Origin of the sequence: Duganella phyllosphaerae (assembly GCF_001758785.1) — a bacterium.
In the GTDB taxonomy this organism is placed as follows: Bacteria; Pseudomonadota; Gammaproteobacteria; order Burkholderiales; family Burkholderiaceae_D; genus Rugamonas; species Rugamonas phyllosphaerae.
The window spans coordinates 1-56872 of record NZ_LROM01000056.1 but is presented as its reverse complement, the minus strand read 5'-3'; the positions used below and the strand labels follow the sequence as shown (position 1 = coordinate 56872).

At 62.6% G+C, this 56872-nt stretch carries 51 protein-coding genes (1 of these 51 cut by a window edge); 27 read left to right on the top strand and 24 right to left on the bottom strand.

Annotated features, from left to right (window positions below):
- The 3 genes in view from DUPY_RS05355 to flgB are tightly spaced (at most 11 nt apart) and all read right to left on the bottom strand, a layout consistent with a single transcriptional unit that may run on beyond the window.
- On the bottom strand, positions 1–237 hold the 5' end (the start) of the coding sequence (locus DUPY_RS05355; RefSeq protein ID WP_070246800.1) for a flagellar hook assembly protein FlgD. Its footprint begins 474 nt before the window's first position; only the first 237 of its 711 coding nucleotides appear in the window; the start codon lies at positions 235–237; its stop codon lies beyond the left edge, outside the window.
- Between the two features lie 11 nt (positions 238–248).
- The gene (gene flgC / locus DUPY_RS05350; protein ID WP_019922847.1) at positions 249–659 is read right to left on the bottom strand and encodes a flagellar basal body rod protein FlgC; all 411 of its coding nucleotides are present in this window, start codon (positions 657–659) and stop codon (positions 249–251) included.
- 11 nt (positions 660–670) lie between these two features.
- Entirely contained in the window at positions 671–1096 is a 426-nt protein-coding gene (gene flgB, locus DUPY_RS05345; RefSeq protein ID WP_019922848.1) for a flagellar basal body rod protein FlgB, read from the bottom strand.
- A 149-nt stretch (positions 1097–1245) separates the two neighbouring features.
- Here flgB and flgA point away from each other — a divergent pair, with 149 nt between their 5' ends.
- From flgA to DUPY_RS05330, 3 genes are all read left to right on the top strand, one after another.
- On the top strand, positions 1246–1953 hold the full coding sequence (gene flgA / locus DUPY_RS05340) for a flagellar basal body P-ring formation chaperone FlgA (protein WP_070246799.1): 708 nt from the start codon (positions 1246–1248) through the stop codon (positions 1951–1953).
- 106 nt (positions 1954–2059) lie between these two features.
- The gene (gene flgM / locus DUPY_RS05335; protein WP_070246798.1) at positions 2060–2377 is read left to right on the top strand and encodes a flagellar biosynthesis anti-sigma factor FlgM; all 318 of its coding nucleotides are present in this window, start codon (positions 2060–2062) and stop codon (positions 2375–2377) included.
- An 8-nt stretch (positions 2378–2385) separates the two neighbouring features.
- Entirely contained in the window at positions 2386–2850 is a 465-nt protein-coding gene (locus DUPY_RS05330; protein WP_070246797.1) for a flagella synthesis protein FlgN, read from the top strand.
- A gap of 59 nt (positions 2851–2909) precedes the next feature.
- Here DUPY_RS05330 and motD read toward each other — a convergent pair whose 3' ends face one another.
- The 9 genes from motD to DUPY_RS05285 form a co-directional block, all read right to left on the bottom strand.
- Positions 2910–3686 carry a flagellar motor protein MotD gene (gene motD / locus DUPY_RS05325; RefSeq protein ID WP_070246796.1) on the bottom strand — a complete coding sequence of 259 codons (777 nt, stop codon included), beginning with the start codon at positions 3684–3686 and terminating at the stop codon, positions 2910–2912.
- 1 nt (position 3687) lies between these two features.
- Positions 3688–4434 (bottom strand): flagellar motor protein, encoded by a 747-nt coding sequence (locus tag DUPY_RS05320; protein WP_070246795.1) that lies wholly within the window; start codon positions 4432–4434, stop codon positions 3688–3690.
- Positions 4416–5147, bottom strand: coding sequence for an RNA polymerase sigma factor FliA (locus tag DUPY_RS05315; RefSeq protein ID WP_070246794.1), 732 nt, complete (start codon positions 5145–5147; stop codon positions 4416–4418). The genes DUPY_RS05320 and DUPY_RS05315 overlap by 19 nt, the downstream gene beginning before the upstream one ends.
- A gap of 17 nt (positions 5148–5164) precedes the next feature.
- Positions 5165–5989 carry a MinD/ParA family ATP-binding protein gene (locus DUPY_RS05310; RefSeq protein WP_070246793.1) on the bottom strand — a complete coding sequence of 275 codons (825 nt, stop codon included), beginning with the start codon at positions 5987–5989 and terminating at the stop codon, positions 5165–5167.
- A complete protein-coding gene (gene flhF, locus DUPY_RS05305; RefSeq protein WP_070246792.1) occupies positions 5982–7532 on the bottom strand; it encodes a flagellar biosynthesis GTPase FlhF in 1551 nt (516 codons plus the stop codon). The genes DUPY_RS05310 and flhF overlap by 8 nt, the downstream gene beginning before the upstream one ends.
- A 200-nt stretch (positions 7533–7732) precedes the next feature.
- Positions 7733–8749, bottom strand: a complete 1017-nt coding sequence (locus DUPY_RS05300; RefSeq protein ID WP_070246791.1) for an RpnC/YadD family protein — start codon at positions 8747–8749, stop codon at positions 7733–7735.
- Between the two features lie 57 nt (positions 8750–8806).
- Positions 8807–10948, bottom strand: a complete 2142-nt coding sequence (flhA, locus tag DUPY_RS05295; RefSeq protein WP_070246790.1) for a flagellar biosynthesis protein FlhA — start codon at positions 10946–10948, stop codon at positions 8807–8809.
- On the bottom strand, positions 10945–12135 hold the full coding sequence (gene flhB, locus DUPY_RS05290) for a flagellar biosynthesis protein FlhB (protein WP_070246789.1): 1191 nt from the start codon (positions 12133–12135) through the stop codon (positions 10945–10947). The genes flhA and flhB overlap by 4 nt, the downstream gene beginning before the upstream one ends.
- A 210-nt stretch (positions 12136–12345) precedes the next feature.
- Positions 12346–13065, bottom strand: coding sequence for a pseudouridine synthase (locus DUPY_RS05285; protein ID WP_070246788.1), 720 nt, complete (start codon positions 13063–13065; stop codon positions 12346–12348).
- Between the two features lie 136 nt (positions 13066–13201).
- Here DUPY_RS05285 and DUPY_RS27485 point away from each other — a divergent pair, with 136 nt between their 5' ends.
- Positions 13202–13531, top strand: a complete 330-nt coding sequence (locus DUPY_RS27485; protein WP_229255247.1) for a hypothetical protein — start codon at positions 13202–13204, stop codon at positions 13529–13531.
- 185 nt (positions 13532–13716) lie between these two features.
- On the opposite strand, the gene DUPY_RS05280 is transcribed toward DUPY_RS27485, so the two are convergent.
- From DUPY_RS05280 to DUPY_RS05265, 4 genes are read right to left on the bottom strand one after another with little or no spacing between them, the layout of a single operon-like run.
- Entirely contained in the window at positions 13717–14778 is a 1062-nt protein-coding gene (locus tag DUPY_RS05280) for a S49 family peptidase (protein ID WP_084640549.1), read from the bottom strand.
- A 47-nt stretch (positions 14779–14825) separates the two neighbouring features.
- Positions 14826–15212 carry a Rieske (2Fe-2S) protein gene (locus tag DUPY_RS05275; protein WP_229255246.1) on the bottom strand — a complete coding sequence of 129 codons (387 nt, stop codon included), beginning with the start codon at positions 15210–15212 and terminating at the stop codon, positions 14826–14828.
- Positions 15191–15850, bottom strand: coding sequence for an HAD-IIIA family hydrolase (locus tag DUPY_RS05270; protein ID WP_070246786.1), 660 nt, complete (start codon positions 15848–15850; stop codon positions 15191–15193). The genes DUPY_RS05275 and DUPY_RS05270 overlap by 22 nt, the downstream gene beginning before the upstream one ends.
- A 43-nt stretch (positions 15851–15893) precedes the next feature.
- Positions 15894–16919, bottom strand: a complete 1026-nt coding sequence (locus DUPY_RS05265) for an RluA family pseudouridine synthase (RefSeq protein WP_070246785.1) — start codon at positions 16917–16919, stop codon at positions 15894–15896.
- 717 nt (positions 16920–17636) lie between these two features.
- Here DUPY_RS05265 and DUPY_RS05260 point away from each other — a divergent pair.
- From DUPY_RS05260 to moeA, 3 genes are all read left to right on the top strand, one after another.
- Entirely contained in the window at positions 17637–20951 is a 3315-nt protein-coding gene (locus DUPY_RS05260) for an Rne/Rng family ribonuclease (RefSeq protein WP_070246784.1), read from the top strand.
- A 184-nt stretch (positions 20952–21135) separates the two neighbouring features.
- Positions 21136–22242, top strand: a complete 1107-nt coding sequence (moaA, locus tag DUPY_RS05255; RefSeq protein WP_070246783.1) for a GTP 3',8-cyclase MoaA — start codon at positions 21136–21138, stop codon at positions 22240–22242.
- Position 22243: 1 nt separating this feature from the next.
- Entirely contained in the window at positions 22244–24193 is a 1950-nt protein-coding gene (gene moeA, locus DUPY_RS29210; RefSeq protein ID WP_070246782.1) for a molybdopterin molybdotransferase MoeA, read from the top strand.
- 118 nt (positions 24194–24311) lie between these two features.
- Here the strand turns inward: moeA and DUPY_RS05245 are convergent, their stop codons facing one another.
- Genes DUPY_RS05245 through cqsA form a run of 3 tightly spaced genes read right to left on the bottom strand, consistent with a single transcriptional unit; the run spans position 24312 to position 27345 of the window.
- Entirely contained in the window at positions 24312–25637 is a 1326-nt protein-coding gene (locus DUPY_RS05245; protein WP_070246781.1) for a DNA recombination protein RmuC, read from the bottom strand.
- Between the two features lie 4 nt (positions 25638–25641).
- Entirely contained in the window at positions 25642–26034 is a 393-nt protein-coding gene (locus DUPY_RS05240) for a group II truncated hemoglobin (RefSeq protein WP_070246780.1), read from the bottom strand.
- A gap of 54 nt (positions 26035–26088) precedes the next feature.
- Positions 26089–27345: an alpha-hydroxyketone-type quorum-sensing autoinducer synthase gene (gene cqsA, locus DUPY_RS05235; protein WP_070246779.1), complete on the bottom strand. Its 1257-nt coding sequence runs from the start codon at positions 27343–27345 to the stop codon at positions 26089–26091.
- A gap of 170 nt (positions 27346–27515) precedes the next feature.
- Here cqsA and DUPY_RS05230 point away from each other — a divergent pair, with 170 nt between their 5' ends.
- Positions 27516–28793, top strand: coding sequence for a sensor histidine kinase (locus DUPY_RS05230; RefSeq protein ID WP_371851743.1), 1278 nt, complete (start codon positions 27516–27518; stop codon positions 28791–28793).
- Between the two features lie 2 nt (positions 28794–28795).
- Positions 28796–29881 carry a response regulator gene (locus DUPY_RS05225; RefSeq protein ID WP_070246811.1) on the top strand — a complete coding sequence of 362 codons (1086 nt, stop codon included), beginning with the start codon at positions 28796–28798 and terminating at the stop codon, positions 29879–29881.
- On the opposite strand, the gene DUPY_RS05220 is transcribed toward DUPY_RS05225, so the two are convergent.
- The 3 genes from DUPY_RS05220 to DUPY_RS05210 all read right to left on the bottom strand — a co-directional run bounded on the left by DUPY_RS05220 (position 29837) and on the right by DUPY_RS05210 (position 34627).
- Entirely contained in the window at positions 29837–30943 is a 1107-nt protein-coding gene (locus DUPY_RS05220; RefSeq protein WP_070246777.1) for a sensor histidine kinase, read from the bottom strand. The genes DUPY_RS05225 and DUPY_RS05220 overlap by 45 nt on opposite strands.
- A 126-nt stretch (positions 30944–31069) precedes the next feature.
- On the bottom strand, positions 31070–33607 hold the full coding sequence (locus DUPY_RS05215; RefSeq protein WP_070246776.1) for an ABC transporter permease: 2538 nt from the start codon (positions 33605–33607) through the stop codon (positions 31070–31072).
- 6 nt (positions 33608–33613) lie between these two features.
- Positions 33614–34627 carry an adenosine deaminase gene (locus DUPY_RS05210; protein ID WP_070246775.1) on the bottom strand — a complete coding sequence of 338 codons (1014 nt, stop codon included), beginning with the start codon at positions 34625–34627 and terminating at the stop codon, positions 33614–33616.
- 475 nt (positions 34628–35102) lie between these two features.
- Here DUPY_RS05210 and DUPY_RS05205 point away from each other — a divergent pair, with 475 nt between their 5' ends.
- The 15 genes from DUPY_RS05205 to DUPY_RS05130 all read left to right on the top strand — a co-directional run bounded on the left by DUPY_RS05205 (position 35103) and on the right by DUPY_RS05130 (position 52353).
- A complete protein-coding gene (locus DUPY_RS05205; RefSeq protein ID WP_070246774.1) occupies positions 35103–37025 on the top strand; it encodes a PrkA family serine protein kinase in 1923 nt (640 codons plus the stop codon).
- Positions 37026–37060: 35 nt separating this feature from the next.
- Positions 37061–38338, top strand: coding sequence for a YeaH/YhbH family protein (locus tag DUPY_RS05200; protein ID WP_070246773.1), 1278 nt, complete (start codon positions 37061–37063; stop codon positions 38336–38338).
- The gene (locus DUPY_RS05195; RefSeq protein WP_070246772.1) at positions 38335–39909 is read left to right on the top strand and encodes a SpoVR family protein; all 1575 of its coding nucleotides are present in this window, start codon (positions 38335–38337) and stop codon (positions 39907–39909) included. The genes DUPY_RS05200 and DUPY_RS05195 overlap by 4 nt, the downstream gene beginning before the upstream one ends.
- Before the next feature lie 543 nt (positions 39910–40452).
- Positions 40453–41118, top strand: a complete 666-nt coding sequence (locus DUPY_RS05190) for an energy transducer TonB (protein WP_070246771.1) — start codon at positions 40453–40455, stop codon at positions 41116–41118.
- A gap of 88 nt (positions 41119–41206) precedes the next feature.
- On the top strand, positions 41207–42145 hold the full coding sequence (locus tag DUPY_RS05180) for a MotA/TolQ/ExbB proton channel family protein (protein ID WP_141749427.1): 939 nt from the start codon (positions 41207–41209) through the stop codon (positions 42143–42145).
- A 6-nt stretch (positions 42146–42151) separates the two neighbouring features.
- Positions 42152–42580: an ExbD/TolR family protein gene (locus DUPY_RS05175; protein ID WP_056140820.1), complete on the top strand. Its 429-nt coding sequence runs from the start codon at positions 42152–42154 to the stop codon at positions 42578–42580.
- Between the two features lie 60 nt (positions 42581–42640).
- Positions 42641–43069, top strand: a complete 429-nt coding sequence (locus DUPY_RS05170; RefSeq protein ID WP_208599999.1) for an ExbD/TolR family protein — start codon at positions 42641–42643, stop codon at positions 43067–43069.
- A gap of 71 nt (positions 43070–43140) precedes the next feature.
- Entirely contained in the window at positions 43141–44361 is a 1221-nt protein-coding gene (locus DUPY_RS05165; RefSeq protein ID WP_229255245.1) for a tetratricopeptide repeat protein, read from the top strand.
- A 244-nt stretch (positions 44362–44605) separates the two neighbouring features.
- The gene (locus tag DUPY_RS05160; RefSeq protein ID WP_070246768.1) at positions 44606–45589 is read left to right on the top strand and encodes a bifunctional riboflavin kinase/FAD synthetase; all 984 of its coding nucleotides are present in this window, start codon (positions 44606–44608) and stop codon (positions 45587–45589) included.
- A 63-nt stretch (positions 45590–45652) separates the two neighbouring features.
- Entirely contained in the window at positions 45653–48535 is a 2883-nt protein-coding gene (gene ileS, locus DUPY_RS05155) for an isoleucine--tRNA ligase (RefSeq protein ID WP_070246767.1), read from the top strand.
- A gap of 92 nt (positions 48536–48627) precedes the next feature.
- Positions 48628–49131, top strand: coding sequence for a signal peptidase II (lspA, locus tag DUPY_RS05150; protein WP_070246766.1), 504 nt, complete (start codon positions 48628–48630; stop codon positions 49129–49131).
- A gap of 11 nt (positions 49132–49142) precedes the next feature.
- Entirely contained in the window at positions 49143–50366 is a 1224-nt protein-coding gene (gene coaBC / locus DUPY_RS05145; protein ID WP_070246765.1) for a bifunctional phosphopantothenoylcysteine decarboxylase/phosphopantothenate--cysteine ligase CoaBC, read from the top strand.
- 2 nt (positions 50367–50368) lie between these two features.
- Positions 50369–50818, top strand: a complete 450-nt coding sequence (gene dut / locus DUPY_RS05140) for a dUTP diphosphatase (RefSeq protein ID WP_070246764.1) — start codon at positions 50369–50371, stop codon at positions 50816–50818.
- Between the two features lie 17 nt (positions 50819–50835).
- Positions 50836–51933, top strand: a complete 1098-nt coding sequence (locus DUPY_RS05135) for a M48 family metallopeptidase (protein WP_070246763.1) — start codon at positions 50836–50838, stop codon at positions 51931–51933.
- Between the two features lie 9 nt (positions 51934–51942).
- Positions 51943–52353, top strand: a complete 411-nt coding sequence (locus DUPY_RS05130; protein ID WP_070246762.1) for a surface-adhesin E family protein — start codon at positions 51943–51945, stop codon at positions 52351–52353.
- Between the two features lie 3 nt (positions 52354–52356).
- On the opposite strand, the gene DUPY_RS28315 is transcribed toward DUPY_RS05130, so the two are convergent.
- The gene (locus DUPY_RS28315; RefSeq protein WP_167359032.1) at positions 52357–52512 is read right to left on the bottom strand and encodes a hypothetical protein; all 156 of its coding nucleotides are present in this window, start codon (positions 52510–52512) and stop codon (positions 52357–52359) included.
- A gap of 44 nt (positions 52513–52556) precedes the next feature.
- Here DUPY_RS28315 and DUPY_RS05125 point away from each other — a divergent pair, with 44 nt between their 5' ends.
- From DUPY_RS05125 to DUPY_RS05115, 3 genes are all read left to right on the top strand, one after another.
- On the top strand, positions 52557–53579 hold the full coding sequence (locus tag DUPY_RS05125; RefSeq protein ID WP_070246761.1) for an XdhC family protein: 1023 nt from the start codon (positions 52557–52559) through the stop codon (positions 53577–53579).
- Between the two features lie 69 nt (positions 53580–53648).
- Positions 53649–54545: a DMT family transporter gene (locus DUPY_RS05120; protein ID WP_070246760.1), complete on the top strand. Its 897-nt coding sequence runs from the start codon at positions 53649–53651 to the stop codon at positions 54543–54545.
- Positions 54545–55495, top strand: coding sequence for a DNA-3-methyladenine glycosylase 2 (locus DUPY_RS05115; protein WP_070246759.1), 951 nt, complete (start codon positions 54545–54547; stop codon positions 55493–55495). Before DUPY_RS05120 ends, DUPY_RS05115 begins: the two co-directional genes overlap by 1 nt.
- Positions 55496–56106: 611 nt before the next feature.
- On the opposite strand, the gene istB is transcribed toward DUPY_RS05115, so the two are convergent.
- Positions 56107–56871 carry an IS21-like element helper ATPase IstB gene (gene istB / locus DUPY_RS05110; RefSeq protein ID WP_070246758.1) on the bottom strand — a complete coding sequence of 255 codons (765 nt, stop codon included), beginning with the start codon at positions 56869–56871 and terminating at the stop codon, positions 56107–56109.
- Position 56872: the final 1 nt, after the last annotated feature.

Sequence of the window (56872 nt, the reverse complement as noted above, 5' to 3'; positions counted from 1 at the left end):
GGCGTTGACCTTGTTGATGCCGGTCACGGTGGACAGCTGCGCCAGCTGGCTGGTCATGGCGGCGTTGTCCATCGGGTTGAGCGGATCCTGGTTCTTCAGCTGCGTGACCAGCAGCAGCATGAACTTGTCCTGGTCGGCCTGCACGCTGTCGGTGGAGGTGGTGCTGGTGCTCGAGCTGGTGGCCACCGAATTGGTGGTCACGGTCTTGGGCGTGTCGATAATGCCGGCGATTGCCATGATGATTCCTGTCAGTTCTGACCGATGGTCAGGGTTTTGTTCAACATCGACTTGGCCGCGTTCATCACTTCCACGTTGTTCTGGTAGGAACGCGAGGCAGACAGCATGTTGACCATCTCGTCAACCGGGTTGACGTTGGGCATGGTGACGTAGCCCTTGTCGTCGGCCAGCGGATTTTGCGGGTCGTATTTCATTTTCATCGGCGACTGGTCTTCCACCACCTGCTTGACCCGGACGCCGGTGGACGCGCCGCCATTGGTCGGCGGCGTCGCTTCGAACACCACCTGGCGCGCCCGGTACGCTTCGCCGGTGGAGCTGGTGCCGCTGTCGGCATTGGCCAGGTTGGACGCGGTGACGTTGAGGCGCTGGGCCTGCGCGCTCATGGCCGAGCCCGACACATTGAAGATGCTGAAAAGTGACATGATCGGCTCCCTTAGTTACCGGACTGCAGGGCGTTCATCATGCCCTTGATCTGCGCGTTGATCATGGTGAGGCTCGCTTCGTAGCGCACCGCGTTGTCGGCAAACTGGTTGCGTTCCACGTCCATGTCGACCGTGTTGCCATCGACCGCGCCCTGCACCACGCCGCGGTACAACAGCGGCGTGCCGTCGGCCAGCAGGCCACCGTCAGATGGCGGGTTCGGGAAGTGGCGCGCAGCGGTCGTCTTCATGCTGGCGGCTGCGGTCGGGCTGGCTTTTTCCACGGCCGCCTTCATGGCGCTGGAAAAGTCGATATCCCGCGCCTTGTAGTTGGGCGTGTCGGCATTGGCGATATTCGAAGCGAGCACGGTCTGGCGCTTTTCGCGCAGGTTCAGGGCCGATTCGTTAAAGCGCATGTAGTCGTCGAGCTTGGAAAGCATGATGGCCTCCGGGTGTATTAACAGGATCGATGATACGGAGTTGCTCTCGTGAACCATCAACCGAGCAGCAGCGGCTTTTCCACCCTATTCCTCGCTTCAAGCACGGCGTGGTTCTCTATCATGGCAACATTGAATGGAAGGTCTGCGCCATGAACCCACGTCTCGTTACCTTATTGATTACCGCCGCCTTGGCCGCCACCGTCTCACCGGCACAGGCGCAACCAGCGCAGGGCCGCCAGGATGCGGCCGGCATCAAGCGCACCGTCGAAGAGTTCCTCAAGATACAAAGCGGCGGCCTGCCCGGTCAGGTCACGGTGGCCGTGGGCGCGATCGACCCGCGCCTGAACCTGGCCGCCTGCCCTGCCCCGCAAGCGTTTTTCTCGCCCGGCGCACGCGCCTGGGGCAAGACCACGGTGGGCGTGCGCTGCACGGCGCCCGCCGCCTGGACCCTGTATGTACAAGCAAGCGTGACCGTGATGGGCGACTATGTCGCCAGCGCCGCGCCACTGGTGCAGGGCCAGGAGATCGAAGCGCGCCAGCTGGTCGTGCTGCAGGGCGACCTGACCAGCCTGCCTGCGGGCGTGGCCACCGATGTCAGCCAGGTCATCGGCCGCAGCACCAATGCTTCGTTGCCACCTGGCACTCCCTTGCGTCTTGATACCTTGCGCAGCAAGCCGGTGGTGCAGCCGGGCCAGCTGGTCCGGCTGGTGTCTTCGGGCAGCGGTTTTAGCGTCTCGTCCGAGGCCCGCGCCATGAGCGGGGGCGCCGATGGCCAGGTGGTACGGGTAAAAACTGCCTCGGGGCAACAAATCAGCGGCATCGCAAAGCAAGGCGGACTGGTGGAAGTGGCGTTCTGATAAAACGTCACGGATTTTGGTCGCAACGGCGCTAAAGTTTTTCAAGCGCGCGCCGTTATAGACTCAGATCCCGGAGTATCACACTCCACCCAGTGAAGGAAGTGCTGTGAAAATCAACGATACAACTTTAAAGAACCCGCCAGGCTTGCCGGCGGCGAACAGTACGCCCACCTCCACCACCCGCAGCGCGGAGACGGCGGTGCAGTCGTCCACCCCGGCCGCGACCGACAGCGTACGCTTGTCGCCGCAGGGCCAGGCCATGGCAGCGAGTGCCGCCAATGGCGCGGGCGCGGTGTTCGACAGCAAGAAAGTCGAACGCATCAAGCTGGCGATTGCCGATGGGCAGTTCCAGGTCAACTCGGAAAAAGTGGCGGATGGCTTGCTCGATACGGTCAAGGATCTGCTGCACTCAAGACAACGTTAGGATAGACAATGACCACGGTCACCCCGCTCGACAACCTGCGCGAAGAAGCGCACATCATGACCACCTTGCTGGACTTGCTGAAGCAGGAGCAACAGATGCTGGTATCGGCGGAGATCGAAGGCCTGGATGTAGTCACCAGCAAGAAAACCGCGTTGATCACGCAAATGACCTTGCTGTCGGCCCAGCGCCATCGCGCCCTGGGCAAGGCCGGTTTCCCGGCCGAAGAAGCGGGCATGGAGGCGTGGATTACCGCCAGCGGCGATGCCAGCATCGCCCAGGCCTGGGCCGCCCTGCTCGAGACCACGCGCGAAGCCAAAGAGCTCAACCGTGTGAACGGCATGCTGATCAACAAGCAAATCAATAACACCCAGGGCGCGTTGGCGGCCCTGCGGCCTACGGCCGGCGGTCAGACTTACAGCGCGACCGGCATGTCGAATCCGATTCCACGCAGCCGCGGCTTCCTCGCCGGCTAATCGTTTTTACCCCGCACAGCAAAGCGCCAACGCACGCGTACAGGGTCACAGTTGCCGGGTTACTGCTGCGGCACCACCTCGGTTGGCAATTCGGTGACCGGATCGGGCAGGCCCGACAAAATCGTTACCGCCACCCGGCGGTTGCGGGCGCGGCCGATGGGGTCGTCGTTGGAGGCGACCGGCACGTTCGAGCCGAAGCCCACTGCCGTCAGGCGGGTCGGCGCCACGCCGTTTTCCACGAACAGGCGCACCACGCTGCTGGCGCGCACTGACGACAATTCCCAGTTCGACGGGAACTGCGCATTGCTGATCGGCAGGTCGTCGGTGTGGCCCTCCACTTGCACGTTGTGGGTATCGTTCTTGAGCAGCACGCCCACCGCGCTCAGCGCTTCCACCGATTCCGGCGTCAGGCGCGCATCGGCCGGGTCGAACAGCACGCTGGCGTTGATTTCCACGCTCACGCCGCGGCTGTTTTGCGTGACCCGCACTTTCCCTTCCTTGACCAGCGGCGCCAGCGTGGACAGTAAATCCTGCGCCAGCCTGGTCATCTCCTGCCGCTCCTGCTTGAGCATCTCGGCGCGGCGTTTCAGGGCGGGATTGGGGATCGGCAGATTGGGCACCTCGGTGTTGGTCACCGGCGCGGCGCCGGCGCCGCCGAAAGCGTCACCGAGGGCATCGGAAAACACCTTGTACTTGCCAATATTGACCGACGAGATGGCGTACATCACGACAAAAAACGCGAACAGCAAGGTGATGAAATCGGCATACGAGATCAGCCAGCGCTCGTGGTTTTCCACTTCCTCGTCGAATTTCTTGCGGGCGCGCCGGTAGTGCATATCAGTGCTCACGCATCAGGGTGGCGATGCGTTCTTCGATCACGCGCGAGTGGTCGCCAGTGGCGATGTCGTAAAACACGGCGGCGGCAATTTCCTGCTGGTGGACGTTCTGGTTGACGATGGCCTTGAGCTTGTTGGCAATCGGATAGAAGAACAGGTTGGCCAGGCCCACGCCGTAAATCGTCGAGACGAACGCGACCGCAATGCCGGCGCCCAGCTTGGTGGGGTCGGTCAGGTTTTCCATCACGTGGATCAGGCCCAGCACGGCGCCCAGGATGCCGATGGTAGGCGCGTAGCCGGCAGCGGACTCCCACACCCGCACGGCCAGGCGCTCCTCGGTTTCGTAGGCAGTGATTTCGGTGTCGAGCAGCTGGCGCAGCTTGTCGGGATTGATGCCGTCGACGATCAGGCGCAAGCCCTTGGTATTGAATTTGTCTTTCGACGCCAGCATGTGGCGCTCGAGCGAGAGCAGGCCGTCGCGGCGCGCGGCCAGGTTCCAGGCGCTGATGTCGCGCGCCAGGGCGGCGCGGGTATCGGGCGGCGGCGCAAACACCATGCGCAGCATTTTCATGCCACGCACGAAGGTGCGCAGTTTCGATTGCAGCAGCACGGCGCCGAAGGTGCCCACCACCACGATGGCAAACGCGGCCGGCTGCACCAGCGACGACAACTTGCCACCTTCCATGGTCTGGCCGATGGCGATGCCGATCAACGCAATGACGACACCGGCTATGCTGGCCCAGTCCATGCCTTCTCCCTCAGATTGGCCCGCAGGCGCGCCACGGCTTGCGTATGCAGTTGCGATACGCGCGATTCCGACACGCCCATGACGGCGCCGATTTCTTTCAAGTTGAGCTCCTCTTCATAATACAGCCCCATCAGGATCTTCTCGCGCTCGGGCAAGGCGTCGATGGCGTTGATCACGGCCTGGCGGAAGTCGGTGTCGAGCAGCGCGCGCAGCGGATCGGATTCTTCATCGGAACAGTAGCGGTCGAGGAAGCTGTCGTTGCCATCGTCGTCGTGAAAATCCTCGTAGTACACCAGCTGGTGGCCGCCGCCGTCGGACAGCATGTCCTGGTAGTCGGACAGCGACAGCTTGAGCGACTTGGCCACTTCCGACTCGGTCGGTGGATGGCCGAGCTTTTGCTGCAGCGTGCTCATGGCCGCTTCGATCTTGCGCATGTTCTGGCGCATCGAGCGCGGCAGCCAGTCGCTGGTGCGCAGCTCGTCGAGCATGGCGCCACGGATGCGCAGCACGGCATAGGTCTCGAACTGCGCGCCATGGGTTTCTTCGTAACGGTTGATGGCGTCGAGCAGCCCGATCATGCCGGCCTGGACCAGATCATCGACCTCTACGCTGGGCGGCAATTTTGCCTTCATGTGGTGGGCAAGACGCTTGACCAACGGCATGTGCTGCGTCAGCAAGGTGTTCTTGTCCGCTTTCCCTTTGACCGTGTACATAGCCTATTATTTTACTTTCAAGCGCTAAAGTGATTGCCGCTCCCCGTCTGGAAAGTAGGCGAGCCAGCCAGCGCAAAGCGCCCCGCCAGTTGACGAAAGGCCACCGATGCACCGGCCAGCGGAAACGCATCCACCACCGCGCGCCCCAACCGCGCGGCGCGCTGCAGGTATTCATCGGCCGGCACCGAGCCCATCGAGACCAGGTTGACGGCCAGGTAACGGCTGGCAGCTTGTGCCATATTATCGTAAACCAACTTCGCTTCGGCCTCCGATGCGCCGGTGACAAGAATTCCGAATGGCCGGCGACCGAACTCCTGGTTCAATTGCTTGATCAAACTGTAGGCAGCCTTGATCGAACCGGCGTTGGCCGACACCTGCACCACGATCTCGGAACTGGCCATCACCGGTACGGGGAATGACTCGCCGTCGAATTCCCCATCGACGATCACCATGCCGGTCTGCTTGACCAGCACATCGAAGGCCTTGGCCAGGCGCCGGGTTTCGTCGGGACCGGTGCGCGGCATGCCGCGTGTCATCGACGCCACAGAAAAGCCTTGCGGCGCCTGGTGCAGCACCTGGTTCAGTGCGCATTCCTGGCGCGCCACGTTGAGCAGGCTGGCGCCGCCGTCGAGGCCGAGCCGGCTGGCCACGCCGCGCGCGCTGGCGCAGGCGTCCATCAGCAGCACGTCGTTGCCGGCCCGGGCCAGCGAGGCGCCCAGGTTGACCAGCATGGCGCCCTTGTCGTCTTGCGCGGTGGCGGACAGGAAGGTAACGATGCGGGGCTTGGGCCCCGCCAGCATGCGGCGCAGGCCTTCGGCCTGGTCGAAATCGAAATTAGCCAAGGTGGACCTCGCGCATCGCAGTATGTTGATTGCCCGACATCAGCAATGGCAGTTCATTGTCCAGGTACTGGGTGTTTACCACGTCGCGTTTCAACTTGAACGCGCGGTCGATCAGGTAGGCCGGGTCGGCCAGGTGCAGGTCTTCCGGCACGCGCTGGCCATTCGAGACGTAAAACAGGTTGAGCTTCTGGCGGATCACCACGTCGAGCACGTTGCCGATGGCGGCCGCTTCGTCGAGCTTGGTCATGATGCAGCCGGCCAGGCCGCTGCCCTGGTAGGCGCGCACCACTTCCGACAGGGTTTCCTGAGTGGCCGTGGCGTTCAGGCACAGCAGGCGTTTGACGTCGGCACCGGCGCCTTGCAGCATCGAAACCTGCTCGGTGACCATCTGGTCGCGCTGGCTCACGCCCACGGTATCGATCAGCACCGTGTGCTTGTTGCGCAATTCCTTGAGGGCAATGCGCAGGTCCGCTTCATCCTTGACCGAATGCACCATCACGCCGAGGATCTTGCCGTAGATGCGCAGTTGTTCGTGGGCGCCGATACGGTAGGCGTCGGTGGTGATCAGGGCCAGCTTTTCGGGGCCGTGGCGCATCACGCAGCGCGCAGCCAGCTTGGCGGTGCTGGTGGTCTTGCCCACGCCGGTCGGCCCCACCAGCGCGAACACGCCGCCCTGGTCGATCAGCGCATCTTCGTTGGTCATGGCCGACAGGTTGCGCGTCAACACGGTTTTTATCCAGCGCATGCTGTCGGCAGCGTCGCGGCCGGCCGGCAGCTTGTCGATCAGGTAGCGCGACAGGCTGGCAGAGAAACCGGCGGCCAGCATCTCGCGCAGCACGGCGGCTTTTTGCGGCTCGCGCGCTTGGGTGCTGCCCCAGGCGATTTCCGCCAGCTGGGTTTGCATCATGCCGCGCATGGCGCGGATTTCGCTCATCATGTCCTGCATTTCCAGCGCCGCGCTCTGCTTGGCGCTGGCCACGGCGGAGGCCACCATGGCGCTGACCTGGGTGGCGTCCAGCTGCGGCGTGCGCGGCTGGGCCGGCATGGCTGGCGCGGTTGCAGATGCAGCAGCGGCAGCGGTCTTGGTGGCGAACGATGATGGCGAGGCGACCACGCGGCGTGCCGGTTGCGGGGTTGCTTGCTGGGCTTGCTGGGCGTGCTGAAATTGCTGAGCTTGCTGTGGGGCTGGCTGCATGCTGCGCTGCACCGGCTGCATCGGCTGCATGGCCGGTTGCACAGCTTGTGTCTGGCGCGGCGCCAGGCGTGGCGCTTCGTCTTCGAAGTGCGGCTCCAGGCGTGCATCGAGGCGCTGGCTGCGCTGGGCGATGGCGGCATCGAAGTCGAGCGACGGGGCCGGCTCGGCCATCGGCGAGTGCGGCGCCGGCATCGCCAGCGAAGCGGCATCGTCATTGGCCAGGGCCAGGATTTCAATCATACCGTCGGCCTGGCGGTTGGACAGGATCACGGCGTCTGGCCCCAGCGCTTCCCGGACCTTGCGCAATGCCTCGCGCGACGTGGGCGCGGTGAATTTTTTCACGTTCATGGCCGGCTCCCGAGGAACTGGCTGACGCGGGGTGGCAAGGTAATGTAGGCCATCAATGACTCCTGTAGCTTGAGCGATGCATCGCGCGGCTGCGACGCTTCTATCACTCGGACAGTGCCATTATTGACGATGCACTCAGGAAACGATCTGATGAACAGGTGGGGAAATGGGCCGCATTTCAATGCGGCCGAGTACGGTGTTCATTCGCTGCGAAATACAGCGTCGAGCGAGTCGGCGTGGACCGAGTTTTCGGCCCAGCGGGTGATCTGCCGAGTATCGGCTGCATCGATGCGCGACTGCGCCGATGGATCAAGCGGGCCGAAGCGTGCTTTGAGCACCAGCGCCAGCATGTCGGCGGCTCCGCGCCGCTGTCCTTGCTGCAAGCCCTCATCAATTCCCTGCTTGCGTCCTTCATCAAGCCCCCGCTTGCGCCCTTCATCAAGCCCCCGCTTGAGCCCTTCGCGCTCACCAATTTCCATTCCTATGCGTTCGATAGAAGACAAATAAGTCATGTCAGATCTCCTTTCAAATTGAACAATCCCGGTCCGCAGACGCTGTTCCAGCGCTGGCGGCAGCCGCATGATCCAGTCCATCACCCGATACAGGTCGATGATACGCTGCCGGTCCCAGTCGCGCTCGTACAACATTTTGGTGAGCCGCCACTTGGCGATGCGGCGGCGGTGGGCATCGTTACGCGTATTTTGCGCCAGCAGATGCGCCGCGCTCACCAGCGCAAACGGGTTGTCCTGGTTGGCCAGGTCTGCGATCACATACGCGTAATCGTGCATTTTTGCGATCGGAAAATCAAGCTGCATGGTGCAGCCCAGTTGCCGCCAGCCGAAGCCGGTCGGACGCCAGTAGCGGTTGTCGTCAGTGAGCAAGGCCATGCTGGCCACCGGGTGCCGATAGCGGTCGTACACGCGGTAGTTGTAGACAAACATGCGCTCGGCAAAATCGGCATCGCGCCAGCCCTGCACTTCCAGCTGCACCAGCACCCATTGTTCGTCGCCGTCGAGCTTGTGCACGCTGACCAGTTTATCGAGCAAGCGCTTGCCCAGCTCGGCATCGCGCGACAGCGCAGCCAGTTCCTGGTCGAGAAACACGTGCGGCAGCGACCAGTCGATTTGCGCATGCGCCTGGGGGAAGTAGAAAGCCATGAACTCGGGAAAGTGGTGGATGACCACTTCCTTCCATGGCGAGTCGTAATCGTCGCTCATGTGGCCAGTGTAGACTTGCCACAGAGCGCCGATTGATGCTGCTCAAACGAGCTTGATTTACCCCGGCTGTTGGCCGACCAGGGCCGTTACGCGGATGGTTTTACTCTCCGGGATCTCGGCATGCGACAGCACTTTCAGCTGCGGCAGCGCGCGCCGCAGGAAGCGCGACAGCAAGGCGCGCAGCGGGCCCGGCACCAGCAACACTGGCGTCAACCCCATCGCCTCCTGCTGCTGCGCCGCTTGCGCGGCCTGTTGGGCGATGGTGTCGGCCAGGCCCGGCTCGATGCCGGCGCCGTCCGGGCCGCTGGCGGCCAGCGCCTGCATCAACAGGCGTTCCAGGCGGTTGTCGAGGGTCATCACCGACAGCTCGTTGGTGCCCGGGAACAGCTGCTGGACAATCGCGCGTCCCAGCGCCATCCGTACCAGCGCGGTCAGGTCGCCCGGGTCTTGCGTGTGCACGGTGTGCTCGGCCAGGGTTTCGATGATGGTGCGCATGTCGCGAATGTGCACGCCTTCGACAAGCAGGTTCTGCAGCACTTTCTGCAAGGCGGACAGCGACACCATTTTCGGTACCAGGTCTTCCACCAGGCGCGGCGCTTCCTTGGCCAGGTGGTCGAGCAGCGCCTGCACTTCGGCCCGGCCCAGCAGTTCGGACGCATGGGTGGAAATCAGGTGGTTCAGATGCGTGGCCACCACGGTGCCGGCATCGACCACGGTGTAACCCATGCCTTGGGCCTGGTCACGCAAGCTGGCGTCGATCCAGGTGGCCGGCAGGCCGAAGGCGGGATCGGTCGTCACCAGGCCTTGCAGCGTGCCGCTGGCCATGCCGGGATTGATCGCCAGGAACTGGCCGTTGAACGCTTCGCCCATGCCCACTTCCACACCCTTTAGCGTGATGCGGTAAGCCGAAGGCTTGAGTTCCAGGTTGTCGCGGATGTGTACCGGCGGCGCCAGGAAGCCGACCTCCTGCGCGAACTTCTTGCGGATGCCCTTGATGCGCTTGAGCAGCTCGCCGCCCTGGGTCTTGTCGACCAGCGGGATCAGGCGGTAGCCCACTTCCAGGCCCAGCGTATCGACCGGCATCACGTCCTGCCAGCTGGCCTCTTCCTGCTCGGGCGCCGGCGGCGCGGCAGCTGCCGCTGCGGCGGCTTCCGCCTCTGCCTTGGCGGCCTTGGCCACCGGGCTGCCTTCGACTTTTTGCTTGCGAGCCATCATGTAACCAGCACCGAGGATGGCGCCGCCGATGGTCAGGAACATCAGGTTAGGCATGCCGGGAATCAGGCCCAGGCCGAAGATGATGCCGCCGGTAACATACAGCACTTCCACCCGCGCAAACAGTTGCGACACCATCTGGGTGCCGATGTCTTCTTCGCTGGCCACGCGCGAGACCACGATACCGGCCGCGATCGAAATGATCAGCGACGGGATCTGCGCCACCAGGCCGTCACCGATGGCCAGCAAGGTGTAGATCTGCGCCGCTTCGCCAAACGGCAAACCGTGCTGGATCACGCCGACCAGCAAGCCGCCGATGACGTTGATCACGGTGACCAGGATGCCGGCCACGGCGTCGCCGCGCACGTATTTGCTGGCGCCGTCCATCGCGCCATAGAATTCCGCCTCCTGCGAGACTTCGTTGCGGCGCTTGCGGGCGTCCGCTTCGCCGATCAGGCCTGCATTCAGGTCGGCGTCGATCGCCATCTGTTTACCGGGCATGGCGTCCAGGGCGAAGCGCGCGCCCACCTCGGCGATACGGCCCGCACCCTTGGTCACCACGATAAAGTTGATGATGGTGAGGATGATGAACACCACGATACCGACCGTGTAGTTACCACCGATCAGGAAGTGGCCGAACGCTTCCACCACTTTACCGGCTGCATCCGCCCCGGTATGGCCTTCGGTCAGCACGATACGGGTGGACGCCACGTTCAGCGACAGGCGCAACATGGTCGAGACCAGCAGCACGGTCGGGAAGGCCATGAAGTCGAGCGGCTTGACCGTGTACAGGCTGGTCAGGAGCACCACGATCGCCAGCGCGATATTGAAGGTGAAGAAAATGTCGAGCACGAACGCCGGCAGCGGCAGGATCATCATCGACAACATCATGATCAGGAAGATCGGCGCCGCCAGCGAGGACTTGTTCTGGCTGGTCGCCAGGCCTTGCAGCCATGGCGGCATTTTGACGTTGCTTAAGGCGCTCATGCGGGTGCTCCGTTATCCAGATTAGGTTTATTGCCAAACTTGTCCACGTACGCCGGGTTGTGCGGATCGAGTTCCGGCGGCACGTCGAGTACTTTCGGTTCGGTCGGACGCGGTGCGCCGCCCTTGCTGTACATGCGCAACTGGAACACGTAGGCCAGCACTTCGGCCACGGCCGCATACAAGGTGGCGGGGATCTCGTCGCCGATTTCGGCATGCTTGTACAACGCGCGGGCCAGCGCCGGTGCTTCGAGCATGATGACCTTGTTCTCGCGGGCGATTTCGCGGATCTTGGCGGCGGTTTCGTCGGTGCCCTTGGCGATCACCTTGGGTGCGCCGCGCATGCCGTCGTTATATTTGAGCGCTACCGCATAGTGGGTAGGATTGGTCACGACCACGTCGGCGGTCGGCACGTCGGCCATCATGCGGCGGCGGGCCATCTCGCGTTGCAGCTGGCGAATCTTGCCCTTGATTTGAGGATTGCCGTCCGACTCTTTCGATTCCTGGATCACTTCCTGGCGCGTCATCTTGAGCTTGTCGGCGTAGTGCCACAGCTGGTACGGCGCGTCGATCAGGGCGATCAGGCCGAGAGCGCCGACGATGTACAAAAAGCTGCTGCCCAGCATATTGAGCATGTGGGTGGTGCCGAGGCGCAGCGGCTCGACGGCCAGGCCGATCACGGCGTCCTGCTGTTTCATCATCACCATCCAGGCCACCACGCCCACCACCACGGCCTTGCCGATGGCCTTGAACAATTCCACCAGCGCGTTCTTGGAAAACATATTGCTGATGCCGTTGATGGGGTTGAGCTTGCTGAACTTGGGCACGAACGCCTTGGCGCTGAACAGCCAGCCGCCGATCAGGATCGGCGAGATCACCGCCACGAACATCAGCGCCAGGCCCAGCGGCAGGCAGGCGAGCAGCACCCGGCCGATATCGAGCGCCACGCGCTGCAGCAATACATTGGAATTGAAGATCTGTTCCTGGTCCAGGGTCAGGCCCGAGACCAGCGCGGAATTGAGTTGGCGCACCAGGCCGTCGCCAAACGTCCACAGGCCGACACCAGCCGCCATCAGCACGGTAAACGTGGCCACTTCCCGCGAACGGGGAATGTCGCCTTCCTCACGCGCTTGCTCGAGGCGCTTCGGTGACGCTGCTTCGGTCTTTTCTGCGTCGCTGCTGTCTGACATGGTGTGTCTGCCGCATGGTTTATTTCGATGTTGCCATTATCGAGTGCGGCAACATCACACCATCGGGGGAATACGGCGGGTTTTCCGTGTCAGATCAGTGATTCCGTGTGGAAATTAACGGCGTCTGACATCGCCTTCAAGGCAAGGCGCAGCGACGAAGACAGTACGAATAGTACGGCGAGGCGCTGCAACGCCGCTCTGGAGGCTTAGTCAGCTAGTCGGGGTGAGCTTGGCCATTTGTTCGGCAGTGAGAAAGCACCATTCGCCCTCTTCCAGCCCCAGCTCTGCCAAAGTCAGGGTGCCGATGGCGGAGCGGTGCAGGGCGCTGCAATGGTTGCCGGCAGCGGCCAGCATGCGCTTGACCTGGTGGTACTTGCCCTGTTCGAGCACGATTTCCAGCTGGTGTTCGCCGCGCTGGACGCAGGTTTGTGCCGCCAGCGGCGCCGGCTCGTCGTGCAACTGCACGCCCGCCAGCAGCTGGGCGACCAGTTGATCGGTCACCGGGTCTTGCGTGGTGGCCTGGTAGATTTTGGGAACATGGCGCTTCGGCGACGATTGGGCGTGGATAAACGGCCCATCGTCGGACATCAGCAACATGCCGGTAGTATCGTGGTCGAGCCGGCCCACCGGCTGCACTTCGCGCCAGGTAAATTGCTCGGGCAACAAGGTCAGTACGCCAGGATGGTGGCTGGGCTTGCGCGAACACTCGAAATTGGCCGGCTTGTACAGGGCGATGTACACGTGCTCGCGCACCACCCATTCCTCCTCGAACACGGTCAGCACCAGGCCGTCGGTTTCCAGGGTTTGTTTGTAGTTGTCGTGTACGACACCGGCGATGCTCACTTCGCCGTCTTCGATGAGGGCGCGGCAGTACTTGCGGGTGCCGAAGCCCTGCGATTGCAGGATGCGGTCCAGGGATAATTTGCTCATGGGCCGAATTTTACAGGATGGCCCGGGGGTGGCGCATTATTGATACACATCAAGTTCCTGGATGTTCGCGGCGTTAGACTCAAACCGCATTAGGAATTCTCCTAATGCACTAGGAATACTCAGCAGGAAGCACATCATGCCCACCACCTATATCCGTAAATTGATGGCCCGTTCCCACGCCGCCACGCACCGCACCCAGCTGCTCGTCAGCCGTTGCCGTCTCGGCTGCTGGCCCGCAGCCGGGCAAAACCCTGCCCCCCTTATCAGCGCGCAGGCCGCCTGGTACGCACGACAACAACAACATTTTCTGGATTGGCTGGACCGGGGTGGCATGACGCAAGAATCGCCGCAAACGGCAGGCACAATAGGAAACAGCGGCATTGCGCCGCTGTTTCCAGCACCCTGTTCGGGTGCTGACGAGGAATTAAAATTCTCTCAAGTCCACATGCAAGATGCGGTAAGGTAGTTCAGTCTTGGTGGATCAAGCTAAGCTTCAACTTCTGCTGACAACGAGATAAACAGTTTATATCGACCTCCCGGGGAAAGAACTACACCACCACTATAGCCGAACTGGTAGCAGATGCAAGCAAGTAGGTATTGATAATGTTAATCGATTTACCTTGAGCGACAGCAAACCGTCTGTCTGGCCGCTCAGCGCAGCGTTGGTTTGACGCTCTCCACTGCCGATTTGATGGCGCCGGCCCCCATGGCCGCGCCGAATTTTTTGAGCACGCGCTCCGGCAAGCCCTCGTGGGTGGTGTAGTCGACGATGTCTTCGGCCCGCACCACGTCGCGCGCCACGCTGTCCACGGTGCCGTAGGCGTCCGCCAGGCCCATGTCGATCGACTTGGCGCCGGTCCAGAACAGGCCCGAGAACATCTCCGGGGTTTCCTTGAGGCGCTTGCCACGGCCGCTGCGCACCACGTCGATGAACTGCTGGTGGATTTCATCGAGCATGGACTGGGCATACTGGCGGTGCTTGTCGGTCAGCGGGCTGAACGGATCCATGAAACCCTTGTTTTCGCCGGCCGTCAGCAGGCGCCGTTCCACGCCCACTTTTTCCATCGCGCCGGCAAAGCCGAAGCCGTCCATCAGCACGCCGATCGAACCGACGATGCTGGCCTTGTTGACATAAATGCGGTCGGCGCCGGCGGCGATGTAATAGCAGCCGGACGCACAAATCTCGTCCACCACCACGTACAGCGGCTTGGACGGATAGCCGGTGCGCAGGCGCCGCATCTCGTCGACGATCATGCCGGCCTGCACCGGGCTGCCGCCCGGGCTGTTGATGTGCAAGACCACCGCCACCGAGCCACTGTCGGAAAACGCCTTGTTCAGTGCCGGAATCACGACAGAGGCCGCGCCGCTGCCCTCGGATTCGATGGCGCCTTCGATTTCGATCAGCGCCGTGTGGCGACCCAGGGTTTCCTCGGAGCCGGTCCAGCTGACGTCCATGTAGGTAGCCAGCGCCACCACGATCACCAGCAAGGTCACCGATTTGAAGAAGATGCCCCAGCGCCGCGCCGACTTTTGCTCCTTGAGCGTAGCAAATACCAGCTTTTCCAGCACGGCGCGCTCCCAGTTACCGGAAGCTGCGGGCGCTGCCGGTGGCACGGGTGGCACAGGTGGCACAGGTGGCACGGGTGGCACGGGTGGCGAACTGGCGCCGCCGGCGTCATGGTCGCCGGACTTGGGAGGTTGGTTGTCGCTCATGGATTGCTCGTGTTGAAGTTGTCTGGCGCTCGGTGTTTGCTATCGGATTAGTCCGAAGGCGGCCGCACGTAGTCGTCGGGCTGCCAGAAAATCTGCTGGTCGCGCTCGACCACCGCAATCGGCCGCAGGCGGCCTCCACGGCAGGGTCCGCCTGCGCACACGCCGGTATCGGGCGCATAAATGGCGCCATGGGTGGCGCACATCAGGTACAGGCCGCCGGATTCGAAAAATTCGCCCTCGGCCCAGTCGAGTTCAATCGGCATGTGGGCGCAGCGATTAAGGTAGGCATACGGCGCGCCATCGTAGCGCACCACGAAGCCGGTGCCGGCACTGCCCTCGGTGGCCACCGCAAACCGCACCCCCTTGCCGCCCTCTTCCACTGCGGTGGCGGCGCATACCAGTATCGGGTCCATCACGCGTTCTCGCTCAGCCATTGGTGCAACTCGGCTACCGTGGCGGCCGAATACAGCGGATTACAGGCAGTCAGCTGCTCGACCGGGTGGGCGCCGTACTGCACCGCCACTCCAGCCGCACCAGCGTTATTGGCCATCATCAAATCGTGCGATGTATCGCCGATCATCACCGTACGGCGCATATCCTGCCCCAACTCCCTGGTCAGCTCTTGCAGCATGGCCGGATGCGGCTTGGAAAACGTTTCGTCGGCGCAGCGGGTGGCGTCGAACAGCGACAGTACCTTGACGTCGTTCATGGCGCGGTTCAGACCCACCCGGCTCTTGCCGGTAGCCACTGCCAGGAAATAACCGTCCTGCGAAAGTTCCTGCAACATGTCGCGTACGCCGGGGAACAACACCAGTTCGTGGTCGCGCGACAGGAAGTGGTAGCGGTAGCGCTCGACCATGCGCGGGTACCACGACGGGTCGATCTCGGGCAACACGGCCTGCATGGCCTCGTGCAGGCCGAGGCCGATCACGTGGGCGGCCTTGTCGTCGCGCGGCACCGGCAGGCCGAGGTCGCGCGCCGCCGCCTGGATGCAACGGACGATGGTGGCCGTCGAGTCCATCAGCGTGCCGTCCCAGTCGAACACGAGTAAATCAAATTGCTTTCTTGCCATGAATTCAGCCGCTGCACGCAGCGCGCCCCTAGAATATTTGCGATTAGTTAAGTGGTTTGCCCAAGCTTACCAAGAATCGCTCGCATTCGGCGGCTAAAGGTGCGTTCAGCGTCATGATTTTTCCGGAGTCCGGATGGGTGAACGTGATTTGATGCGCGTGCAGAAACATACGCTTGAGCGCGCCACGCTGTACATCGGCTTTCAACAGCGCGCGGTTGAGGGCAAAATCGCCGTACTTGTCGTCGCCGAGAATGGGAAAGCCCGAGGCCGACAGGTGCACGCGGATCTGGTGGGTGCGGCCGGTTTTCAGTTCCGCCTCCAGCAGCGCGAAGCCGTTGAACTTTTTCAGCAAGGAAAACACCGTGTGCGACGGCATGCCTTCCGGGTTGACCGCCACGCGGCGCTCGCCGTCGGCGGTGGAATACTTGTGCAGCGCCAGTTTGACGTGCTGGCGCGCATTCTTCCAGTCGCCAGCCACCATGGTCAGATAACGCTTGTCGGTGTCGCCGTCGCGCATCTGCTCGTGCAAATTGGTCAGCGCCGAGCGTTTTTTGGCCAGCAGCAGCAGGCCGGAGGTGTCGCGGTCGAGCCGGTGCACCAGTTCCAGGAACTTGGCGTCGGGGCGCGAAGCGCGCAGTTGCTCGATCACGCCGAACGAGACGCCCGAGCCGCCATGCACAGCCACGCCGGCCGGCTTGTCGATCACTAATAAATGGCTGTCTTCAAAAATGACCTTGAATTCGGCAGCCGGCACGTGGGTGGTGTCGGCTTTTTCGGCAATGCGGATCGGCGGAATGCGGACCATGTCCCCTTCGACCAGGCGGTACAGTTGGTCGATCCGGCCCTTGTTGACCCGTACTTCGCCCGACCGCAGGATGCGATAGACGTGACTTTTGGGTACGCCTTTGCAAATTCGCAACAGGTAGTTATCGATCCTTTGTCCTGCGTCTTCTTCGGAAATGGTGACGAACTGCGCTTGCAGCTGTGGTTGTGACGCAGCCGGTGGCGAGGACGGCGAGACCGGGGTGTTGGAATGTGACGGGCGGACTACATCATTTTGCATCTTCATTTGGCCTGTCTTCCCAGAAATCTCTCTAAGTCCTTCATTTTGAATATATAATCATTTCGCTGCGGCATACACTGCGGCTGGTGTAAGAAGAAAAGCATATTTTACACAGGGGCGTCCCACCTGGCCTCGCCTAATTGCAAATTCAGGGGGAAATACGTATACGCACCACCCTTGCCGATATCAAGGTTGCACCGTTGTTGTAATCGGTTATCGTCGGGGAAGGCAGCAAGAACAGAATGATTGCATTGTAAGGATAAAGTGCGGCCAGCCGATCAAGAGTCGGCTGGCCGATTGATGAAGTTGATAACGCTTGCCGTTTCCGCCGGACCCCATGCTTTGCTGCAAGCTCAACGGATGGCTCTCACGAGCCCTGTAACATTTCAGCCCGGCACCTGCCGCCGCTGCGATATTGATTACTTGTAGTATGTAAGCTTGAGGATTTGGCTCTCAACGTTGCTGCTCACCGCCTGTTTTTCTCTGCCGTCCTTAAGGGCCGCATGGAGGGTTGCAGGTGATGCGAGCCCGCGGCCTGACGTTCAGCCTCTCAGCGCCCAGTTGCGTCCGCAGCGCCGGTTAGTTCCCGCGCTGCTGCTCCGCACAGAATGGGCAATACCCCCCGCAATCGTCCGATTCTTCGCGTGTACCCCAAAACCTTCGTCGCCGGCTGTCACCAGCCGACGACATAGAGCTGGCCCACGGGTCGCGGAGTTAATAAAAATGAAACGCATGTTGTTTAATGCTACGCAGCAAGAAGAGCTGCGCGTAGCGATTGTCGATGGTCAGAAACTGATCGATATCGATATCGAAACCGCCGGGCGCGAACAGCGCAAGTCCAATATCTACAAAGGCGTGATCACCCGCATCGAACCATCGCTCGAAGCGTGCTTCGTCAGCTACGGTGAAGATCGCCACGGTTTCCTGCCATTCAAGGAAGTTGCGCGCACTTACTTCAAGGAAGGCGTCGATGTCCGTAACGCGTCCGTCAAGGAAGCGCTGCGCGAGGGCCAGGAAATCATGGTCCAGGTCGAAAAGGAAGAGCGCGGCAACAAGGGCGCCGCCCTGACCTCGTTCGTCTCGCTGGCCGGCCGCTACCTGGTGCTGATGCCGAACAACCCGCGCGGTGGTGGTGTGTCGCGCCGCGTCGAAGGTGAAGAGCGCCAGGAACTGCGCGAAACCATGGACAAGCTCGACCTGCCGCCAGGCATGTCGGTGATCGCCCGCACCGCCGGCATCGGCCGCAACGTCGATGAACTGCAGTGGGACTTGAACTACCTGATGCAACTGTGGCGCGCAATCGAAGGCGCCGGCAAATCGGCGTCCGGCGCGTTCCTGATCTATCAGGAGTCCTCCTTGGTGATCCGCGCCATTCGCGACTACTTCCAGCCCGATATCGGCGAGATCCTGATCGATACCGACGAGATCTACGAACAGGCGCACCAGTTCATGAGCCACGTGATGCCCGACATGGTGCACCGTGTTAAGCGTTACAGCGACGACGTGCCGCTGTTCTCGCGCTTCCAGATCGAACACCAGATCGAAACCGCCTACAGCCGCACCGTGCCGCTGCCATCGGGCGGCGCCATCGTCATCGACCACACCGAAGCCCTGGTGTCGGTGGACGTCAACTCGGCCCGCGCTACCCGCGGTTCCGACATCGAAACCACTGCCTTCAATACCAACTGCGAAGCGGCCGAAGAAGTGGCCCGCCAGCTGCGCCTGCGCGACCTTGGCGGCCTGATCGTGATCGACTTCATCGACATGGAAGTGGCCAAGAACCAGCGCGAAGTGGAACAACGCCTGAAAGATGCGCTGCACCACGACCGTGCCCGTGTACAAATGGGCAAGATCTCGCGCTTCGGCCTGATGGAACTGTCGCGCCAGCGCCTGCGTCCGTCGCTGTCGGAAGGCTCGCACGTGACCTGCCCGCGCTGCTCCGGGACCGGCCACATCCGTGATACCGAATCGTCGGCCCTGCAAGTCCTGCGCATCATCCAGGAAGAGGCGATGAAGGAAAACTCGGCCACCATCCACGTGCAAGTCCCGGTCGATGTGGCAGCGTTCCTGCTCAACGAAAAACGCGGCGAAGTGCTGAAAATCGAGAACCGTCACCGCATTTCCGTGATCCTGATCCCGAACAAGCACCTCGACACGCCACACTACAAGCTCGAACGCATCAAGCACGACGACCCGCGCCTCGAAGACAGCCAGGCCAGCTACAACCTGGCCGAAGAAGCCGAAACCGACATGGCCTACAGCAAGCGCCAGAAGGAAGAAGCCAAGCCGCGCCAGGAAGCCATGGTCAAGACCATCACCCCTGACCAGCCGGCACCGCTGGTCGAACGCAAGCCGGCCGAAACCATCATCACGCCAGCCCCGGCGCCCGTGCCGGCACCGGCGCCAAAAGGTTTCTTTGCCAAGCTGATGAGCTTCCTGAGCCCGGAGCCCGTAAAACCGGTCCTGCCGCAGCAGCCGACCATCGTGGTCAAGGCGCCGTCGCCGGACCGTAATGCCGACCGCAACGCCACCCGTGGCCCGCGCGGCCGCACCCGCACCGGCAAGAATGGCCGTCCTGAGCGCGAAGAGCGCGAACCGGGCGCCGCCCGTCCAGTCGCCGACGAGACCAAGGCAGCCGACAGCGGCCGCCCTGCCCGTCCACCACGTCCGCCACGCGAACCGCGTGAAGGCCGCGAACCACGCGAAGGCCGCGATGGCGTGCAGGCCGAAGGCCAGCCACCGCGCGAACGTGCTGAACGTGGCGAGCGCGCGGAACGTCCCGAGCGTGGTGAGCGTCCGGAACGCGGCGAGCGTCCGGAGCGTGGCGAACGTCCGGAACGCACGCCACGTCCACCACGCGAACCGCGTGGCGACAAGGCGCCGGCAGAAGTGAAAATCGAAGAGCTGGCACTGGGCGCGACCGCAGTTGGCGTCGCAGCACCGGCTGTTGCATCGACCGCCGTAGCGACCACCGCCACCACGGGCGCTTTCGCTTCGTCGATCCTGGCCCCGGCCACCGGTCCTGAAGCCGAAGCCACCAGCATCCTGAAAACCGCGCCGAACGCCGGTCCGGAAGGCGAAGCGCAAGACCTGGCAGGCGAAGGCGATGAGCCGCGTCGCCGCCGTCGTCGTGGCGGCCGCAACCGTAACCGTCGCGATCGTGATGGCGAAGGCCAGGACAACGAGGCAGGCGAAGGCAATGAAGGCGCCGATGGCGAGCAAGGCTATACCGAGCATGATGGTGCGGCAGCTGACGCAGCCCCGGTTGCAGCAACCACTGCTGCACCGGTCGCCACCGCTGCGGTCGCCCCTGCGGCAGTTGCCATGGCAGACGCCGCCGCAGTGTTCGAAGTCGCACCGGCATCCGAACCAGCCGTGGCAGCAGTTGCCGCGCCTGCACCGGTAGCAGAAGTGACGCCAGCCGCACCAGTGTTCGCCGAGGCACCAGCCCCGGCAGCAGTGGACGTTGCCAGCGAAGCGAAGCCAGCCATTGCTGAATCTGCTTCGCCAGCGATGTCGGTGGCAGCGCCTGCTGCGCCGCAAGCGCCTGTCGTCACGGAAGCAGCACCGGCAGCGCCTGTGGTATCGGCATTGCCAGTTGCGGAAGAAGCTCCCGCCCCGGCCGCAGTTGCCGAGGTAGCAGAAACTGCTGCACCGGCGCCAGCTGCGCCAGAGCCAGTGGTGGCAGCGCCGGTCGTGGCAGCGCCAGTGGTTGAAGCGCCAGCCGCCGCCGAGCCTGCACCGATTGCAGCAACTCCGGCGCCTGCTCCGGCACCAGCGCCAGCCCCGGCAGCAGCCCCTGCCTCGGCACCTGCTCCGGCAGCAGTGCCTGCACCAGTGGCAGCACCGGCGCCAGCCGATCTGCAAGCCGTACTCGGCTCGGCCGGCCTGACCCTGGCGGCCACCGACCCGGAAAAACTGCGCGCTGCGCAGGAAGCCGCCGCCAAGGTGGTGGCTCCAGTCCGCGTGCCACGCGAGCGCAAGCCGCTGCCGCCGCAGGACGACGAGCCGATGGTGCAGATCGACACGCGCCGCTGATCGCTGCGCTGCGTTGACAAAAAAGGGAAGCCTCGCGCTTCCCTTTTTTTTATGCCCCTGCGCCTGACCAGGTGGATAATTACGGGCAATCCCCGCTCGTGGTATCGTAGGCACCCTGCGCACCGTCAGGGCAGCGCAGCAAGACCATTCAATCCCAGCAAGCATAGAATTCAGACCACGAGTCATGTCAGAGAAAGTCATCATGATGACCGCGCAGCGCACCAGCGCGCCGGCCATCCCCTTCCCGCTCGAAGCGCCCACCGGACTGCTTGCCGACCGCCTGGCGCGGCCGCTGCACGACCTGCGCATTTCGGTCACCGACCGCTGCAATTTCCGCTGCGTGTACTGCATGCCCAAGGCGGTGTTCGACAACGATTACCAGTATCTGCCGCATACGTCGCTGCTGTCGTTCGAAGAAATTACCCGCATCGCGCAACTCTTCATTGCCCACGGCGTCGAAAAAATCCGCCTGACCGGCGGCGAACCGCTGCTGCGCAAGAATATCGAACGCCTGATCGGCATGCTGGCCGAACTGAAGACCGTCAGCGGCAAGCCGCTCGACCTGACGCTCACCACCAATGCATCGCTGCTGGCGCGCAAGGCGCAATCGCTCAAGGACGCCGGCCTGCAACGGGTCACCGTCTCGCTCGATGCGCTCGACAACGCTACCTTCCAGCGCATGAACGATGTCGACTTCAAGGTGGACGATGTACTGAAGGGCATCGACGTGGCGCACCAGGTGGGCCTGGGGCCGATCAAGATCAATATGGTGGTCAAGGGCGGCATGAACGACCAGCAAATCCTGCCGATGGCGCGCCATTTCAAGGATACGTCGTACATCCTGCGCTTCATCGAATACATGGACGTGGGCGCCTCCAACGGCTGGAAGATGGACGAAGTGATTCCATCGTCCGAGGTGGTGCGCCGCATCGGCGCCGAACTGCCGCTGGTGCCGGTAGCGGCCAACTACAGCGGCGAGACAGCGTCGCGCTGGCGGTACGCGGACGGCGGCGGCGAGATCGGCCTGATCTCCAGCGTGACCCAGGCGTTTTGCAGCGACTGTTCGCGCGCGCGCCTGTCCACCGAGGGCAAGGTGTACACCTGCCTGTTCGCAAGCAGCGGCTACGACCTGCGTGCCTTGCTGCGAGAAGGCCGCACCGATGCCGAAATCAGCACCGCGCTGGCGCACCTGTGGCGCGCCCGCAGCGACCGTTATTCCGAGCTGCGCACCAACGACACCGACGGCCTGGCGCGCGGCGCCAAGGTCGAGATGTCCTATATCGGAGGCTGACATGGCGCCCACGATCACCGGATGGATACTGGCCGGCGGGCGCGGCGCGCGCATGGGCAGCGTCGACAAGGGCCTGCAGCCGCTGGGCGACACCACCATGGCCGGCCGCGTGCTGGCGCGCCTGGCGCCGCAGGTGGACGCCATCGCCATCAACGCCAACCGTAACCTGGCCCGGTACCAGGCCATCGCCGGCCCTGGGGTGGCGGTGGTGGCCGACCACCTCGGCGGCTTCGAAGGCCCGCTGGCCGGCCTGCAAACCGGTTTGCTGTATTGTGCTGCGCAGGGCGGCGCCCAGGCCGACAATGCGCTGCTGCTGACCGCACCGTGCGACTCGCCGTTCCTGCCGTTGGACCTGGCCGCACGCCTGCATGCCGCGCTGGTCGAGCATGACGCCGACCTGGCGCTGGCGGTGACCATCGAAACCGATCCGCAAGCTCCCGGCGCCGAATCGCGCCGCCAGCGCCATCCCGTCTTCAGCCTGCTGCGCGCCAGCCTGCTGCCGCAACTGGAACAATACCTGGCCACGGGCGCACGGCGCATGGAAGGCTGGTTCCAAAGCCTGCGCGTGGCCGAAGTGCTGTTCGACGACGCCGCCGCCTTCCGCAACATCAACACGCTCGAAGAGCTGCAACGCCACGCACCCGCCGCAGCCGCAACTGATATTGCAACAGCAACAGCAACCGCAACCGCGACCGGCAGCGACAACGATCCGCTGCCAGTGGACCAGGCGCTGCGCCTGATCGCCACCCGCGTGGCGCCGGTCGTGCAGACCGAAACCGTGGCGCTGCGCGACGCGCTCGACCGGGTGCTGGCCGCCGATATCATCTCGCCGATCAACGTGCCGGCCTACGACAACTCTGCCATGGACGGCTACGCTCTGCGCGGCGCCGATCTGCCGCAGTCCGATGGCGTGCCGGTGACATTGACGGTCGCGGGCATCGCCTACGCCGGCCGGGCCCACGGTGGCACGGTTGAACCAGGCCAGTGCGTGCGCATCATGACCGGCGCGGCCATGCCGGCCGGTTGCGACAGCGTGCTGCCGCAGGAACTGGCGGCCGCCATCGGCCAGGACTCTGTCACCATCGCTGCCGGCAGCCTCGCCCCTGGCGCCAATCGCCGCTTGGCCGGCGAAGACCTGGCGCTGGGCGGCGTGGCGCTGCCCGCCGGCAAGCTGCTGCGGCCCGCCGATCTGGGCCTGGTCGCTTCGCTCGGCATCGCCGAAGTGACGGTGCGGCGCCGCCTGCGGGTGGCATTCTTTTCCACCGGCGACGAACTGCGCGCACTGGGCCAGCCGCTCGACGACGGCTGCGTGTACGACAGCAACCGCTACACGCTGTTCGGCATGCTGGCGCGGCTAGGCTGCGAAGTGATCGACCTGGGCATCGTGCGCGACGATCCGGCCGCATTGGAAGCGGCGCTGCGCACGGCGTGCAACGGCGCCGACGCCATCATCACGTCGGGCGGCGTCTCCGAAGGCGCGGCCGACTACACGCGCGACATCATGGCGCTGCTCGGCGACGTGGCGTTCTGGAAGCTGGCCATCCGGCCCGGCCGACCGCTCGCTTTCGGCAAGGTACGCGATGGCGGCGCCAGTGCCTGGCTGTTCGGCCTGCCCGGCAACCCGGTCGCGGTGATGGTGTCGTTTTATCTGTTCGCGCGGCCGGCGCTGCTGCGCATGATGGGCACCACCGCAGCGGCAGCACACCCGCCGCTGCTGCGCGCACGGGCAGCAGCAGCGATGCGCAAGCGCCCGGGCCGCACCGAGTACCAGCGCGGCATCGTCGCGCCCGGACCGGACGGCGCGCCGCAAGTGCGGCTCACCGGCGCGCAAGGTTCCGGCATCCTCAGCTCGATGACGACCGCCAACTGCATCGTGGTGCTGGCGCACGACCAGGGCAATGTCGCCGCTGGCGACCTAGTGGACATCCTGCCCTTCGAAGGCTTGATTTAAGTAACCTCGACCAACCTGCTGCGCGTCCCGCTATCGCCTCTCCGTTGCTCAGCGTACGTCCGTACGCTTCCGCTACACAAGACGATAACAGGCCGCTCGCTACGGTTGGTCGAGGTTACTAGCCTTCCGGCTGGTCAATCTCCGGCCCCAGCAACAGCTGCGCCGCCTCGCTCGGCAGCGCCTCCACCGACTTGAGCTTGCGCGCCATCTGCCGGCTGCGGGTTTCGGCCGATTCGATATTCTTGGCGGCGCGTTCCAGGGTCAGCTTGGTGGCCGCCAGCACGTCGCCGAATTTGGCGAATTCCGTCTTGACCGCGCCCAGCACCTGCCACACTTCCGACGAGCGCTTTTCCAGCGCCAGCGTGCGGAAACCCATCTGCAGGCTGTTGAGCAGCGCGCTCAGGGTCGATGGCCCGGCGATGCTGATGCGATGCAGCCGCTGCAGCTCGTCGGCCAGGCCGGGGCGCCGCATCACTTCCGCATACAGGCCTTCGGTAGGCAGGAACAGGATCGCGAAATCGGTCGTGTGCGGCGGCGACACGTATTTTTCCGAAATCGTCCTGGCCTCGCCGCGCACCGCGCGTTCGAGTTCGCGCCCGGCCAGCGCCACGCCGTCGGCGTCGGCGCGGTCGGCCGCTTCGAGCAGGCGCTCGTACTGCTCCTTCGGGAACTTGGCGTCGATCGGCATCCACACCGGTGCGCCGCCCTCCACCTGGCCCGGCAGCTTGAGCGCAAACTCCACCCGCGCGCCGCTGCCGGCAATGGTCTCGACGTTCTTGGCGTACTGCTCGGGCGTGAGCACCTGCTCGAGCAGCATTTCCAGCTGCACCTCGCCCCAGGTGCCGCGCGTCTTGACGTTGGTGAGCACGCGTTTGAGGTCGCCCACGCCCAGCGCCAGCTGCTGCATCTCGCCCAGGCCCTGGTGCACGCGCTCGAGCCGTTCGGACACCTGCTGGAACGACGCCGACAGGCGCGACTCCAACGTAGCGTGCAACTTCTCGTCCACGGTCTTGCGCATCTCTTCCAGGCGCGCGCCGTTGTCGGCTTGCAGATCCTTGATTTTCGCTTCCAGCGTGGCGCGCACCTCGCCCATGCGGGCGGCGTTCGATTCGGTCAGGCGGGCCAGGGTCTGGTTCATGCTGTCGGCGAACAGCTTGAGGTTGCGGGTCTGCTCGTCGCGAGCGACCAGCCCCTGCGATTCGAGCTGGCGCCGCATGCCGTCGAACTGCTGCACCGTGGCCGCGTGGCTCGCTTGCGCCGTGGTTTGCAGCTGCACCCGCACCTCGCGCTCCACCCGTTCGATGCGCTCGGCCAGGTTGGCCATCGACGCCAGGCTGGCGCCATCGAGACTGGCGCTGCCGCGCGGGCGCAGCAACACCAGGACCAACAGCACAATCGCCGCCAGCACCAGCGCCAGCAAAACATAAAATTGAGATTCGGTCATGGGATCAATCAGGCTTGTTGCGCATCCAGTCGGCGGTCTGGAAGAAGGAGTTCATCAGCCGCACGCGCAGTTCGGTGTCGATGCCCACGTCTTCCATCGCCCACGCCATGCAGCGCAGCCACTGGTCGCGCTCCTGGGTGCCGATGGCGAACGGCATGTGGCGCATGCGCAGGCGTGGATGGCCGTGCGCCTCCTGGTACAGGTCGGGCCCACCCATCCAGCCACTGAGGAACATGAACAGACGCTGGTTGGCGTTCTCGAGCGACGGGCCGTGCACGGAGCGCAGCAGCTGGAACTCCGGTTCCAGGTCCATCAGGTCATAAAAACGGTCGACCATCTCGCGCACGCGCGCCTCGCCGCCGATCACTTCATAGAGGGTTGTCGATTCTTCGTTCATAGCCGCCATGATAGCGTACCGCGCCGCCAAGCGTACCCGCGTGACTTCGCCCTCTCACACCAGCGCCAGCTTGTGCAACCGCCGCGTGGACGACCAGTTCTCGACATCGGCCAGGTCGCGGATATCGTCGCAGGCCCGGACGATGCGCCGCAACTGGCCGCGATCGAGGCCGCTGTTGAGCGTCAGGCGCACCAGCGAACGGTTCTTCGGCGTGGCCGGCGCGCAGAACATGGCGCCCACCACGCCGCGCCGCTCGAGCAGCTTGCGCAGCGCCAGCGTCTTCGGTTCCGGGCCCGCTTCCAGCGCGATGATCTGCTCGGTGCCGTCGCTGACGTTATAGCCGAGCGACCCCAGTTCCTCACGCAGCGCGCAGGCCTTGATGTGCAGTGCAACCCGGCGTTCGTCGGCCGCCGCCACGAAATCGATGGCGGCGTCGAACCATGCCAGTTCGTGCCGCAGCAGGCAGGAGCTGAAGATGGCCGGGCGCGACTCGGACAGGAAGTAGCCCTTGAAATGGCTGGAACACGTGATGATGCCGGCGCGTCCCGCAAACGCCTTGGCCAGCGACGCGGTGCGGAAATGCACGCGGCCCTGCAAGCCCAGCTCCGCCACCAGTCCCGCTCCTCGCGGCCCGTGCGTGCCCAGCGAGTGCGACTCGTCGACGATCAGCACGCAGCCGGTGGCCCAGGCCAGGTCGGCCAGCTCCGCCAGCGGCGCCACGCTGCCATTGGTGCTGTAGAGCGCATCGACGGCGATCACGCCGCGCCCGTGGCGCGCCACCTGGCGTTGCAGGTGCTCGATGTCGTTGTGGCGGAACGAGACCGGCACCGCGCCGGCCGACTGCACGCCTTCCCACAGCGAGGCGTGAGCCTGCATGTCGAGATACACCGGGATGCCCGGCTCGGCCAGGGTTTGCACCAGTCCCACGTTGGCGGCCCAGCCCGATTGCGCCAGGATCGCGTCCTCGGCGCCCATGAAGCGCGCGAACTTGTACTCGAGCCGGTGCTGGGCGCTGCCCTCCTGCAAGTACACCGCCGACATCAGCTGTTCGCCCTCGCCACCTTGCAGGGCGTTAACCTGGGCGCGCACCAGCGCCGGTTCGCCGGCCAGGCACAGGTAATCGTTACCGGCCAAAAACACAGCGCCCGCTGCCACCGGTTGCCAGGCATGCGGATGCTGGCCGCCGAGTAATTGTTCGATGCGGGTGACGTGATGCGCATCCATGCGCCGGCGCACATAGTCAGGCATCTCGTGCTCAGCAGCAAGCATCGACGGTCGGAAGAAATTACTGGCGGAATTAATGTTGGTCATGGGATTTTCCTGTTTTTGGAGAGAAATTGTCTTTTTATGAAGCTTGTCATCACCTTGACGCATAAAAATCCCCAACCAATTGATCAAGGTCAACGTCCTCCTTGATACGCTAGAGTGCGCTGCAAATCCGGGCGATGATAAGTCTCACAGACAGGTAAATCCTTGCCATGATGCAAACACTGCTAGAATTCTGGAAACGTTGGAAGACCGGCGTGGTGCAGTCGCTGCTCCAATACCATGGCCGCGAAGACCATGCGACCGTGCGCGTTTTGCTGCTCGCCTGCATAGGCACGGTCGCCATGCCGCTGTATTACGTGGTCTGGCAGCATTTTTTCCCTCAGGAATACGAAAGCCTGCCGCTGCGACTGGTGGGCATCGTGCTGTGCGCGGTCGGCCTGTTCGCGCGCCAGTTCAGCCGCCGCATGTTGGACCTGTACCTGCTGGTCACGCTCAGCTACATCTTCCCGTTCTTCTTTACCTATATGTTCCTGATGAACCATGCATCGGGTGTGTGGAGCGAGTCGCTGCTGATCGGCTTGATCGTGCTGTTCCATTTCGACACCGGCGTGGCCCTCAAGGCATACCTGATCGGCACTTCGCTGGCGGTAGCGGCGGCGGCCCTGATCGGTGACACTGCGGCCCTGACCAGCCGGCTGGTATTGCAGCAGTTGCCCATCCACTGGTTCACCATTGCCGTGCTGGCGGCCGCCAAGATCAGCCGCCAGGTGCTGGCGCAGGAAAAACTGGCGGGGCTGGGCGCCGGGCTGGCCACCGTGGCGCACGAGCTGCGCACCCCGCTCACCAGCGTGGACGCCAATGTGCGCGGCCTGCTGCGCATGTGCTCGGAAGGCACGGGGCCATTGCCGGCCGACCGCGTGGGCACCATCGACGCCCTGGCGCGCATCCAGTTCGAGGTGCGCCACATGAACCACATGATCGACCTGTTCCTGCTCAGCGCCACGGCGGTGCGGCGCAGCCTGCGGCCGATCGAGACGGTGTCGATGGAGGCGGTGGTGGAAGCGGTGCTCAAGCGCTACCCCTTCGTCAACGCCAGCCAGCAAAAGCTGGTGGCGCTGGAGGTGCGCCGCAATTTCAGTTTTGCCGGCCAGTCCGAGCTGTCGGTGGTGATCCTGCTGAACCTGCTGAGGAATGCGCTGAAAGCCATCCAGCGTGCCGGCAAGGGCCGGGTGCGGATCGTGGTCGATGGCGGCCATGTGCCGCCGCGCCTGCTGTTCATCGATACCGGCTGCGGCATCCCGGCGCAGCAAAAGCCTCTGATCTTCCACCGTTTTTACTCGTACCCGCCGCACAACGGCGCCGGCATCGGGCTGGCGCTGTGCCAGGAAATCATGGACGCGTGGAGCGCCACCATCGCCTGCGTCTCGCGCGAGAGCGCCTACGCCATCTTCATCCTGGAATTTCCCTTGCAGCCGTCACTGGCGAAATGATCATGCAAAAAAAGCCCACGCCCCTGCCCCTGTATGCCCATCCCACCCTGACCGTGCTGGTCGATGACAGCGATTCCTTCCTGCGCAGCCTGTCGTTCCAGCTCGACCCCATCCACGCCAGCAAGACCTTCCACGACACCACCACGGCGCTGCAATGGCTGCGCCACAGCGACCAGGGGCGCCAGGCCATGCCCATGCCGCTGCACATGAATTTCGATACCCAGAACCAGGCCGGCGACCAGTTCAACGTGGCGCTCGACGTCGACGCGATCTACCGCATCGCCGGCCAGCCACAGCGCTTCGCCACGCCGGCGGTGCTGGTGGTCGATTACTCGATGCCGCAGATGAATGGACTGGAATTTTGCGAGCAGGTGCGCGACCTGCCGTGCAAGAAGATCCTGTTTACCGGCGCCGCCGACGAAAAGATCGCCGTGAGCGCCTTCAACCAGGGGCTGATCGACCGCTACATCCAGAAAAGCGATGACCACGCGCTCGATCTGCTCGAGCTGGAAGTCACCGCGCTGCAGCGGAGCTACTTCGAAGACCAATCCGACACGCTGCGCGAGCTGGTCCTGCTGCACAACTACCACTTCCTGGGCGACCCGGTGCTGGCCTTGCAGGTGCAGCGGCTCAAGCAGGACATGGGGTTTATCGAGCACTACCTGTTTGCCAACCCCACCGGCATCGTCTTCCTGGACAAGTCTGGCCGCACCCGGCTGATGATGATCGCGACCGAGCAAGGCCTGGCGGCGCACTACGAAATGGCGTGCGACAGCGACGCCCCGCAGTCGCTGCTCGACGCCCTGCGTGAGCGGCGCGTGCTGCCGTTCTTTTCGGATGAGGGTGGCGACGGCATGTATGCACGTCACATGGGCGACAACTGGCACCGCTATTGCGCCATGCCACAACTGTGCCAGGGCCGCGAAACCTATTATTGGGCGCTGTTCGACCTGCCGCCGCACTACTACGCGCAGCCGCCGCTGGCCTATACCGAGTTCCTGCGTGCGCAGCGGGAACAGGCCAACGCCCCCGCCATCGTCACTTCAGCGCGGCGCGGCTGGCAGCGTGATCGTGAAACGACTTCCTGAGCCTGCGCCAGCGCTGGCGGCGGCCACGCTGCCGCCGTGCAGTTCCACCAGTGCCCGCACCAGCGACAGGCCCAGTCCCAGGCCGTCGCTCTTGCGCATGGTGGACTGGTGGACCTGGCTGTACATGTCGAAGATGGTGGCCAGGCGGTCGGCCGGAATGCCGATGCCGTTGTCGGTAACGGTGACGGTGACGGTATCGCCGGCACGGCCCAGCGCCAGCGCGATGGCGCCGCGCTCGGGCGTGTAGCGCACCGCGTTGCCCAGCACATTACCGAGCACCTGCACCAGCCGCACATGGTCGCCCAGCACCAGGCAAGCGGCGCCATCGACATCGAACGCCAGTTGCTGGTGCTTGGCCTGCACCGCCGACTGCAATTGCTCCAGCGTGTCGGCGATCACGGTGCGCAGGTCGATGCGGTCCAGGCTCAGGCGAATCTCGCCACGGCCGATGCGCGCCGTATCGAGCAAGTCTTCGGCCACCCGGCTCATGTGGCCCAGCTGGCGCTGTACCATTTGCGCCAGTTCGGCGGTGCGGGCGTGGTCGAAGGCCTTGAGTTTCAATAGTTCGGTGGCGTTGTGGGCGGCCGAGATGGGGTTGCGCAGCTCGTGCGCCACGGTGGCCAGGAAGGCGTCCTTGCGCAGGTTCGCCTCGCGCAGCGCCTGGCGCGCAACATACAGCTCGGTCATGTCGCGCGAGACCACCATCACTTCGCGCACCTGGCCGTCGGCGCCGAACACCGGGTTGGCTACCACGTCCCACCAGCGCGGCGTACCGTGGGCGGTCGGACAGAACGCGTTGAATTTGCTGATCTGGCCACCCTTGGCGGTGTCGAAGGCGCTGTGCGCCAGGGCGCGGCCTTGGTCGGGCCAGATCTCCCACCAGACTTTGCCCAGCAGCTGCTCAGGCTGGTCCAGTTCTAGCGCAACGATGCCGCCCGGATTGAGCTGGCCCAGGCGTCCTTGCAGGTCGAGGATCTTGATGCAATCGGCGGAACTGTTGAACAACTCGCGATTGAGCTCGCCGTCAGATCCGGTATAAGTCGCGCAAATGGAGTCAAACATGGTGTGGACGGTCGCTTCCTGGAGATAAAGAAAGGAAGCGGGGGCGTGGCGTCCTGTTATGAAGCAGATTCTACAATAATTTGCGGCGCAGGCGCGCGAGGCACGCGCGCCTGCCCCCATCAGCCATCAGCCTTCGCGCAGGGTTTGCAGCGGCGGCTGGCGCAGCACGCTGCGCAGGCCGAGCCAGCCGCCGGCGATCGCACACACGGCGCCGGCCAGCAGGCCCCCCAGCCACACCGACGGCGAGAAAGCCCAGGCAAACTTGAACTGGTACGTTGCCAGCGCCCAGCCCATCACGGCCGCGCCGGTGGCGGCCAGCACCCCGGCCAGTGCCCCCACCAGCGTGAATTCGATCAGTTGCGCTTGCGACAACTGGCGCCTGGTGGCGCCCAGCGCGCGCAGCAGGCCCGATTCGCGGGTACGCTCGTCCTGCGAGCCCATCAACGCCGCATACAGCACCAGCAGGCCGGAAGCGAGCGTAAAGATGAACAGGAACTCGATCGCGGTGACCACCTGGTCGAGCACGGCCTGCACCTGGCGCAGCAAGCCTCCCACGTCAACAATCGTCAGGTTCGGGAAGTCGCGCGTCAAGGCGTTCATCACCGGGCCCTGCTGGCCCGGCAGGTGGAAGGCCGTGATCCAGCTTTGCGACACCTCGGTGAGCGCGGCCGGGTTGATGATGACGAAGAAATTAACCCGCATCGAGCCCCACTCGAGCTTGCGCAGGCTGGTAATCGTCACGTCCACCGGCGAGCCGGCGATGTTGAAATTGAGCTTGTCGCCGACCTTCCAGCGCAGGGTCTTGGCGATGCCCTCCTCCACCGACGCTTCGGCCACGCCGGGACCGTCGGTGAACCATTTGCCCGCCACGATTTCGTTCTCGGCCTGCATGGTGGTCATGGTGGAGAGGTTGAATTCGCGGTCGGCCAGGCCGCGTGCGCGGTCTTCGGTGTACGTCTCGGCGGTGACCGGCTTGCCGTTGACGGCAGCCAGCCGGCCGCGGATCATCGGGTACTGCGGCGCGTAGGCCACGCCGGCGGACTGCAGCCGGGCGGCGATCTGGTCCTTCTGTTCGGGCTGAATATTGATGATGAAGCGGTTCGGCGCATCGGGCGGGGTGGCGTTGCGCCAGGCCGTCATGAGGTCTTCGCGCACCACGGTGAGCACCAGCAGCGCCATCATGCCCAGCGCCAGCGACACCACCTGCACGATGGTCGCGCCCGGACGGCGTTGCAGCGAGGTGATGGCAAAGCGCCAGCTTTGGTGGTCGATGGCGCCGCGCAGCGGCTTGAGGGTTTTCAGGCCAAGCCACGCCACCAGCGCGAACACGCCGAACGCAGCGACAAAGCCGAGCGCGGTGTACAGCGCCAGCATGGCGTCGCCGGCCTGCCACAGCAGCAGCGCGGCAAACCCGGCAAAACCGAGGCCGTACGTGGCCAGGGCAGCGACCTGCGGCGCATCCTGCTCGCGGCGGATCACGCGGTTGTGCGGCACTTTGCGCAGTTGCAGAATCGGCGGCAGCGCGAACGCAGCCAGCAGCAGGATGCCGGTGGCCAGCCCTTGCAGCGCCGGCCAGATGGTGGGGCCCGGCAAATCGGCCGCCACCAGCTTGCCCAGCACTTCGAGCAGCACGTAATGGGCGCCGAAACCGACCGCCACGCCCATGGCGCTGCCAAGCAGGCCGACCAGCAGGAACTCGTATAAATACATGGCGGTGACCTGGTTCTGGGTCAGGCCCAGGCAGCGCAGCATGGCGCAGGCGTCCAGGTGGCGCTGCATGAAGCGGCGCGCCGCCATCGCCACGGCCACCGCCGCCAGCATGGCCGACAGCAGGCCGACCAGCGACAGGAAACGGTCGGCGCGGTCGAGCGTGTTGCGCATTTCGGGGCGGCCGTTTTCCAGCGACTCCACCCGCACGCCCTTGAGGTTGGCTTTCTTGATGGTGTCCTGCATCCACTCCTGGAATGCGGCAGCCTCGGTAGCGGTGTTCTTGGCGCCGGGCGGCGTGGCCACCAGCATGCGGTATGTCACGCGCGAGCCGGGCTGGATCAGGTTGGTCGCTTCGAGGTCGGTCAGCGCCAGCATCACGCGCGGCGCAAACGCCAGGAAGTTGGCGCCGCGATCGGGCTCCGACGCGATCAGTTGAGTCACTGTAAAAGTCTTGTCGCCAAGCTTGACCGCGCCACCCACGCGCGTGCCCAGGCTGCCCAGCAAGCCGGCGTCGAGCCAGACCGTGCCCGGCGCGGGGATGCCGTCGGCGCCGGTGCCTTCGCTTTGCTCGGCCTGGGCGGCGTCGGTGGTGAGCTTGAGCCGGCCACGCAGCGGGTAGCCGGGGCCGACCGCCTTGAGCGATGCCAGCATCGATTGCGACTGCTCGCCCTCGCCTGCCGTGGCCATGCTGGGGAACACCACGGTGTCGGTTACCACCAGCCCGCGCCTGAGCGCTTCGGCGCGCCACTCGGCGCGTACCGGCAAGTCGGTGCTGACCACCACGTCGGCGCCCAGCAACTGGTGGGCGTCGCGGTCGAGGCCGCTACGCAGGCGATCGACAAAGAAACCGGTGGCGGACAAGGCCGCAACCGCCACCGTCAGAGCGATCAGCAGGAAGCGCAATTGGCCGGCGCGCCAGTCGCGCGCGGTCATGCTCAGGGCGAGTTTGATCATGGTCGATTAAAAAGCGAGAGAGGCGAAATAGGCGTCGACTTCGGCCAGCAGTTGCTGCTTCTGTGCTTCAGGCAGGAACGCCGCTTCGAAACCGTTGCGTGCCAGGCGCTGCGCGTGCGACAGGCCCAGCGGCAATGCCTCGAAGGTGGCAATGAAATTGTCGTTCATGTAGCCGCCGAAATAGGCCGGGTCGTCCGAATTGATGGTGACCTTGACGCCAGCGTCGAGCAATTCGAGCAGGTTGTGCTGGGCCATCTCAGGGAACACGCACAGCTTGACGTTCGACAGCGGGCACACGGTGAGCGCCATCTGCTCACGCGCCAGGCGTTCCACCAGTGCCGGGTCTTCCAGGCAACGCACACCGTGGTCGATGCGCTCGACCTTGAGCACGTCGAGCGCGGTTTCGATATACGCGGGCGGGCCTTCTTCGCCGGCGTGGGCCACCAGGCGGAAGCCGAGTTCCTTGCAGCGCGCAAACACGCGGGCGAATTTTTCCGGCGGATTGCCGCGCTCGGACGAGTCGAGCCCGATGCCGATGTACTTGTCGCGGTAAGGCAGCGCCTCTTCCAGCACAGCAAACGCGTCCTCCTCCGACAGGTGGCGCAGGAAGCTCAAGATCAGCGTGGCGCTGACCGGGCTGTCCTGGCAGGCGCGGTGGATGCCGTCGATGACGTCCTTGACCGGCACGCCGCGCGCGGTGTGGGTTTGCGGATCGAAAAAGATTTCGGTGTGGCGCACGTTATCCTGCTCGGCGCGCTTGAGATAGGCGGCGGTCATGTCGTAAAAATCCTGCTCGTGCAACAGCACGCTGGCGCCTGCGTAATAGATATCGAGGAACGATTGCAGGTCGGTAAAAGCGTAAGCGGCGCGCAGGTCTTCGACCGACGCGTACGGCAGCGCGACGTTGTTGCGCGCGGCCAGCGCGAAGATCAGTTCGGGCTCGAGCGAGCCTTCGATATGGATGTGCAATTCGGCCTTGGGCATGCCTTCGAGCACGCCGCGCAATTGGGTATTCAACATGTTTATTTCCTGTTACAGGGGACGGAAGCGGAGCATAGGATCTGGACTACACCAGACCGCATAACGTGGCATCTTAGCGCACGCTGCGCGCAGGCGTGATACTGTGGCATAAACGGGTGCAGAAACTACAGAAAAACACTCGCAATATGTGCGATTTTATCCGGTTTTATTCTTTTAAATCAAAGTCTTACGAAAGAGTATTAACGATATTACGACATATCTTTTGACTTCCTGCAGCAATAGAGCAATAATAAATTTCATAGACGTAAGAAGCCTTACAACCAACACATAAAAGCCGTCCACCGGCGATAAAGTCAGCTCAGAGCCACGGGCAATCCGTGCTACTCCGAGGACGCTCGCAGAAGCTGATCAAGAAGAAAAAATACTCAGGAAAAAGTACGCACCGAACCAGGGCCAAGGCAGCCTTGCTGTCTGACCCGTGACTAGCAGGTTTACATCATCAAAGGACATTCAAATGACCATTTTTGACAACTACGCTGCACGGTATGAACGGACCAAAGAAGAAGAGATGTCCATGAAGGAATATCTCGAACTTTGCAAGAAAGATCGACTCACCTACGCCAGCGCGCCGGAACGCATGCTTGCGGCAATTGGCGAACCGACCCTGGTCGATACCCGCAACGACACCCGGCTCTCGCGCATCTTCGCCAACAAGGTCATCAAGATTTACCCGGCCTTCCGCGAATTTTATGGCACCGAGGAAGTGATCGAACAAGTGGTCTCCTACTTCCGCCACGCGGCGCAGGGACTGGAAGAACGCAAGCAGATCCTGTATCTGCTGGGCCCGGTTGGCGGCGGTAAATCGTCGATCGCGGAAAAACTCAAATCGCTGATGGAACACGTGCCGTTCTATTGCCTGAAAGGCTCGCCGGTCAATGAATCGCCGCTGGGCCTGTTCAACGAGGACGAGGACGGCACCCTGCTCGAAGAAGACTACGGCATTCCACGGCGCTACCTGCGCAACATCCCGAGCCCGTGGGCGGTCAAGCGCCTGCACGAGTTCAACGGCGACATCAACCAGTTCCGCGTGGTCAAGCGCTACCCTTCCGTGCTGAAACAGATCGCCATTTCCAAGACCGAACCGGGCGATGAAAACAATCAGGATATTTCCTCGCTGGTCGGCAAGGTCGATATCCGCAAGCTCGAGGATTACTCGCAGGACGATCCCGATGCCTACAGCTACTCGGGCGGCCTGTGCCTGGCCAACCAGGGCCTGATGGAATTCGTCGAGATGTTCAAGGCGCCGATCAAGGTGCTGCACCCGCTGCTCACGGCCACGCAGGAAGGCAACTACAAGGGTACCGAGGGCTTTGGCGCGATCCCGTTCGACGGCATCATCCTGGCCCACTCGAACGAGTCGGAATGGAAAACCTTCCGCAACAACCGCAACAACGAGGCATTCCTCGATCGTATTTACATCGTCAAGGTGCCGTACTGCCTGCGCATCACCGACGAGATCAAGATTTACGACAAGCTGCTGGCCAACTCGTCGCTGGCGGCCGCGCCGTGCGCGCCGGGCACCTTGCGCATGATGTCGCAGTTCGCCATCCTGTCGCGTCTGAAAGACCCGGAAAACTCCAGCGTGTACAGCAAGATGCTGGTGTACGACGGCGAAAACCTCAAGGATACCGATCCCAAGGCCAAGTCGATGCACGAGTACGTTGATTACGCGGGCGTGGACGAAGGCATGAACGGGCTCTCCACCCGCTTCGCCTTCAAGATTTTGTCCAAGGTCTTCAACTTCGACAACACCGAGGTGGCGGCCAACCCGGTCCACCTGTTGTACGTGCTCGAGCAGCAGGTGGAGCGCGAGCAATTCCCGCCGGAGACCGAACAAAAGTATCTGTCCTATATCAAGGAACACCTGGCGCAGCGCTATGTCGAATTCATAGGCAAGGAAATTCAGACCGCGTACCTGGAAAGCTATTCCGAGTACGGCCAGAATATTTTCGACCGCTACGTGACGTTTGCCGACTTCTGGATACAGGACCAGGAATTCCGCGATCCCGATACCGGCGAGAGCTTCGACCGCGAGGCGCTGAACAACGAACTGGAGAAGATCGAAAAACCGGCCGGCATCTCGAACCCGAAAGACTTCCGCAACGAGATTGTCAATTTCGGACTGCGGGCGCGCGCTAATAACGGGGGCAAGAACCCGGCGTGGACCAGCTACGAAAAATTCCGTACCGTGATCGAGAAGAAAATGTTCTCGAATACCGAGGAATTGCTGCCGGTGATTTCGTTCAATGCCAAGGCCAGCGCCGAAGACGCCAACAAGCACGCGGACTTCGTCGCGCGCATGGTGGAAAAGGGCTATACGGCCAAGCAGGTCCGCTTGCTGTGCGAATGGTACTTGCGCGTTCGTAAGTCGTCGTAAGGCCGCAGCGCCCAAACACATCAAGGGGGTATCTTTTGAGTCACCTCATCGACCGACGTTTGCAGGGCAAGAACAAATCCGCAGTCAACCGCGAGCGTTTCCTGCGTCGTTACAAATCGCAGATCAAGGATGCGGTGGGGCGCGCCATCAAGGGGCGCTCCATTACCGACATCGAAAGCGGCGAGAAAGTATCCATTCCCGTCAAGGACGTGGGCGAGCCGTCGTTCGGCCATGCCCATGGCGGGGTGTGGGAAACCATCAGCCCCGGCAACCAGGAATACCAGAAGGGAGACCAGCTGAACCGGCCCAAGGGCGGCAGTGGCGCCGGTCGTGGCAAGGCCGGCAATAGCGACCAGATGACCGAAGACGATTTCATCTTCGAGCTGTCGCGCGAAGAATTCATGAACTATTTCTTCGAGGACCTGGAACTGCCGCACATGGTCAAGACCCAGCTGACCGCCACTACCGAGTTCAAGAACCAGCGCGCCGGCTATAACATTTCCGGCACGCCGTCCAACATCCACGTGCTGCGTTCCTTGCGCGGCGCCCTGGGCCGGCGCATCGCCGTCGGCGGCAATTCGCGCAAGCGCCTGGCCGAGGCGGAAGAAGAACTGCAGGCGCTGCTCGATAAACCGGTGCCCGACCTGGAGGATTCGATCCTGGTGGCCGAGCTGCGCAAGCTGATCCACCACCTGCACACGCGGCTCGCGGCGATTCCGTATATCGACCCGTTCGACCTGCGCTACAGCAACCGCATCAAGGTGCCGAAGCCGATGACCCAGGCCGTGATGTTCTGCATCATGGACGTCTCCGGCTCCATGGATGAAACCCGCAAGGACACTGCCAAGCGCTTCTTCATCCTGCTGTATTTGTTTCTCAAGCGCGTGTACGACAAGATCGAAGTGGTGTTCATCCGCCACCATACGGCTGCGTCCGAAGTGGACGAGGAAGAATTCTTCCACTCGCGCGAATCGGGCGGCACCGTGGTCTCCTCGGCCCTGCACCTGCTCGACAAGATCATCGACGAGCGCTACGGCGCCGGCAGCTGGAACAGCTACGTGGCGCAAGCGTCTGACGGCGACAACTGGGACAACGACTCGGTGCTGTGCCGGCAATTACTGACCAATACCATCATGCCCAAGGTGCAGTACTACACCTACGTGGAGATTACCGACGGGCCGCCGCAAAACCTGTGGGAGCAATATTCGCAGGTGCCCGACCACCATCCGCACTTTGCCATGCAAAAAATCGTCACGCCGGCCGACATTTACCCGGTATTTCGCGAACTGTTCAAGAAGCAGGCAAAATCATGAACGACATGACCCACCCCGCCACGCCCACGCCGGGCCCGCGCGACCGCGAACCCAAGTCGCGTCACCCGAACGCCCTGCCCGAGCAATCGGAATGGACGTTCGAGCTGATCGAACAAATCCACGCCGAAATTCGCCGGGTGGCGGAAAACTTCGGCCTCGACACCTATCCCAACCAGCTCGAGATCATCACCGCCGAGCAGATGATGGACGCCTACACGTCGGTCGGCATGCCGGTCTCGTACAACCACTGGTCGTTCGGCAAGCATTTCCTCAGTACCGAAAAAGGCTACAAGCGCGGCCAGATGGGCCTGGCCTACGAAATCGTCATCAACTCCGACCCGTGCATCGCCTATCTAATGGAGGAAAACAGCCTGACCATGCAGGCGCTGGTGATCGCCCACGCGGCTTACGGCCATAATTCCTTCTTCAAGGGTAATTATTTGTTCCGTACCTGGACCGATGCCGAGGCCATCGTCGATTACATGGTGTTCGCCAAGAATTACATTGCCGAATGCGAACAGCGCTACGGTATCGACGAGGTCGAGTTGCTGCTCGATTCCTGCCACGCGATCCAGAATTACGGCGTCGATCGCTACAAGCGCCCCGCCAAGCTGTCGCTGGCGCAGGAACGGGCACGCCAGAAAGAGCGCGAAGCGTACGTGCAGTCGCAGATCAACGAGCTGTGGCGTACCCTGCCACGGCGCGAAGAGGAGGAAGTGAACAAGTCGGCCAAGCGCTTCCCGCCCGAGCCGGAAGAGAACCTGCTCTACTTTATCGAAAAATATGCACCATTATTGGAACCCTGGCAGCGCGAAATGGTGCGTATCGTGCGCAAAATCAGTCAGTACTTCTACCCGCAGCGCCAAACCCAGGTCATGAACGAGGGCTGGGCCACCTTCTGGCACTACACCATCCTCAACCAGTTGTACGACGAGGGCGTGATCGGCGACGGTTTCATGATGGAGTTTTTAAAGAGCCATACCAACGTGGTGTACCAGCCGCCCGTGCACAGTCCCTATTACAACGGCATCAACCCGTATGCACTCGGTTTTGCGATGATGACCGACATTCGCCGCATCTGCGAGCATCCCACTGCCGAGGACCGCGAATGGTTCCCCGACATTGCCGGCAGCGACTGGCGCAAGACGCTCGATTTTGCCATGCGCAACTTCAAGGACGAGAGCTTCATCGCCCAGTACCTGTCGCCCAAGCTGATACGGGAATTCCACTTTTTTGCCGTGCTCGACGACGATCACAACGAGAAACTGGCGATTTCCGCCATCCATGACGACCTCGGCTATCGTTACGTGCGCCAGCAGCTGGCAGAACAATATAATCTCGGCAATAGAGAACCGAATATCCAGGTATGGTCGGTCAACACCCGCGACGACCGGGCCTTGACCTTGCGCCACACCCAGTTCCAGCGCCGGCCACTGAATCAGCAGGCTGGCGAGGTGCTCAAGCACGTGGCGCGGCTATGGGGCTTCGACGTCCACCTCGAAACAACGGGGCCAGGCGGCGAAGTGATCAGCGCCATGGAGGTCAAACGCGAGAAACGCTCACGCTTTTGACTGACAACTGTAGGACATCTCTATAGTGTGCTTGTTATGCTAGGCATGAACGGGCCCGGAAACGGGCACGGCTCTTGCATGGAAGAGACCGGGTTCTGAAGCGCAAGCTTCGACACCCGGTTTCTTTTTTTAGGAGTGCATGGCCGCAGAAGGAAGTCAACTTCTTTCCGCACCATTTTGCGGTGCCGGGTAACTTGTAGTTTCACTTAAGAAACATCTGCGACCGAATTATCAACTGCGCGTAGTAAAGTTACACGCATAAAATTCCGCAAATGCGCTTAAGGGAAAACTAAGTAATGTCACTGAGGGGCTTGCCCCAATTGTGCGCTGCAAGGGGCGGTCCCGTGTACTATATTGGTGCAAAGGGAGCGCTAACACGCAGCAAAAGCCGATGAAATTTAACCGGTTTTAGGGATGAAAATTCTATGTAAAATCAAGAATTCGTATGTATAATTCGCCGACGTCCCGGATGCGGCTGTTGTTTTATGTCGCCATTTTGGGGTTTAGTAGCAACAAAAAGAGTTGGTATTGGAGAAAGCAGGCATGAATTTCACGCACAACGAAAAAAGTACCGGGAAAAACTTTACAGGCATTACCATTGTCGTTTTGTTGCACATCCTGGTAGCTTGGGGGATCATTTCGGGCCTGGGCACACGCCTGGTAGCCAAGATGGTGGCTCCAGTGGAGACCAAGATCATCGAGGAAGTAGCACCTCCTCCTCCAAAGGAACTCCCACCACCGCCACCTCCGCCGGAAATGAAGGCTCCACCGCCGCCATTCATCCCGCCAGTCGAGGTGAACGTGCAGCAACCGCCGCCGCCACAAAACGTCCTGCAGAATGCGACCAATGTGGCGCCGCCGTCGAAGGAAATCGTGAAGGCGCCGCCGGCACCAACGGCGCCGCCAGCACCACCTGCACGCTCGGGTCCACCGAACGTGGCAGCAGTCGCCGACTTCTCCACCTGCGCTTTGCCAGAGTGGCCGAAATCGTCGCTGCGTAACGAAGAAACGGGTACGGTGACGTTGTCGTTCCTGATTGCTACCGATGGCCGTGTCGCCGACTCCAAAATCGTGAAAACCTCGGGTTTCCGTGATCTGGACAAGGCAGCAGTTGTTGGTATCAGCAAGTGCAAATTCAAACCGGGTCTGACGGACGGCAAGCCGACAGAAGCGTGGATGACGATGCAATATCTCTGGAAGCTGGAGTAAAAGCGAGGCAGCAGCACCGTCTCAACTTAAGTAAGTTTCGTTGTCAATTACGTTCAGCGATCTGATTATTTATCAATTTGGAGGAAGCATGTTTAAGAATACCCGTTTGTCCGCTGTACTGGCCGCTGTAATGTTCTCCATGACGGCAACCGCCGCCCTGGTCAGCGCACCAGCTTACGCACAAGAGACTGCCCCTGCAGCCTCGGCACCAGCAGCGGATGCGGCAGCAGCACCAGCGGCTCCAGCGGCCGATGCAGCAGCTCCAGCAGCCCCAGCAACCGATGCAGCAGCACCAGCACCAGCAGCCCACGGCGCAGCCGGCCACGAAGAAGTTGAAAACCCATACGGCTTCAAAGCAGTTTGGGACGGCGGCTTCGTTTCGCGCGCTACCCTGATCATCCTGACCATCATGTCGATGGGTTCGTGGTACATCATCATCGTCAAACTGATCGACCAGCAGAAGATCTTCAAGCAATCGAAAGAAACCAGCGCCAAGTTCTGGAAAGCTTCGTCGATCGCCGCAGGTTCGGCTTCGTTGAAAGAAGGCTCGCCATTCCGCTTCATCGCTGAAACCGGCACCAAGGCTACCGTGCACCACGACGGCGCCCTGCTGGAACAAATCGACCTGTCGACCTGGGTGACCATGTCGATCCAGCGCGCTGTTGACAAAGTTCAATCGCGTCTGCAAGACGGCCTGTCGTTCCTGGCAACCGTTGGTTCGACCGCACCGTTCATCGGTCTGTTCGGTACCGTTTGGGGTATCTACAATGCACTGATCGCCATCGGCATGTCGGGTAACGCATCGATCGACAAGGTTGCCGGTCCAGTCGGTGAAGCACTGATCATGACCGCTTTCGGTCTGTTCGTGGCGGTTCCTGCCGTTCTGGGTTACAACTGGCTGGTACGTCGTAACAAAACCGCGATGGAAGATGTCCGTTCGTTCTCGGCCGACGTTCACTCCGTGCTGATCTCGGGCGCAATGTCCACCTCCGACGCTGCCCGTATGGCCGCTAAAAAGATTGGGTAATTAATCATGTCGATGTCCGTAGGCTCCGATAGCGGAGACGAAGATCAAGTCATGTCAGAAATCAACACGACGCCCCTCGTGGACATCATGTTGGTTCTGCTGATTATCTTCCTGATCACGAGCCCGGTTGTTCTGAAGCTGATCAAGATCAAGCTGCCAGAAGAAAACAACCAGGTTATTCAGACCAAACCGGAAGATGTCAACATTGTGGTAAGCAAGGATGGCGACATCTACTGGAATCAGAAGAAAATGCGGGACACTAATGAGTTGTTCGATTTTCTGAAGGTGGAGGCCGTGAAATTGCCGCAGCCGGAAGTTCACGTTCGTGGCGACCAAGAAACACGCTACGAATCGATCGGCAAAGTCATTTACACGACCCAGCGCGCTGGTATTCAGAAGGTCGGTTTCATCACCGAACCGCCTGACCGGGGTTAAACCCACCCGTGCACCGCGCAGGCCTGGTCTCCAGGCCTGCCCTTCTAAAAAGGAAACATCATGAGTATGAATGTCGGCTCCCCATCCGCAGGCGCGGATCCGGAACCAATGATGGAAATGAATATGACGCCCCTCATCGATGTGATGTTGGTGCTGATTATCATGCTGATCATTACGATTCCGAAAGCCAACCACTCGGTGAACTTGAACATGCCGGTCGGTACGCCGCCGCCATCGACCAAGGAACCAGTGGTCATCACGATTGACGTCGACTTCGACGGTACGATTCTGTGGGATAACAACGTCATTCCTGACCGCGGTACCCTGGAAGCGAAACTGGCTGATGTCGCAGCGCAACCTGATCAGCCGGAAGTGCATCTGCGTCCGAACAAGCTGGTTGAGTACAAGGTTGTGGCTGGTGTTATGGCTTCGGCTCAGCGCCTCGGCGTGACCAAGATTGGCCTGGTCGGCAACGAACAGTTCCAATAATTAGTTCTATGTTCAACGATAGGCAGGACCATTCCTGCCTATTTCGCATTTTGAAGAAAGAAAACTTACCCATGACCAAGTTTCGTCTCGCTCATCTCGGCCTGGTAATGGCCGCTATTGGTTTTACTGCAGCAGCTCCCCTGGCAGGTTTTTCGTCGGTTGCCTTCGCGGCCGAAACAGTGCGTGCTGAAATCGGCAAACCATTGCAGGAAGCACAGAAACTGGCTGCGGCAGGAAAAAACAAGGAAGCACTCGCAGAACTGCGCAAAACCGACTCGGTCGGTAACAAATCCGCCAACGACACGTACCTGATCGAACGCACGCGCGCCTCCGCCGCGTCGGCCGCAGGCGATTACGACACGGCCGCCAAAGCCTTCGAAAGCGTGATCAATTCCGGCAAGCTGTCCGCTGCCGAACAACCGAAATTCACCCAGGCCCTGGCCGGTATCTACTACCGCATCAAGGACTACCCAAAAGCGATCACCTGGATCAACCGCGCACTCAAGGACAATCCCAACGACGGCGCCATGAAGGAACTGCTGATCCAGACCTACTACATCAGCGGCAAGTACGCTGAAGCAGCCAAGGAACTGTCGTCGCAAAAGAACCTGAACGAAGCCCAACTGGGCATGCTGGCCAACATCCAGCTCAAGCAGAACGACAAGGCCGGTTACGTGCAGACCCTGGAACGCATGGCAGCGAGCTATCCGAAGCCACAGACCTGGGCCGACCTGCTGCAACGCGTACAAGCCAAGCCTGGCTACTCGTCCACGCTGTCGCTCGACGTATTGCGCTTGCGCCTGGCCAATGGCCTGCTGAGCAAGCCTTCCGAATACATGGAAATGAGCCAGCTGGCACTGCAAGCCGGCAATCCAGCTGAAGCGCTGAAAATCATCAACGAAGGCTACAAAAAAGGCGCCCTGGGCACCGGTACCGACGCACCGCGCCACCAGCGCCTGAAAGACCTGGCCACCAAGACCCAGGCCGAGTTCGCTGGCAAGCTGGCCGCTGCCGAAGCTGAAGCAGTCAAAGCCAAGGATGCCGACGCATTGGCCAACCTGGGCTATGCCCTGGTGTCCGATGGTAAAGCCGACAAGGGCCTGGCCCTGATGGACCAGGCTGTCAAACTGGGCACCGGCCGCAATCCGGAAGCGATCAAGCTGCATTACGGTATCGCGCAATCGGTCGCCGGCAAGAAAGCTGCTGCACTGTCCACCTTCAAGACGGTCAAAGGCACGGACGGGACCGCTGACCTGGCCCGTTACTGGACCATCAGCCTGAACCACTCGTAAGGAACTTCTAAAACCTACTGCGCGACTGCCTATCGCCTTTCCGTTGCTCAGCGTACTCATGTACGCTTGCGCTACTCAAGACGATATCCAGCCGCTCGCTACGGTTTTAGAGAGTCCCTTAAGATAAATGAAGCGCCGTTTGCTCCGGCAAACAGCGCTTTTTTTTCATCTTTTTTGCATCTTTTCCACCCTCCCCCCCGCTCACGTATAATCTTCCATTTAGCGCCAGTTCCAGCATAATCCCATGAAGGTATTTCGAGGTCTTCCCAACGCGGCATCGCGGGCGCCGTGCGCACTCACGATCGGCAATTTCGACGGTGTCCACCTGGGCCACCAGGCCCTGCTGGCCCGCGTGCGCGAAGCTGCCGGCGATCTCGGGCTCGAAGCGGCCGTGATGACGTTCGAGCCGCACCCGCGCGAATTCTTCGCACAAAAGTCGGGTGACCTGACACGCGCGCCGGCCCGCATCGCCAACCTGCGCGACAAGCTGCAATCGCTGTCCGACAACGGCATCGACCGCGTGATCGTCGAACATTTTTCATCGTCGTTTGCCGCTCTCACGCCACAGCAATTCACCGAGCAGGTGCTGGTCGAAGGGCTGCACGTGAAGTGGCTGATGGTGGGCGACGACTTTTGCTACGGCGCGCGCCGCGCCGGCAATGTGCAGATGCTGCAGGAAGCGGGCCAACGCTACGGCTTCCACGTCGAAACACTGCCCACCGTGATGAACGGCGCCACCCGCATCTCGTCGTCGGCCGTGCGCACCGCGCTGGCTGAAGGCGACTTTATCCGCGCCGAGGCGCTGCTGGGCCACCCGTACGCCATGTCCGGCCACGTGATCCATGGCCAGAAGCTCGGCCGCACGCTGGGTTTCCCCACCCTGAATTTACGGGTGCCGCACCGCCCCGCCCTGATGGGCATCTTCATCGTCCAGGTACATGGCCTGGCGGACCAGCCGCTGGCGGCCGTGGCCAGCCTCGGCGTGCGTCCGACCGTGGACGACAGCGGCCGCGTGCTGCTCGAGGTGCATATTTTCGACTTCGCACAGAACTGCTACGGCAAGCAGGTGCGGGTGGAATTTCTGCAAAAGATCCGCGACGAAGAAAAATACGTCGACCTGCCCACGCTCACGGCCGCCATCCACCGTGACGCCGACATCGCCCGCGCGTATTTCGCCCGGCGCGACGGTGCTAAAGACGGCGCCACCTCGGCCACCGACCGAATTTGAGCGCGCGACCAGCTACGCGCGCCGGCTACCCCGAATTCCCCGAAATCTTATTGAAGAAATCCCATGTCCAATCCAAAATCCGACAACCCTAAAAACAGCAAGAAGCCAGAGAGCAAATACCCGGTCAACATGACCGAAACCCCGTTCCCGATGCGCGGCGACATGGCCAAGCGCGAGCCCACCTGGGTGCAGCAATGGCAGGACAAGAAGATCTACGAGCGCGTGCGCAAGGCTGCTGCCGGTCGTCCGAAATTCATCCTGCACGACGGCCCGCCGTATGCCAACGGCGACATCCACCTGGGCCACGCGGTCAACAAGATCCTCAAGGACATGGTGATCAAATCGCGCTCGCTGGCCGGCTTCGACGCACCGTATGTACCGGGCTGGGATTGCCACGGCATGCCGATCGAAATCCAGATCGAAAAACTGTACGGCAAAAACCTGCCGACCGCCGAAGTGCTGACCAAGGCCCGCGCCTACGCGCTCGAGCAGGTGGACCGCCAGCGCAAGGACTTCATCCGCCTGGGCGTGCTGGGAGAATGGCAGAACCCTTACCTGACCATGAACTACTCGAACGAGGCGGACGAACTGCGCGCGCTCGGCAAGCTGCTGGAAAAAGGCTATGTGTACCGTGGCCTGAAACCGGTGAACTGGTGCTTCGACTGCCAGTCGGCGCTGGCCGAGGCGGAAGTGGAATACCACGAGAAGCGCGATCCGGCCATCGACGTCGGCTTCAAGTTCGCCCAGTTCGACTCGCTCGCCGCTGCCTTCAACCTGCCGCAGCTGCCGACCGAGAACGGCTTCATCGTGATCTGGACCACCACCCCGTGGACCATCCCGTCCAACCAGGCGCTCAACGTCAACCCGGAAGTGACCTACGCGCTGGTGCAAACCGAGCGTGACGGCCAGCCACTGCTCTTGATCCTGGCGCAGGACCTGGTGGAGTCGTCGCTGGCGCGCTTCAAGCTCGAAGGCACCACGATTGCCACCGCCCCGGGCGCGGCGCTGGAAAACATCAGCTTCCGCCACCCGCTGCACGCAGCCGATCCGTTCTTCGACCGCCTGTCGCCGGTGTACCTGGCCGACTACGTGACCACCGAGAGCGGTACCGGCGTGGTGCACTCGGCGCCGGCCTATGGCCTCGACGACTTTATCTCGTGCCGCGCGCATGGCCTGAAGGACGAGCAGATGCTCACGCCTGTCATGGGCGACGGCAAATTCGCGTCCACGCTGCCGCTGTTCGGCGGCCTGACCATCTGGGAAGCCTCGAAGCCGATCTGCGACGCCCTGCGCGAAGCAGGCGCGCTGTTCGAACTGAAGATGTTCGCCCACAGCTACATGCACTGCTGGCGCCATAAAACCCCGATCATCTACCGCGCCACGTCGCAGTGGTTCGCGGGCATGGACGTGACGCCTGCCGACGGCGGCGCCACCCTGCGCGAAACCGCGCTGGCCGGCATCGAGCAAACCGAATTCTTCCCCGACTGGGGCAAGGCGCGCCTGCACGGCATGATCGCCAACCGTCCCGACTGGACCCTGTCGCGCCAGCGCCAGTGGGGTGTGCCGATGGCCTTCATCGTGCACAAGGAAACCGGTGCGCTGCATCCGCGCACGCCGGAGCTGCTCGAGCAAGTCGCCCAGCGCATCGAGCAGGGCGGCATCGACGCCTGGCTGGCGCTCGACCTGAAAGACCTGCTCGGCGATGAAGCGGCCAGCTACGAGAAGAACAAGGACACGCTGGACGTGTGGTTCGACTCGGGCGTGACCCATCAAACCGTGCTGCGCGGCTCGCACAAGGAACAGCTGGCGTTCCCGGCCGACCTGTACCTGGAAGGCTCGGACCAGCACCGCGGCTGGTTCCATTCGTCGCTGCTGACCGCCTCGATGTTGGACGGCAAACCGCCGTACAAGGCGCTGCTCACCCACGGCTTCACGGTCGATGGCGAAGGCAAGAAGATGTCGAAGTCACTCGGTAACACGCTGGCGCCGCAAAAGATCTCCGACACGCTGGGTGCCGACATCCTGCGCCTGTGGATTGCCACCACCGACTACACCGGCGAGCTGTCGATCTCCGACGAGATCTTGAAGCGCGTGACCGAAGCGTATCGCCGCATCCGCAACACGCTGCGCTTCCTGCTGGCCAACACGTCCGACTTCGACCAGGCGCAGCACGCCGTGCCGGTCGAACAGATGCTGGAAATCGACCGCTACGCGATCGCCAACATGGCCGCGCTGCAGGAAGAAATCGCCCAGCACTACGCCCGCTACGAGTTCCAGCCCGTGTACTCCAAGCTGCAGAACTACTGCTCGGAAGACCTCGGTGGCTTCTACCTCGACATCTTGAAGGACCGCCTGTACACGTCCGCTGTCGATTCGCCGGCGCGCCGTTCGGCGCAGACCGCGCTGTGGCACATCACGCAAAGCCTGCTGCGCGTGATGGCCCCGGCGCTGTCGTTCACCGCCGAAGAAGCGTGGGCGATCTTTGCCGGCGCCGAAGCGTACGCCACCAGCGACGAGACCATCTTCACGCAAACCTGGTGGCAGCTGCCGCAGCAGGCCGACGCCGGCGCGCTGCTGGCCAAGTACACGGCGCTGCGCACGGTGCGCACCGACGTCACCAAGCAGCTGGAAGACCTGCGCACCTCGGGCGCGATCGGCTCGTCGCTGCAGGCGGAGCTGGCGATCAAGGCGTCGGGTGACAAGTACAAACTGCTGGCCAGCCTGGACGACGACCTGAAATTCGTGTTCATCACGTCGGCCGCGCAGGTGACCGAAGTATCGACCGAAGCGGAAGAAGTGGTGGCGGTGGCCGCATCGACGGCCGAGAAGTGCGAGCGCTGCTGGCACTACCGCGCCGACGTGGGCAGCCACGCCGACCACCCTTCCCTGTGCGGTCGCTGCTACAGCAACCTGTTTGGTGCGGGCGAACAGCGCAAGTTCGCTTAAACTGTGCGCGGCAATGCGCATCGCCGCCAACGCATGAACCGTCATTCCCGCGCAGGCGGGGATGACGCCACCGGATTTTCCCTGATATTTATATGGCCACCAAAAAAATCTTCCCGTCCAAATCCTCGGCCAGCCTGACGCCGTGGCTGGGCATCGCCTTCATCATCATCCTGATCGACCAGCTCACCAAGATCACCATCACCCGCACCTTCCAGTTGGGCGAGGAAAAGGTCATCACGTCGTTCTTCAACCTGGTGCTGGCCTATAACAAAGGCGCCGCCTTCAGCTTCCTGCACGACGCCGGCGGCTGGCAGCGCCACTTCTTCACCGCCATCGGCCTGGCGGCGGCCGCCTACATAATCTACCTGCTGAAAAAGCACGGCGGCCAGCGCATGTTCTCGTGGGCGCTCACGCTGGTACTGGGCGGCGCGCTGGGCAACGTGATCGACCGCGTGGTGTATGGTCATGTCGTGGACTTCCTCGATTTTCACTGGGAAGGCCTGGGCCATTTCCCGGCGTTCAATGTCGCCGATGCGGCGATCTGCGTCGGCGCCGCGCTGTTCATCCTCGATGAGCTGCGTAGGGTTAATAAATAAAGGGGCATCGCATGGAATTGAGCGGCAAGAAAATCGTGCTGGGCCTGTCCGGCGGCGTAGCGTGCTACAAGTCGGCGGAACTGTGCCGCGCACTGACCAAGGCCGGCGCCTCGGTGCAGGTAGTGATGACCGACGCTGCCGAGCATTTCATCACGGCCGTGACCATGCAGGCGCTGTCCGGCAACAAGGTGTATTCGAGCCAGTGGGACCCGCGCGTGGACAACAACATGGCCCACATCGATGTCACCCGCCACGCGGACGCGATCATGATCGCGCCCTGCTCGGCCGACTTCATGGCCAAGCTGGCGCACGGCGTGTGTGACGACCTGCTCTCGACCATGTGCCTGGCGCGTCCGCGCCATGTGCCGCTGTTGATCGCGCCGGCCATGAACGTGGAAATGTGGCAGAACCCCGCCACCGGCCGCAACGCCCGCCAGCTGGAGGAAGACGGCATCGTCATCTTCGGTCCGGCCGCCGGCGACCAGGCCTGCGGCGAAGTCGGCATGGGCCGCATGCTCGAACCGGCGCAGTTGCTCGAAGAACTGATCGCGTCGTTCCAGCCCAAGGTGCTGGCCGGTAAACGCATCCTGATCACGGCCGGTCCTACTTTTGAAGCGATCGACCCGGTGCGCGGCATCACCAATCTGTCGTCGGGCAAAATGGGTTACGCCGTGGCGCGCGCAGCGCGCGAAGCCGGCGCCGAAGTGGTGCTGGTCTCGGGCCCCACCGCCCTGCCGGCGCCGTTCGGCGTGCAGCGCATCAATGTGCAAAGCGCGATGCAGATGCACGACGCGGTGATGGCCAATGTCGACCACCAGCACATCTTCATCGCGGTGGCAGCGGTGGCCGACTGGCGCATCTCGAACGCCAGCGAACAGAAGCTGAAAAAGAACCCGGACGGCTCGGTGCCCGACCTCAAGTTCGAGCAGAACCCGGACATCCTGGCCACAGTGGCGGCGCGCACCTCGCTGGCCGGTCACCCGTATTGCGTGGGCTTTGCCGCCGAGTCGGAAAACCTGGTGCAGTTCGGCGCTGACAAGCGCGAGAAAAAAGGTATTCCGCTGTTGGTCGGTAACATCGGCCATCACACCTTCGGCCAGGACGACAACACCATCATCCTGTTCGACGAAAACGGCCACACCATCCTGCCGCGCGCCGACAAGCTCACGCTGGCGCGCCAATTGATTTCCGAAATTTCCAAACGCATTACCCAGCACTCCTTGTTCGACAAATAAACATGAATACCATCGACGTCAAAATCCTCGACCCGCGCATGAAAGACCAAATGCCGGCCTACGCCACCCCGGGCTCCGCCGGTCTCGACCTGCGCGCCTGCATCGATGCGCCGCTGGTGATCGAAGCCGGCCAGACCGTGCTCATTCCCACCGGCCTGGCGATCCACGTGGCCAATCCCGGCTACGCCGCCATGATCCTGCCGCGCAGCGGCATGGGACACAAGAACGGCATCGTGCTCGGGAATCTGGTAGGCTTGATCGACTCCGATTACCAGGGCCAGCTGATGATTTCGACCTGGAATCGCGGCCACAGCGCCTTCACCCTGAACCCGATGGAACGCCTGGCGCAACTGATCATCGTGCCGGTGCTGCAGGTGGGCTTCAACGTGGTGGAAGAATTTGACAGCAGCGAGCGTGGTGTCGGAGGTTTCGGCAGCACCGGCGTACAATAAAAAGCAGGAGACTCAGGATGGCTCGGCAGCACACTTCGACAAAACTCGCATCATTGTCTCTGGTCGCGGCAGCGTGCCTGCTCACCGCCTGCACCACCTACACGGTGCGCCCCACCGACAGCTCGTCCGAGCCGGTCGTGGCCCGCACCATCAACCAGGACCAGCCGGTGGTCACCGCCAAGATGGCGGCGGCGCGCGAAGAACTGGGCCAGATGGTGGCGCTGCAAGACCGCCTGTACCGCATCGCCGCCCCGCTGCTGATCAATAACGCCGACCTGTGCCGCTCGCAAGCGCGCAACCTGCTCGGCTTTACCGCCAAGAACCGCTACTCGTACTCGGGCGAATACGTCGACGCCGCCACCGCAGTGCTCAACTACGGCGACCGCCTGGAAGTGGCCAGCGTACTGGCCGGCAGCGGCGCCGCCAAGGCCGGCCTCAAACAGGGCGACATCCTGCTGGCAGCCGAAGGCAAGGAACTGCCGCGCGGTCCCAACGCCGAAACCCAGGCGGCCGGCATCCTCGGTCCGCTCGCCTCCAGCAGCAAGAACCTGAACCTGATGGTCGAGCGCAAGAACGCCAACGTGCCGCTCAAGCTGCCCGTCACGCGCGCCTGCGCCTTTAAAATCGACATCGGCAATGCTGACAACATCAACGCCTACTCCGACGGCCAGCGCGTGCTGATCACGCGTGGCATGGTCAATTTCGCCCAGTCCGACGAAGCGATTGCCTACGTGCTGGCCAAGGACATGGCCCACAACATCCTCGGCCATGCAGCCACCACGCGCTCGGCCTACACGGTCGGCAGCATCATCGACAACCTGGTGGCGATCCGTCCCGATACGTCCATGCTGATCGGCAGCGCCGGTGTCAAGCCGATGCCGCAAGATCTTGACGCCGCTGCCGACCGCCTGTCGCTGTACATGGTGGCGCGCGCCGGCTACAGCACGGCTGGCGCGCGCGCGTTCTGGCAGCGCCTGGCCACGCAGTATCCGGCCTCGGTACTGAACGGCTACACGGCCAATCACCCGGCTGTAAACTACCGCCTGTCCGTGATCGACAAGACCGTGGCCGAAATCCGCAGCAAGCAGTCCTCCAACAAACCGCTGGTGCCGTAGGAGTCATCGATGAACAAATCTGCCCTGTCGGTCGTGGTGTGCGTATTGCTTGCGGCGGCTGGCAGCGCCCAGGCCGCGCAGTGGGCCCGGGTGAACGGCGCCTCGGGCGGCGCCGGCAATGCCTATTACATCGACCGCGCCAGCGTGATCAAGAAGGACAAGACGCGCAAGGTGTGGTCGCTGCACTCGTTCGCCAGCACGCAAAACTCACCCGAAGGCAAACCGTACAAATCGGTGAAAGCGCTGCATTTGTATTCGTGCGAGGACCGCACCACGATCCTGCTCTCGCAGGTGTTCTACCCGGAAGCCATGGGCAAGGGCGAGGCGCTGGAAACCTACAAGTACGAGAAGTTTACGGCCGAGGATATCGTGCCGGACAGCCCGTACGATAATGCCTTGGCTATCGTCTGCAAGCCGTAACGATTAGCTGAAGTTCGGGAAGTCGGGAAATACCGTCGCCATCAACCAGGTGAGCACCCCGCACAGCAGCACCACGCCGACCAGCACCAGCAACAGGCGGCCGAACTTGGGACCTTCTTCATCCTGGCTGTCGTCTTCGTAATCGTTCGGTTCGGTCATGGCGTTCCCTGCACGGTTCAGTGAGGCGTAGTATATTCCAACCCATGGACAGCATCGACCTCGAAGTACTCAAAACCAGCGCAGCATGGATCGCCTCCGGGCGCCGCTGCGAACTCATTACCGTCATCAAGACCTGGGGCAGCAGCCCGCGGCCGGTCGGCGCCACGTTGGCCATTTGCGAGGACGGCACCGTCATCGGCTCGGTCTCCGGCGGCTGCATCGAAGACGACCTGATTGCGCGCGTGCGCGACCACGGCATCAGCCGCACCGCGCCCGAAATCGTCAGCTACGGCATCACCGCCGACGAAGCTCACCGCTTCGGTCTGCCGTGCGGCGGCACCATCGAACTGGCGATCGAACCGCTGGCGCAGCACAGCCGCATCGCCGAGCTGCTCGCGCGGCTCGACCGCCACGAACTGGTGCAGCGCCGGCTCGACCTGCAAACCGGTGCGGTGGAATTGTCGGCAGCGCCGCCCGGCGCGCAGATGCAGGTGGGCGAGCGCGCCATGGTCACGCTGCACGGCCCGCGCTGGCGCTTGCTGATCATCGGCGCCGGCCAGCTGTCGCGCTTCCTGGCGCAGATTGCCACGGCCATGGACTACCACGTGACCGTGTGCGACCCGCGCGAAGAATACCGCGCCGGCTGGCACGTCGACGGCGTGCAACTGGTGCACGACATGCCCGACGATATCGTCACCGCCATGCGGCTCGACCACCGCAGCGCGGTCGTGGCGCTCACCCACGATCCCAAGCTCGACGACCTGGCGCTGATGGAAGCGCTGAAGTCCGACGCGTTTTACGTGGGCGCCATCGGCTCGCGCCTGAACAACAGCAAGCGCCGCGAGCGGCTGCTGCAGTTCGATCTGACGCCGGCACAACTGGCGCGCCTGCACGGGCCGATTGGCCTGTACATCGGCAGCAAGACGCCATCGGAAATCGCCATCTCGATCCTGGCCGAACTGACAGCGACCAAGAACGGCGTGCCGACCGGGATGCTGGTGCCGCATTCAGCAGCACCGACGGCGCCAGGCGCCGAGGTGTGCGTGGTGGAGACGGGCGCGGTTTAACCAGCCAGCTGTGACGATAAAAGCAATAACCGGCTGGCATTCTCCATCCCGCTGCGGGACAATGGCAGCATGAGCACAGCCAACCTCCTCCGCCTGATCTTCCTCGCCGCCATCTGGGGCGGCTCCTTCCTCTTCATGCGCATCGCCGCGCCCGTGCTGGGTGCGCCTGTGCTGATCGAATACCGCGTGCTGTTTGCCGCCCTGTTCCTGGGCGTGATGGCGCTGGTGCTGAAAAAGCCGCTGGCCTTGCGCCGGCACTGGAAGCATTACCTGATCCTGGGACTGCTCAATTCCGCGCTGCCGTTCCTGCTGTTCGCATTTGCCGCGCGCACGCTGTCGGTGTCGCTGATGGCGGTGCTCAACGCCAGCACGCCGCTGTGGGGCACGCTGATCGCAGCGGTATGGTCGCGCCACCCGATCACGCCCAAGGTGGCCATCGGCCTGCTGCTTGGCGCGTGCGGTGTGGCGCTGCTGGTGGGCTTCGACCATGTTGCGTCCAAGCCGGGCGCCGGCATCGCCATCGTGGCCGTGCTGTGCGCCTCGTTCATGTACGGCGTGGCCAGCAACTACACGCGCAGCGCGGCCAGCGCCCAGGGCGTGGAGCCGTTCGCCAATGCCCATGGTTCGATGTGGGCGTCGGTGCTGCTGGTGCTGCCGGTGGTACCGTTCTTCCCGGCGCCGGCCTCGCCCACCATCGGCGTCATGGGTGCGGTGATCGCGCTGGGCGTGCTGTGCAGCGGCGTGGCTTACCTGATCTATTTCCGCCTGATCCAGGACGTGGGACCGTCGTCGGCGCTGACCGTGACGTTCCTGAGTCCCCTGTTCGGCATCCTGTGGGGCGTGCTGTTCCTGGGCGAGTCGTTGTACTGGTACACCATCGTCGGCGCCGGCATCGTGGTCGTCGGCACCGCGCTGGTGACGGGCTTTCGCCCGAATTTCGGCGCGCTGCGCAAGGCCCGCGCCTGATGGCCGGCTTCACCTTCACGCTGGACCTGGCGCCCGGCTATCGGCTGCATGACGTGCTGGCTTTCCATCGCCGCGATACCGAAGCGGTGGCCGAGCAGGTTGAAGCGCATCGGCTGCGCAAGGGTGTGATGCTCGATGGCGTGCCGGTGCTGCTCGACGTGGCTTTCGAAGGCCGGTTCGGCTCTTCCAGAGACAGTCTCGGCGCGCCCGGCCGCGCAGTGTGCACGGTACACGCCAACGGCAAACTATCCGCCGCCGTGCGCCGCCGCGTGGAAGTACAAGCACATGACGCCATCCTCAATATCCTGGGCCTGCGCATCGACCCGGCGCCGTTTTGCGCGTTTGCCGCCGACGATGCGCTGCTGGGCGACCTGGTGCGCGCGCAACCGGGGCTGCTGATCGTGCAGTCGGCCACCGTGTTCGAGGCCCTGACCTGGGCCGTCATCGGCCAGCAGATCAACCTGTCGTTCGCCATCGCGCTGCGCCGCACGCTGATACAGCTGGCCGGGCGCCGCCACAGCAGCGGCTCGTGGTGCTATCCGGGGCCACAGGACGTGGCCGCGCTGGAACTGGATGCGCTGCTGGCCCGTAAATTTTCGCGCGCGAAAGGGGAAACGTTGTTGCGGCTGGCGCGGTTGGTGGACAGCGGCGCGCTCGACCTGGCGCTGTCGCCGGCCAACAGCATCGAACAGATCTCGGCGGCACTCTTGGCGGTGAAAGGCATCGGCCCGTGGACCGTCAACTACGGCCTGCTGCGCGGCTACGGCGACGCCGACTGCTCGCTGCACGGCGACGTCGCCATCCGCGCGGCCTTGCAGGCGCTGCTGAATGAGGAAGTAAAACCTGATATGGCCCGCACCGAGCAACTGCTGGCGCGCTACGCGCCGCACCGGACCATGGCGGCAGCACACTTGTGGGCCAGCTTGCATCCGCTAGCAGACAAGGAATAGGCCGCAGGGTACATCAAAGGTCGCCAACTTATTGCAAAGCCAGCGGTACAAATGAAAAAGCCGCTGACTCCTTTCGGAATCAGCGGTTTTAGTATTTGGTTGCGGGGACAGGATGAGTGTCTCGGCAGGGCTCTGTTCAGGTCAAGCCATTGAACCTAAAGGGCAATCGCGGATTGTGGCTTCCGGGAGCTGGGTTCAAGGGTGTGGCACAAAGTGTATCACTTTTTGGTTTACTTGCCAAAGTTATACATGCTATATTGAAATGCAAATAAATCAACAAGGAGGTTGTCAATGCAAAGCACCCGTTCAGTTGTGGCATTCTTGATAGGTTTGGGGATAGCCATGGCACTGGTATTTGTCGCCCTCAAACTGGGAACGCCTTGGAATCCCTTATTTCCGCTGATGTCGTTCGTGGTTGGCATTGTTCTCGCGTCGAATTTCTTCGAATGGATGGCAAAGGCCCATCCCAATTCTTCGTTAGCGAAAGGCCACTACGTTCCGTTAGGTTGGAGGTTGCTTGCGTATTTCGGTGAACGTGCCCACCCATTCCGGTCTATCGTGCCCACTTGCGCATGAGATGGTGTTACGCGGTTAAATTGTAGTCGGTGCGGTCACGATGGGTCGATATTTTTCTCCTTTTTGGCTGTTTTAGGTCGCTGGGCACGCAGCGAGTCGCCGGTCAGCGTGAAGCGGTGATTGCGCTGCATGACGCGGTCCAAGATAGCGTCGGCGATGGTGGCGTCGCCGATCCATGCATGCCAGTGTTCGACTGGCAGTTGGCTGGTGATGATGGTGGCCTTGTTGCCGGCGCGGTCGTCGATGATCTCCAGTAGATCCGAGCGCGTCATGCTGTCGATGGTCCCCATGCCCCAGTCGTCGAGCACCAGGACGTCGGTCTTGGCCAGTTGCAGCAACCATTTGCCGAAGGCGCCGCTGCCGTGGCGGATGCGCAGCTCTTCCTGCAAGCGTGGTACGCGCTGGTAGATCGCCGAGTACCCACGCCGGCAGGCGTACTGCGCCAGCGCACAGGCCAGCCATGATTTGCCGGCGCCGGTGGGGCCGGTCACCAGCACGCTGTGGCCGGCGCTGACCCAGTCCCCCAGGGCCAGGCTCATGACCTCGCGCCGGTCGATGCCGCGACCGGCGCGCGCGTCGATGTCCTCGATGGCGGCCTGGCCATATTTGAGGTGCGCATTCTTGAGCAGTCGCGCCAGCTTACGGTCATTGCGGGCGTGGACTTCGCGGTCGATCAGCAGCGCCAGGCGCTCTTCGAAACTCAACGCGCCCAACCCATGTTGGGCCAGTTGCTCTTCCAGGCCGGCGGCCAGGCCGTCGAGTTTCAGTGTGCGCAGCTGCGCCAGGGTGGTGTGCATCATC

What these genes read in the sequence shown, in the direction of transcription:
- istB (WP_070246758.1), bottom strand. Translation starts at nt 56,871, where the DNA reads ATGATGCACACCACCCTGGCGCAGCTGCGCACACTGAAACTCGACGGC.
- DUPY_RS05195 (WP_070246772.1), top strand. Translation starts at nt 38,335, where the DNA reads ATGAACGACATGACCCACCCCGCCACGCCCACGCCGGGCCCGCGCGAC.
- DUPY_RS05190 (WP_070246771.1), top strand. Translation starts at nt 40,453, where the DNA reads ATGAATTTCACGCACAACGAAAAAAGTACCGGGAAAAACTTTACAGGC.
- flgC (WP_019922847.1), bottom strand. Translation starts at nt 659, where the DNA reads ATGTCACTTTTCAGCATCTTCAATGTGTCGGGCTCGGCCATGAGCGCG.
- DUPY_RS05215 (WP_070246776.1), bottom strand. Translation starts at nt 33,607, where the DNA reads ATGATCAAACTCGCCCTGAGCATGACCGCGCGCGACTGGCGCGCCGGC.
- flhF (WP_070246792.1), bottom strand. Translation starts at nt 7,532, where the DNA reads ATGAACGTGAAAAAATTCACCGCGCCCACGTCGCGCGAGGCATTGCGC.
- dut (WP_070246764.1), top strand. Translation starts at nt 50,369, where the DNA reads ATGAATACCATCGACGTCAAAATCCTCGACCCGCGCATGAAAGACCAA.
- DUPY_RS05230 (WP_371851743.1), top strand. Translation starts at nt 27,516, where the DNA reads ATGCAAACACTGCTAGAATTCTGGAAACGTTGGAAGACCGGCGTGGTG.
- DUPY_RS05285 (WP_070246788.1), bottom strand. Translation starts at nt 13,065, where the DNA reads ATGAGCAAATTATCCCTGGACCGCATCCTGCAATCGCAGGGCTTCGGC.
- DUPY_RS05275 (WP_229255246.1), bottom strand. Translation starts at nt 15,212, where the DNA reads ATGGCTGAGCGAGAACGCGTGATGGACCCGATACTGGTATGCGCCGCC.
- lspA (WP_070246766.1), top strand. Translation starts at nt 48,628, where the DNA reads ATGGCCACCAAAAAAATCTTCCCGTCCAAATCCTCGGCCAGCCTGACG.
- DUPY_RS05220 (WP_070246777.1), bottom strand. Translation starts at nt 30,943, where the DNA reads ATGTTTGACTCCATTTGCGCGACTTATACCGGATCTGACGGCGAGCTC.
- DUPY_RS05260 (WP_070246784.1), top strand. Translation starts at nt 17,637, where the DNA reads ATGAAACGCATGTTGTTTAATGCTACGCAGCAAGAAGAGCTGCGCGTA.
- DUPY_RS05330 (WP_070246797.1), top strand. Translation starts at nt 2,386, where the DNA reads ATGACCACGGTCACCCCGCTCGACAACCTGCGCGAAGAAGCGCACATC.
- DUPY_RS05300 (WP_070246791.1), bottom strand. Translation starts at nt 8,749, where the DNA reads ATGAGCGACGATTACGACTCGCCATGGAAGGAAGTGGTCATCCACCAC.
- DUPY_RS05315 (WP_070246794.1), bottom strand. Translation starts at nt 5,147, where the DNA reads ATGTACACGGTCAAAGGGAAAGCGGACAAGAACACCTTGCTGACGCAG.
- DUPY_RS05265 (WP_070246785.1), bottom strand. Translation starts at nt 16,919, where the DNA reads ATGAAGATGCAAAATGATGTAGTCCGCCCGTCACATTCCAACACCCCG.
- DUPY_RS05175 (WP_056140820.1), top strand. Translation starts at nt 42,152, where the DNA reads ATGTCGATGTCCGTAGGCTCCGATAGCGGAGACGAAGATCAAGTCATG.
- DUPY_RS05210 (WP_070246775.1), bottom strand. Translation starts at nt 34,627, where the DNA reads ATGTTGAATACCCAATTGCGCGGCGTGCTCGAAGGCATGCCCAAGGCC.
- DUPY_RS05320 (WP_070246795.1), bottom strand. Translation starts at nt 4,434, where the DNA reads ATGGACTGGGCCAGCATAGCCGGTGTCGTCATTGCGTTGATCGGCATC.
- coaBC (WP_070246765.1), top strand. Translation starts at nt 49,143, where the DNA reads ATGGAATTGAGCGGCAAGAAAATCGTGCTGGGCCTGTCCGGCGGCGTA.
- flgA (WP_070246799.1), top strand. Translation starts at nt 1,246, where the DNA reads ATGAACCCACGTCTCGTTACCTTATTGATTACCGCCGCCTTGGCCGCC.
- DUPY_RS05130 (WP_070246762.1), top strand. Translation starts at nt 51,943, where the DNA reads ATGAACAAATCTGCCCTGTCGGTCGTGGTGTGCGTATTGCTTGCGGCG.
- DUPY_RS05115 (WP_070246759.1), top strand. Translation starts at nt 54,545, where the DNA reads ATGGCCGGCTTCACCTTCACGCTGGACCTGGCGCCCGGCTATCGGCTG.
- DUPY_RS05135 (WP_070246763.1), top strand. Translation starts at nt 50,836, where the DNA reads ATGGCTCGGCAGCACACTTCGACAAAACTCGCATCATTGTCTCTGGTC.
- DUPY_RS05205 (WP_070246774.1), top strand. Translation starts at nt 35,103, where the DNA reads ATGACCATTTTTGACAACTACGCTGCACGGTATGAACGGACCAAAGAA.
- flhB (WP_070246789.1), bottom strand. Translation starts at nt 12,135, where the DNA reads ATGTCAGACAGCAGCGACGCAGAAAAGACCGAAGCAGCGTCACCGAAG.
- DUPY_RS27485 (WP_229255247.1), top strand. Translation starts at nt 13,202, where the DNA reads ATGCCCACCACCTATATCCGTAAATTGATGGCCCGTTCCCACGCCGCC.
- motD (WP_070246796.1), bottom strand. Translation starts at nt 3,686, where the DNA reads ATGCACTACCGGCGCGCCCGCAAGAAATTCGACGAGGAAGTGGAAAAC.
- moaA (WP_070246783.1), top strand. Translation starts at nt 21,136, where the DNA reads ATGTCAGAGAAAGTCATCATGATGACCGCGCAGCGCACCAGCGCGCCG.
- cqsA (WP_070246779.1), bottom strand. Translation starts at nt 27,345, where the DNA reads ATGACCAACATTAATTCCGCCAGTAATTTCTTCCGACCGTCGATGCTT.
- DUPY_RS05180 (WP_141749427.1), top strand. Translation starts at nt 41,207, where the DNA reads ATGTTTAAGAATACCCGTTTGTCCGCTGTACTGGCCGCTGTAATGTTC.
- flgB (WP_019922848.1), bottom strand. Translation starts at nt 1,096, where the DNA reads ATGCTTTCCAAGCTCGACGACTACATGCGCTTTAACGAATCGGCCCTG.
- ileS (WP_070246767.1), top strand. Translation starts at nt 45,653, where the DNA reads ATGTCCAATCCAAAATCCGACAACCCTAAAAACAGCAAGAAGCCAGAG.
- DUPY_RS05245 (WP_070246781.1), bottom strand. Translation starts at nt 25,637, where the DNA reads ATGACCGAATCTCAATTTTATGTTTTGCTGGCGCTGGTGCTGGCGGCG.
- DUPY_RS05125 (WP_070246761.1), top strand. Translation starts at nt 52,557, where the DNA reads ATGGACAGCATCGACCTCGAAGTACTCAAAACCAGCGCAGCATGGATC.
- DUPY_RS05240 (WP_070246780.1), bottom strand. Translation starts at nt 26,034, where the DNA reads ATGAACGAAGAATCGACAACCCTCTATGAAGTGATCGGCGGCGAGGCG.
- DUPY_RS05165 (WP_229255245.1), top strand. Translation starts at nt 43,141, where the DNA reads ATGACCAAGTTTCGTCTCGCTCATCTCGGCCTGGTAATGGCCGCTATT.
- DUPY_RS05120 (WP_070246760.1), top strand. Translation starts at nt 53,649, where the DNA reads ATGAGCACAGCCAACCTCCTCCGCCTGATCTTCCTCGCCGCCATCTGG.
- DUPY_RS05225 (WP_070246811.1), top strand. Translation starts at nt 28,796, where the DNA reads ATGCAAAAAAAGCCCACGCCCCTGCCCCTGTATGCCCATCCCACCCTG.
- DUPY_RS05170 (WP_208599999.1), top strand. Translation starts at nt 42,641, where the DNA reads ATGAGTATGAATGTCGGCTCCCCATCCGCAGGCGCGGATCCGGAACCA.
- DUPY_RS05160 (WP_070246768.1), top strand. Translation starts at nt 44,606, where the DNA reads ATGAAGGTATTTCGAGGTCTTCCCAACGCGGCATCGCGGGCGCCGTGC.
- DUPY_RS05270 (WP_070246786.1), bottom strand. Translation starts at nt 15,850, where the DNA reads ATGGCAAGAAAGCAATTTGATTTACTCGTGTTCGACTGGGACGGCACG.
- DUPY_RS05280 (WP_084640549.1), bottom strand. Translation starts at nt 14,778, where the DNA reads ATGAGCGACAACCAACCTCCCAAGTCCGGCGACCATGACGCCGGCGGC.
- flhA (WP_070246790.1), bottom strand. Translation starts at nt 10,948, where the DNA reads ATGAGCGCCTTAAGCAACGTCAAAATGCCGCCATGGCTGCAAGGCCTG.
- moeA (WP_070246782.1), top strand. Translation starts at nt 22,244, where the DNA reads ATGGCGCCCACGATCACCGGATGGATACTGGCCGGCGGGCGCGGCGCG.
- DUPY_RS28315 (WP_167359032.1), bottom strand. Translation starts at nt 52,512, where the DNA reads ATGACCGAACCGAACGATTACGAAGACGACAGCCAGGATGAAGAAGGT.